We start from the raw sequence: 57,671 nt of genomic DNA on the forward strand, positions 1-57,671 counted from the left end.
GAAGGTTTTCAAAAAAAGGAGCTTCTTTAATATAAGTCGAACTTTTATTCCATTCAAAACGCTCGGCTAGATTTACTTCTAAATTTTTCCAGTCTTCAGAGCCATCAAAGATCACATCATAGACTTCCTGAAAATCGCTTTGTTTGACACAGTCATTGACTGTCTGGACGATTTCCTCACGGCTTGGCCATATATCTTTCAGATACACGGGATTTCCGTTTGGATCGTACGACAATGGATCATTTATCAGATCAACATCGACCCTCCCTACTAAAGCGTAAGCAACCACTAGCATTGGCGACATGAGAAAATTCATTTTTACCTGAGGGTGTACCCTAGCTTCAAAATTTCGGTTACCCGAAAGTACAGAGGCCACCACCAATTCTCCTTTATCTACGGCTTCCGCAATATGCGGAGGTAATGGACCAGAATTTCCAATACAAGAAGTACATCCATATCCCACAGTATGAAAGCGAAGAGCTTCCAGATCAGTACTCAAACCTGAACGCTCTAAGTACTGTGTCACGACTTTTGATCCTGGTGCTAGTGAAGTTTTTACCCATGATTTCGTACGCAATCCTTTTTCTATGGCATTTCTTGCCAACAATCCAGCGCCGATCATAACAGCTGGATTAGAAGTATTGGTACAGCTCGTAATAGCGGCAATAACAATACTACCATCGCTCAAAATAAATTCCTGATTTTTATATTTAATTCGAACAGCCTGCATTGTATCCTGAACAACCTCCATGGTAGAATCTGTATTTTTTGGAACTTTACCAAAAGTAAATTCTGTTCCAGAACCACCGTCAGCTAACCATGCCGATTCTTTTCTCTGATTCGGAAGACTATAATTACGCTGGTATTCCTGTTGCAACAGATTAGCAAACTGGCTACCAAGATCCTTAGCCAAGATTTTATCCTGCGGCCGCTTTGGACCCGAAACCGTTGGTTCTAATGTCGATAAATCAAATTCAACAATTGAAGAAAAATTAATTTCTTCGTGACCAGTTCTCCACAATAGGTTTTCTTTGCTATATTCTTCTACGATCCTGATGTGTTCTGCTGTACGATTGGTTGTTTGCATGTACTCCAACGTCCGTTCGTCGATAGGAAAATAAGTAATCGTACACCCGAATTCTGGAGACATATTAGCAATAGTCGCTCTATCCGTAACTGTTAAATGGTCCAGACCATCTCCAAAAAGTTCAACAAACTTTCCTACTACACCTTTATCACGAAGTACTTTAGTAATCGATAATACCATATCGGTAGCCGTACAGATATCCGGTATTTTCCCGGTCAATTTTAATCCAATCACTTCCGGGCAAGTAAAAAATATAGGCTGTCCCAGCATAGCAGCCTCCGCTTCTATACCGCCGGCTCCCCATCCTACTACACCCAGACCATTCACCATAGGCGTGTGCGAATCCGTACCAACCAAGGTGTCCGGAAACAACCATCCCTCGCGTTCAATAATCCCCTTAGCAAGATATTCAAGATTGACCTGATGACAAATTCCCATCCCCGGAGGAACTACGGTAAAGTTTTTCAATCCATGCTGTGCCCATTTGAGCAATTCATAACGTTCCTGATTACGTTGGTATTCCAGTTCAACATTTTTTCCGTAAGAATAATCTGTTCCATAATAATCCACCTGCACAGAGTGGTCAATCACCAAGTCCACTGGAATTGCAGGGTTGATCTTTTGACCATCTTTTCCATGACGTACATATTCAGCCCGGAGCGAGGCCATATCGACTACAGCAGGAACACCAGTAAAATCTTGCATCAGAATACGAGCTGGCTTAAAAGGAATGTCCTTATCGACAGGAGCTGGTGTCCAGTTGATGAGTGTATGAATATGTTCGTCGGTAATGCTAAAACCATCGTAATTCCGCAGCACATTTTCAAGCAAAATGCGGATACTAAAAGGAAGATGACTTACAGAGCCTTCGGGAAGATTTTTAAGCGAACAATAATGATAGCTTTTCCCGTTTATACTTATTGACTTTAAAGATTTGGCGTTCGTTGTACTCATATTGACACGTTTTGTTGGTACATAAATTTACTTAATTAACTATTGAGAAGCAAAACAAATAACAATGAATAGAATATTAAGTTTTAATAGATTACTAAAGAGTAGAAATGTTACACTCATTATTTAAACTCACAGTCGCATTTTCAAAATGAATGAGAAAAATATAAGATCTAGCCGAGTAGTGAAAAACTAACGATAATGTATGTTACATACTAAAACTGTACATAGTTGGGGATAATAAGAACCAATAATCTATCCTATTCGAAATCAAGACATCAATGCTTTCAACATGATTACAACTATGAAAGGAAAATGCACGCGAATAAACCGTTAGATGTAGGACTAAAAACAGTGAAAATATTTTAATTAACCTTACACCTACAGAGAAGTCAAATACAAGTTATTATTTTATTCTTAACTTTCCGTTTTATTTGAATGACAAACCCACTTATAGATAGCTATATGACATTTGGACTATTTGAAACCCTAGCTTTTGCCTGTCTTGTTTTGATTTTAGGATTTTTTATTGTTAAAAAAATAAATTTCCTGAGAAACTACAATATACCAGAACCTGTTGTAGGAGGGTTTGTCGTTGCAATTGTCCTTTACATCTTGCATGCGACAATGGGTATCAATTTTACCTTTGAAGGTTCGCTTCAGACCACCATGATGCTTTTCTTTTTTACTTCAATTGGTTTAAGTGCAGAATTCGATAAATTAAAAAAAGGAGGAAAACCACTTTTGATATTCGTTTTTCTAACAGGATCTTTCATGATCGTTCAAAATGTTTTTGGGATATCCGTGGCATCTCTGCTAGGCATTGATCCTAGTTATGGACTTATTGCCGGATCTATTACCTTAACAGGGGGACATGGTACTGGTGCGGCATGGGCCCAAAATCTCACCGATATATTCCAAATAAATGGAGCGATGGAGCTCGCAATGGCATGTGCTACCTATGGTCTGGTCATGGGTGGTCTCATCGGTGGCCCCGTAGCAAAAGTGCTTTTAAAAAAGAAGAATATCCAACCTACAAAAATTATTCAAGAAAGAGGAGCGCCAATTGAAATGTTCGAAAACCCTGATTCAAACCGAAGAATCAATGTTCGCAATATGATTGAAACCCTGACTATGTTCACAATTTGTCTAGCATTGGGACATTTATTGTATGAATATTGCAAAGGCTCATGGTTGGAACTTCCAAATTTTGTATGGTGCCTTTTTGTAGGTGTTATTATTCGCAATACCATTAGCAGATCGTCCAGTTATATTGTAAATGATCATGCTGTAGATGTGCTTGGCAATACCGGTTTATATCTATTTTTGACCATTGCACTAATGTCCTTACAGCTTTGGCAATTACAGGGCCTTGCTTCACAAGTTTTAGTTATATTGATCTTACAAACAGTACTTATGATACTATTTGCAATGTTCATTACTTTCAGAGTAATGGGAAGCGATTATGACGCTATAGTGCTCAGTGCTGGACATTGTGGTTTTGGACTAGGCGCAACGCCGACGGCTGTTGCGAATATGCAATCGATCACCGACAAATATGGGCCGTCCCACAAAGCGTTTCTAATCGTACCCATGGTAGGTGCATTCTTTGTTGATATATTAAATAACTTGTTTATTAAATTATTTGTAAGTTACCTATCCTAAAAATTTTATTAATAATCTAACAATTCCATTCGAAGCAACATTAAATAATAATAAAAACGTAATTGCACATGATCCATGTTTTCAATTATTTATCTTCCAGTTTAGGGAAAACAGATGAGTCAGCCAATATTTCATTGGCAAAACAAATCGTCAGCGCAGAGGACAATGAAGCTATTAAAGAATTAATTCAATTACTACAAAGCAAAAACAAAAGGATCCAACACGATTGCATCAAAGTTCTTTACGAAATTGGGTACTTATCCCCTATTATGATAGCGGCATACTATTTGGATTTTATCACGCTGTTAACAAGTAAGGATAACCGTTTACAGTGGGGAGCTATGACAGCACTGGATGCTATTCTTCTATTACAACATGAAGCTATTTTCCCGCTCCTACCACAACTAATTGCTATTGCTGAACAAGGTTCTGTTATCACAAGGGATAAATGTATTGCTATATTAATCAAATACTTATCACTGGAGCATGAAGATGTATTTCCGTTATTACATGAACAGTTACTAAAATGCCCGCCCAATCAGCTTCCAATGTACGCGGAACAGGCTTTAAAAGTTGTTCCAAGACAATATAAAACTGACCTAAGCAAAATGCTCACAAATCGCTTAGACGGTGTCGAAAAGGAATCCAAAAAAACAAGAATTAGAAAAGTAATCAAAAAACTCCAAGAGTAATCTAATAATACTTAACTTTCCGGACTATTTAATAATTTCAATTTATCCAACATATGAATAGTCCGGGTCAAATTCCTTTCAACAGCTTTATCAGCCTGAATAGACTGGATGAAACCTCCATTTATGTACAACTGGCACAACAAATCATTCAGGCCATTCAGCGCGGTTTTATACCTATCGGAACAAAACTGCCCGGAAGTAGGCAGCTAGCGCAAACACTATCTATACATCGCAATACAGTAGTTGCTGCATTACAGGAGCTCGAATCACAGGGTTGGATTGAAACCAAGCCAAATGTAGGATCATTTGTACTTCGAAATACGTCCAAAGCAAGGAAAAATAGTGAATTTTCGCAAACAATAATCCAGAATCAGTATGCAGACCAAACTGGTTATGATTTTGAAAAAAGTACCATATTAGAAAATCCTTTTGAAACCTCTACATGTATCTTAAAATTTGATGACGGCATTCCTGATAGTAGAGTATCTCCTTTGCAACAGCTTTCTAAGTTTTATACCGCAAATCTAAAACGAAAAAAGAACACTAAATACCTAGGATATTCAGATCAAAAAAGACCAGCCACATTTCGAGAACAGTTGTGCAATTTTTTAAATCAAAGTAGAGGTCTGCATATCCAACCTAAAAATCTATTGATCACACGGTCTGTTGAGATGAGTACCTATATCATTGCTCAAACTTTACTACAGGCAAACGATTTAGTCATTGTAGGACAACCAAGTTATTTTGCAATAAACATGATCTTCCAACAGGCCGGGGCTAGAATTAAATCCATTCCAGTAGATCATGAAGGAATTGCTGTCGAATCTCTTGAACAGATCTGTCTTACACAAAAGATCAGATTGCTTTATCTGACACCGCATCATCACTATCCCACGACAGTGACACTTAGTCAGCAAAGAAGAACGATCGTATTAGCACTCGCTTCAAAATATGGTTTTGCCGTCATTGAGGACGATTACGATTATGACTTCCATTATGATGATGCCCCCCTTCTCCCTATGGCAACTGTGGATTATGATGGGATGGTTATTTATACAGGAAGCTTTGGTAAATCATTAGCGCCTGGTTTCCGTACAGGTTTTATCGTCGCACCTGAAAACCTAATCAAAGAATTACAAAAGTTATTAAATATCATGGATCATCAAGGTGACTTTGTCATGGAGCAAGTATTAAGTGATCTAATTGAAGAAGGTGAAATACATCGCTATTTAAAAAAATCAGTCAAACTGTATAAAGAAAGACGCAATTATATGAGTTATTTACTCGCCCGTGAATTACATGAATATGTCGACTTCGATATTCCTGCCGGCGGTCTTGCTCTTTGGACCAACTGGAAAAAAGATATCAACTTAATTCATTTACAGAAGCAATGCGCAAAAGCAAATCTATTTCTTCCAAAAACACTCTTATATCAAGCTAAAGATATGACCGCAATCCGAATTGGTTTCGGCAATCTTACTGAATCGGAAATGGAAAATAGTGTGACCATTCTTCGAGACTCATTAATGACAATAAAATAGAAGCATGCTATTTTTCATCTTTAAATCCCTAATTTTGATCTAAATTTTTCAATATGAGTCACCCCATTCCTGCAATTGAGTTTACTCCTGCTACGGCTTTTCAACGTTTATTGGATGTTTTATATACACTTCGCGTAGCTTGCCCGTGGGATAAGAAACAGACCATGCAGTCCTTACGTCATCTAACCATCGAAGAGTTGTATGAACTTACAGACGCGATCTTAGATGAAGATTACCCCGAAATCAAAAAAGAACTAGGAGATGTTATGATGCACCTGGTCTTTTATGCACGTATAGCAGAAGAGGAAAACCGTTTTACGATAGTAGATGTACTCAATAGCATTTGCGATAAATTAATCAGCCGTCATCCCCATGTCTATGGCGATATTGATGTAGAAAATGAAGAACAGGTTAAACAGAATTGGGAGACCCTCAAATTAAAAGAAGGAAACAAATCTGTTTTATCCGGCGTACCTAAAGGTCTGCCTGCTTTAGTTAAAGCCTATCGCATACAGGATAAGGTACGTGGTGTAGGGTTTGATTGGGAAGATAAAAAAGAAGTCTGGGCAAAAGTAGAAGAAGAACTAGCGGAATTCAAAGCTGAATATGACATTGATAAACCCGAAGAGTCAGATTTAAATAAGGCTGAGGGCGAATTTGGTGATTTGCTTTTTTCATTAATCAATTATGCACGTCACATTGGTATCAATCCTGAAAATGCACTGGAACGAACCAATAAAAAATTCATTAGCCGCTTCACCTACCTTGAGCAAAGAGCTAATCAAAATGGACAAAATCTCCAAGACATGACACTGGAAGAAATGGATATTTATTGGAATGAAGCTAAAAAATTAAGCTAACTATAAATAGAAGTTTATTTTTCATAACAGATCCGAAACATCCTGCTACAAAGAAATTAAAGCTCGATCTTGTACCGCACTATTATACAGTACAAGATCGAGCTTGCTCATGATAGCTTAAAAGCTAATATTAATTTTGTCTCTTAATTTCTTCCAAAGATTCAAGTTCATTTAAATCAAAAGGAGTCTCTTGATAAACATAATAATTCAACCAGTTATTAAATAGCAAATTCGCATGACCAGACCACCTTACTAATGGTGACTGTGCTGGATCATTATTTAAATAATAATTATCTGGCACCTCAATTTCTAATCCTTTCTCCACATCACGCATATATTCAGTATGTAAAGTAAGTGGAGCATATTCTGAATGACCAGTTAAATAAAATTCACGTCCACCTCGTGATGATAGTATCGCAAGACCTGCTTCAGGAGATTCAGACAAAAGCTCAATTTCTGGTTTATCTTCAATTTCAGATTTTAAAATTGTCGTATGTCTACTGTGCGGGATAAAATACTCATCATCAAAACCTCTAAATAGAGGATTAGCTTTATCTAAAGTAGTATGTTTATATACTCCAAACAGTTTCTCCGCTAATGGTGTTTTTTCAACGCCGTAAAAATGATAAAGTGCCGCTTGCGATGCCCAACAAATATAAAGTGTAGACGTCACGTGCTTTTTTGCCCAATCAAAAATACGAGTCACTTCATCCCAGTAGTTAACCTCTTCAAATGGCATCATCTCTACTGGAGCACCTGTAATGATCATCCCATCATAGTACTGATCTTCCACTGCAGAAAACGATTTATAGAACATTTCCAAGTGTTCTTGAGGTGTGTTTTTAGACATGTGAGTATCTAATCTCAAAAACTCCACTTCTACTTGCAAAGGATTATTAGACAGCAACCGGATAAAATCAGTTTCTGTTGTAATTTTCAAAGGCATTAAATTCAAAATTAGAACCTTCATCGGACGGATATCCTGTTCGTTGGCTCTAAGATCACTCATCACAAAAATATTTTCTTTTTTTAATAGCTCAATAGCTGGCAAATTATCTGGTATTTTGACTGGCATATGCTTCCTCCCTCACCTTGGTTTAGTTTGGGCATAAAGATAAAAAAATTTAAATGAGTTATCTCACCAATCGTTGATAATAGCTATAATAAATAGAATTAGAACTGATTTTAAAACAGACCGATACATCCTTAAAATTATGATGTCCATTGCTCAAAAACACTTAAAACCACTAATATTACGATAAAACACAACTCTTTGGGCGATTTAAGAGCTACTATCGAATATTAAAAACACATCTACCCCCAAAAAAAACTTGACACAGGAATGAAAATCTGCCCCCCACTCTTTATAAATCATAATACCTCCCGACATAAATTTTATTGCTTTTAAAAACCTTTTTCAGGAACGATAGTTGTATGATAAGAACAGATTAAACACTCTTGATTATGAACCTATTACAAAATTGGAAAAAAGATATCCCGGCGAGTATTGTCGTGTTTTTTGTTGCTCTACCACTCTGTTTAGGAGTCGCTCTGGCGAGTGGGGCGCCTGTTTTTTCCGGAATTATCGCGGGAATTATAGGCGGTATCCTTGTAGGACTGCTATCAAAATCTACCATAGGAGTATCAGGACCAGCGGCAGGCCTAGTGGTCATCGTCTATACCGCTATCACAGACCTAGGGGCATACAATATCTTTTTAGTCGCAGTGGTTATAGCCGGTTTAATACAGATTGTTCTTGGATTATTAAAAGCAGGCGTAATTGGATATTACTTCCCTTCATCCGTTATTAAGGGTATGTTATGCGCTATCGGTATATCCATTTTCCTAAAACAGATTCCGTTGGCATTCGGATACACAGAGAAATTTTCGTTCAAAAATTTTGATGCATCTTATATTACTACCGGAGCTATAATCATGACAATTATTTCCTTAGCCATACTTATTATATGGGATAATTTTCTTGGTAAAAAATCCAACTTCTTCAAACTGTTACCAGGCTCCCTTATTGCTGTAATTGTTGGTATTATTTACCAGATCACGATTGGAGATACAAACCATGAAGTATTTTCTATTGATCAGGATCTTCTGGTCAAAGTACCCGTACCTGAAACAGTAACCGACTTCCTGGGACAATTTACACTACCCGATTTCGCAAATGGAATAGCAAATCCAATGGTATGGCAAATTGCATTTACCATCGCCATTGTAGCCTCTTTAGAATCCTTATTATCGGTAGAAGCTACCGATAAATTAGATCCACTAAAACGTCAGACACCAACCAACAGAGAGCTAATAGCACAAGGAATAGGTAATTCATTTTCAGGTTTAATAGGTGGGCTTCCTATTACACAAGTTATCGTTCGCTCATCAGCTAATGCGATGAGTGGCGGAGTGTCAAAACTATCAACTATAGTTCATGGTCTCTTACTTGTACTCAGTGTCATCTCCATTCCTGCATTCCTTAATTTAATCCCTAATGCAGTTTTAGCAGCAATACTATTGGTTATCGGTTACAAATTAGGCAACCCAAAACAATTCTTGGACATGAAAAAATTAGGAAAAGATCAATTAATTCCATTTGTAGTCACAGTAGTTGGTATACTCACGACAGATCTCCTTAAAGGTATTATTGTCGGTTTAGTTGTAGCAGTAGTTGTGTCACTTATCAAATCCTATAATAATTCCCATGTTATGCTGGTCAAGGAAGGAAACGTTTTTCATATGAATTTTGCAGAAGAGGTAACTTTTGTCAATAGAGGAGCGATCGTAAAAGAATTAGATGGATTACAGCCTGGTTCTTACTTAGAATTAGACGTGCGCAAAACCAAAATATTAGATTACGATATCATTGAGTATTTAGATGAATTTAAAGTAAAAGCAAAAAACAACAATATCAACATAAAACTTATTTCCGAACGAGGAACAGTGGACAACCCCGACTCGTTTAGAGAATTCTTCGGATATGTATTAGTTGGTAGTGCTCATTAAAACAACGCTGAATAGCCATACACGATTAAACTATAAGAGTCCATACTGATTTAGTATGGACTCTTATAGTTTAATCTTCATCCGATAAATTCAATTCCTTCTGAATAACATTTAAAAACAGATCAATTCCTGCATGATTTACATTCGCATTATAGATTAATGATAAAGTGGTTCGCTGTTCAATATGGTTTAGATCAATAAAATTTACTTTAGAAGTATATCCTTTTTTTAAAGATGCCGGTACAATTGCAATACCCAAACCCTGCTCTACAAGATTGAAAATTGTCAAAGCATTTACCGTCCGCAAAGCAACATGCGGTTCAAATGAAGCATCTCTAAAAATACTCATCACCAGATCATAATAAGAATGGCTATAATCTTTGGAAAACAGAATAAACGGTTCATTTTTAAAATCATTTAACGTTTTAAAATTTGCCGTCTGAATGGGATAATCGTGAGGAATGACCAACGAAAAGTGTTCTTTGATGATTGCGATATGACGAATCCCATTTGGAAAATTATCTAGACGCACGAGTCCAAAATCAAGTTCTTCCTTCAACACCTTCGTAATCTGCATCTCATTAGAAAGCTCCTGTAAGTCTACCTCAACTGCAGGAAAATCTTGTTTTAATCGAACCAGTACTTTAGCAAGAATAGATTGTACTGCTGAACCGATAAACCCAAGACGAAGTTCAGTGATATCGTCTGATCCCATAATACGAAGCTCACGGGCTATTTTATCCATTTGATTAAATAAAATATCAACCTCCTTTTTTAGGTAAAAGCCTGCAGCTGTAAGTCGCACATACCGTTTCCCTCTATCAAATAAAGTTGCTCTATAAATATCTTCCATCTGTTTAATCTGACGAGATAAGCCAGGTTGAGAAATATAAAGCCTTTCTGCCGCTTTTCTAAAATGTAACTCCTCTGCCAAAACTTTAAAATAATACAGATGCCTTAATTCTATTTGATAACTCATAGTAATCAATACTTGCCAAAATTGGTATTTATAATTATTAAATATAGGAGTTAAATTTGAAATAACGGAATGAGATTAACAGCTATACGCACGATAGAACGTTTAGGAAACAAAACCAATACACAGGCAACTTTTTCTAAATAATTAAGTACGATTCATGTATAAACAGTTCAAAATGCAAAAGTGTAATAATGGTCACTCCTTCTTAAAAAGCAATGTATAAATCAAATGGAAAGGATAGACAGATTTTGACGATCCTTAATCAACATAATAATTTATTCTAATGGTAAATAAAACTAAAAAATTTCAGTACGGCGAAGATACCATGACCAGCTCGCTAGCAATCCAGATAGCGAATGGAAATATTAAAGGTCAATTAACTGAACAAACAGTAAAAAAAGTTGTTCAAAGTGCACAATATGTTCAAGAAATTGTTGATTCCGGTAAAATAGTATATGGTATAAACACAGGTTTTGGTCCACTTTGTACTACGCTGATAAATCCTGCAGATACTAAAAAACTACAAGAAAATATCCTAAAAAGCCATGCAGTAGGTATAGGAGAGCCCATCGATCAGCAATTGTCTAAATTAATGCTGATTTTAAAAGCGCATGCCTTAGCAAAAGGATATTCAGGTATTCAACTAAGCACGTTAGAGCGCATTCTATGGTTTATTGATCAGGATATCGTTCCAGTGGTTCCTAAACAAGGATCAGTGGGTGCCTCTGGAGACCTAGCCCCTCTTTCGCACTTATTTTTACCTTTAATTGGATTAGGAAAAGTCTGGTACAAAGGTGAAATTCTTCCAACAGCTCAAATATTAACACGATTTGACACCAGCCCGATTACGTTAGGAGCCAAAGAAGGATTAGCACTCATTAACGGAACCCAGTTTATGGCTGCTCATGCCGTAAAAGCGGTCGTGGAAATGCAAAATCTCTTAGATAATGCAGATTTGGTTGCCACATTGATGATTGAAGGGCTAAATGGATCCATTAAACCTTTCTTTCCACAATTGCATGAACTGAGACCCTACAAAGGAAATAAATATGTAGCAAGTACGATCTTCAACTTATTAGAGACCTCAGAAATTGTTACCTCACATAAAAACTGTTCTCGTGTTCAAGATCCATATTCTTTACGCTGCATTCCACAAATACATGGAGCTTCTCGCAATGCATGGCTTCATTTAAAAGAAACCATAGAAGTTGAAATTAATGCCGTAACCGATAATCCGATCATCATCGACAGCGAACTAACCATTAGTGGCGGTAGTTTCCATGGACAGCCAATTGCACTTCCTATTGATTATGCAACATTGGCGATATCAGAAATCGGCAATGTTTCCGATAGACGTGTATATCTGTCACTAGAAGGCGATACGCCCAATGTACCAAAACTACTCCTCAAAGAAACAGGCCTGAACTCTGGATTTATGATCTTACAATATAGTACAGCAGCATTAGCAAGTGAAAATAAAGGACTTTGTTTTCCATCCAGTGCAGATAGCATACCTACTTCTTTAGGTCAGGAAGATCATGTGAGTATGGGATCCATCGGTGCCCGAAAATTATTGCAGGTCATCAATAATGTTAGTAAAATATTAAGTATAGAACTTATTTGTGCGGCCCAGGCTTTTGATTTTCATAAACCGCTACAGTCAACGCCTATCATTGAGGCTGTACACCAAAAGATCAGAAAATCGATTCCACATATCAAAGAAGATCAAATAATGGAAGAGATACTTCAAGCTGCTCAACAGCTCATTTCTTCAGGGACTTTGATTACAGAAGCAAAACAAATTGCACATAAGCAAGGTATACCTTATCACGGTGTTCATCAGGAATATTTCAACAACTATTAAACTATGGGTAAAAAATTAATAGGTCCTTTCTCACAATTGTTATCATTGACAAATGTTCCGGTTAAAGGAGCGCTTTCAGATCAGCAACTCGTAATTAAAGAACAGGCTGGTATACTAACGGAAAATGGAAAAATAGCAGCTATTGGTAATTACGATGGTTTAAGGGAGAATCATGCTCATGATGCAACTTTAGTAATCATAGAAGAGGAGACTGTTTGCGTTCCCGGCTATATCGATTGTCACACACATATTGCTTTTGCAGGAAATCGAGCTAATGATTTTGCCCTGCGTAATGCCGGTGCCAGTTACCTCGAAATTGCAAAAGCTGGTGGAGGTATCTGGAGCACAGTACAACATACCCGAAATGCAAGTGAAGCTGAACTAATCACAAATATTATCAACTGTTCAAAGGCACTTATAAAACAAGGTATTACCACCATTGAAGTGAAAAGTGGCTATGGTTTATCTGTTAAAGAAGAGTTAAAAATACTGCGAGCTATAAAAAGAGCACAAGAATCCATAGCCGTTGATCTCATTCCAACTTGCTTAGCAGCACATATGAAGCCCAAAGACTATGAAGGCACTGCAGTAGACTATCTTGAAGAAATAGCATCTGAACTATTCCCTATTTTAAAAGAAGAGCAGCTTTCCAATAGAATTGATGCTTTTATCGAACAAAGCGCCTTTTCTGCCGAGGATATTCAAAATTACTTTACTAAGGCGCAGAAAATGGGTTTTGATATCACGGTACATGCAGATCAATTTTCAACATCAGGATCGAAAGTTGCGGTCCAGTATAATGCAATTAGTGCAGATCACCTAGAGGCATCACATGAAACAGAAATTAAACTTCTGGCCGATAGCAATACCGTTGCCGTCGCCTTACCAGGTGCATCAATCGGAATTGGATGTGCATTTACCCCTGCCAGAAAACTTCTTGATCAAGGCGCTAGCTTAGCCATTGCCACTGACTGGAATCCCGGATCTGCTCCAATGGGACAATTAATGACCCAAGCGACGATTTTAGCTACTACAGAAAAATTATCCAATGCTGAAGTATTCGCTGCAATAACATTTAGGGCTGCATTAGCTTTAAATCTGACGGACCGTGGTCGTCTACAGCCAGGTGAACTTGCAGATTTTGCTATTTACAAAACCAATAATTATCAAAATATTACATACATGCAAGGAACACTAAAACCTGATCAGGTATGGAAAAAGGGAATTAATATCTATACGAAAGGAAAAGAATCATGATATTTAAAGAAGAAATTCTACAAGGAATACCAACTAGTCTACCACCTAAAGTTTCTTATGATAAAAACATAAGTCATGCTCCTAAGCGAAAGGATATTCTATCGGAAGATGAAAAAAAATTAGCCATTAAAAATGCATTACGCTATTTTCCAGTGCAGTGGCATGTAGAACTTGGAAAAGAATTTTTAGAGGAATTGATGCTATTTGGCAGAATCTACATGTACCGCTTCCGCCCTACCTACGAAATGTATGCTAGACCAATTGAAGCGTATCCTGGAAATAGCCTACAGGCGCGTAGCATCATGTTAATGATACAAAATAACCTAGATCCACAAATAGCGCAACATCCTCACGAACTCATTACCTATGGTGGAAACGGAGCTGTTTTTCAGAACTGGGCACAGTATTTAATTACAATGCAATACTTGGCCCAAATGAATGACGAACAAACCCTACATATGTACAGTGGCCATCCAATGGGGTTATTCCCATCTTCAAAAGATGCTCCAAGGGTTGTCATTACAAACGGCATGATGATTCCCAATTATTCCAAACCCGATGACTGGGAACGTTTCAATGCAATGGGGGTTACACAATATGGCCAAATGACGGCGGGCTCATATATGTACATCGGACCACAGGGAATCGTACATGGTACCACGATCACAGTTATGAATGCCTTCCGAAAACATTTGTCAAAAGAAGATACAATCCACGGAAAAGTCTTTTTAACATCAGGTCTTGGAGGCATGAGTGGTGCACAACCTAAAGCAGGAAATATTGCAGGGTGCATCACGGTATGTGCAGAGGTTAATCCTGCCGCTGCTCGCAAACGGCATAAACAAGGATGGGTGGACATCTTAATGGAGAACATGGACGATCTCATAGAACGCGTTCAACAAGCTATTAAAAATAAAGAAATTATCGCCATAGCCTACATAGGCAATATAATAGAAATATGGGAAGCATTTCTAGATGCTAATATTTATATTTCAGTTGGATCTGACCAAACCTCATTACACAACCCTTGGGCCGGAGGTTACTACCCGATCGGACTAAGTTTTGAACAATCAAATAAGCTAATGGCAGAACAGCCCGATGTATTTAAGGCACAAGTTCAGGCATCCTTAGTCCGTCATGTCGACGCTATTAATGCCCATGTCGCGCGTGGTACTTATTTCTTCGATTATGGAAATGCATTCTTACTTGAAAGTAGTCGCGCAGGAGCCGCTGTATTGGCGAGTAATGGTATTGACTTCCGATATCCATCTTACGTACAGGATATTTTAGGTCCCATGTGTTTTGACTATGGATTTGGTCCATTTCGATGGGTATGTTCGACAGCAGATCCAGAAGATTTAAAGACAACAGACCATATCGCACTTGAGGTACTTCAGGAATTAAAAAAGACAGCATACCCTGAGATTAAACAGCAATTAGCTGACAATATCAAGTGGATTGAACAAGCAAATCAAAATAAACTGGTTGTCGGTTCACAGGCCCGGATTCTATATGCTGATGCAATTGGTAGAATTCGAATTGCTAAAGCATTTAATCTTGCGGTAAGAAATGGTCAACTAAAGGGGCCGATTATTTTGGGCAGAGATCATCATGATGTAAGTGGAACAGACTCACCATACCGGGAAACAAGTAACATTTATGACGGCAGTAAATTCACAGCCGATATGGCCATTCATAATGTAATCGGTGACAGCTTTAGAGGCGCTACTTGGGTTTCTATCCATAATGGTGGTGGAGTTGGTTGGGGCGAGGTGATTAACGGTGGTTTCGGCTTATTACTTGACGGTTCCGAAGATGCAGACAGAAAACTTGAAAATATGCTCTTTTACGATGTTAATAATGGTATTGCCCGCAGAGCATGGGCTCAAAATGACACCGCAAGACAGGCTATAGAAGTAGAATTAAAACGTACTACTACGTTGAAAGTAACCCTAGCAAATCTTGTTGATACAGACACGATAAACCAAATTTTCAAGGATTATGAAAACTAAAAACCAGAAACATTATACTCCGGCAGATCGAAAAATGTGGACAGGACGTATAGATGGGACAAGCGAAGAACATCTGCGTTGGCATCAGGTAATCACATGTATCGATCTTAATAATGAACAGGATCTTACGGGTTGCTATGTCATACTGGGTTTTGCTTGCGATGAAGGTGTTAGAAGAAACCTAGGAAGAACAGGTGCGGCAAAAGGACCAGAAGTTTTAATAAAAGCATTGTCAAACCTGCCAGTATTTCGAGATAAAAAAACGAAACTCGTTGATGCCGGGACCGTTTATTGTTCCGACCATCAACTGGAAAATGCGCAAGAATCTCTTGGCTATTTTATCCAACTTATACTGCAACGCGGAGGCTTTCCAATGGTATTAGGGGGTGGCCACGAAATTACTTTTGGTCATTATCTAGGACTCAAGTCGTATTCCCGCAATAAACTCGGGATCATTAATTTTGACGCCCATTTTGATATCCGAAAACCAGAACAGGAAATTGCAACTTCCGGTACAGGTTTTTACCAAATTGCACAGCAAGAAGAAAAAATCAATTACCTCCCTATCGGAATACAAAAAATCAGCAATACACAAGCTTTATTTGATGCGGTAAAAGATTATCAGATAAACTGGATAGAAGCTCAACATTTTCACAAGTCAAATAGCGAGGCAATTATCCAACAAGTTGAGTCATTTATAGCAGGAATAGATTACCTCTACCTAACCGTCGATTTAGATGTTTTTGCTGCAAGCTGTGCACCAGGAGTTAGTGCATTGGCCCATAACGGAATCCAGCCTGATGCTTTTTTCTTAGAAATTTTTCAACTAATCATTTCTTCAGAAAAACTAATAAGTATAGATATCGCAGAATTTAATCCGGCGTACGATATTGACAATCGTACTGCTAAATTAGCAGCGGACCTACTCTTTCATATTGTTAACCTTTAAATCTTTTGCTATAATTTAATTGCTAGCAATCCATTTTTTAATCGCAAAAAAAAGCAAAAGAAAAAATTCCTAGAACTATATTTAGGGAATTTATCCGTAAATTCGCAAGCAATATGGAAACTGTTGTCAGTGGTATTAGAAGTACCGGAAAATTACATTTAGGAAACTATTACGGCGCATTAAGCAATTTTGTGAAAATGCAAAATGAATATAATTGTTATTTCTTCATAGCCGATTTACACTCTTTAACTACGCACCCAACTCCTCACGGTCTGCAAAGCACCGTACGTCAAGTGATTGTTGAATATCTTGCTGCAGGTATAGACCCTGAAAAATCAACGATATATGTCCAGTCTGACGTACCTGAAGTAGCAGAACTTTATTTGTATATGAATATGAACGCATATTTGGGAGAGCTGGAGCGCGCTACTGCTTTTAAAGATAAAGTGCGCAGCAATCCTGATAATGTGAATGCAGGACTGTTAACATACCCTGTTTTGATGGCTTGCGACATCTTAATTCACCATGGCACAAAAGTTCCTGTTGGTAAAGATCAAGAGCAACATTTAGAAATGACCAGAACATTTGGTAACCGTTTTAATCGTTTATACGATGTCGATTATTTCAAAGAGGCATTTGCTTTTACCTATTCAGATAAATTAGTTAAAATCCCTGGTTTAGCGGGACAAGGTAAAATGGGTAAATCCAATGGTGAGGCAGATTGTATTTACTTGTCCGATAGTACGGATGTAATTCGTAAAAAAGTAATGCGGGCTGTATCTGACTCTGGTCCAACGGAAATGAACCAACCTAAACCAGAAGCTGTTCAAAATCTTTTTGATTTGATGAAAGTTGTGTCAGCACCCGATACATTAGAACATTTTAACGATCTATATAACAATTGCGCTATTCGTTATGGTGATTTTAAAAAACAGTTAGCAGAAGATATGGTCATTGCAACAGAGCCTATACGGTCACGCATTGAAGATATTTCAAATGATGATGCGTATATTGCTAAAGTAGCGAAATTAGGCGCTGAAAAAGCGAGTGAATCAGCACGTAAAACATTGAAAGAAGTACGTGAAATCATTGGCATTAAAAGATTTTATTAAGATTTAAAACCCAAAAATATGCATATTGCTATTGTCGGAAATATTGGTGCCGGAAAAACAACCTTAACAAAACTATTAGCGGATCATTTCAAATATGAACCTCAATTTGAAGCGGTAGATAACAATCCTTATTTAGAGGATTTTTATGCTGATATGAAACGTTGGTCATTCAATTTGCAGATCTTTTTCTTAAATAGTCGTTTTCGACAAATTGTTGAATTGCAAAAAACAAATATTGATATGATCCAAGATCGTACAATTTATGAAGATGCATACATCTTTGCCGAAAACTTGTACGATATGGGCTTAATGAGTGCGCGAGATTTTGAAAATTATAGCAATATTTTCCAGAGTATCATCCATTATATCAAACCTCCAGATCTATTAATTTACTTGAAGGCTTCCGTTCCAACACTTGTTAATAATATTCAAGTGCGTGGTCGTGATTATGAATCCGGAATTCGATTGGATTATTTATCTAAATTGAATGAAAAATACGATAAATGGATTGATAATTATAAGGATGGTAAATTAATGGTTCTTGATAAAGATAATTTAGATTTCACGAAAAACCCGGAAGATTTAGGTACTATCGTTGAAAAAATTGAATCGCAATTATTTGGTTTGTTTTAATCAAAAAATTTAGATCATTGAAAGGCCAGTTTTAATACAAGACTGGCTTTACTTTTAAAACTGAAAAAATGAAAGTAATCGGTATTATTCCAGCACGCTATGCCTCTTCCAGATTTCCTGGTAAACCATTAGTTGATATTGGTGGTAAATCCATGATTCAGCGTGTCTATGAGCAAGTTAAAAATACGAGCTGTTTACATGAAGTAATCGTTGCGACAGATGATGACAGAATAGCTGAACATGTAAAGAGCTTCGCAGGAAATGTCATCATGACCGCCTCTTCGCATCAGTCAGGAACAGACCGCTGTGCAGAAGTTATAGCCAAGGTAAGTGGATTTGATATCGTCATCAACATACAGGGTGATGAACCCTTCATCAATCCGTTACAGATCGAGTTGCTAGCATCCTGCTTCGATAAGGAAGAAACACAGATTGCCACACTCGTCAAAAAAATCCATACAGAAGACGAACTGTTTAATGTAAATATACCAAAAGTGGTTCGCAATATTGCCGGACAAGCAATCTATTTTTCAAGACAGACCATCCCCTATCTAAGAGGAATCGAACAGAAGAATTGGTTATCAAAACATAGCTATTTTAAACATATCGGAATCTATGGCTATAGAACTGATGTTTTAAAAGAGTTAACGCAGTTGCCTATCAGTATTTTAGAAGAAACAGAAGCTCTTGAACAACTGCGCTGGATAGAGCACGGATACACTATTCAAACAGCAGAAACAGAGCATGAAACAATCGCTGTAGACACACAAGAAGATTTAGAACGTATTATACAAACGTACTTCACATCCTAGATCAACGGTGTTCTGTAAAATACAATGCACGAACACCGCTTAGTAACTCTATTTTCTCTGCTCCTGTTAAAGAACGGATTTGCTCTTTAATTTGTATCAATTCCGTTAATTGCAAGGGTGTATTTATACCCAGTAAAGCAGCAGTAACCGCCTCATTCGAAAGAACAAAAGAAAGTGCCACAGTCAGATTATTAACATGGTGTTTTTTTGCAAATGCATGTAGATTGCGAATGATATGCTGTACTTCACTTGAGCTATATTGCAGAAAATTCTCAGCTTGTTTATTGATCAACATCCCTTTAGCTACTGCACCTCTTGCTAGAACAGAAATACGATGATGCAATAAATAAGCTCCCATTTCTTCCTCTAAACGTCTATCCAATAAACTGTACTGCATCATAACGGCACTGATATTAGATTTTGCTACGTACTCGCGAATAACATTAGAACGAATCGAAGACAAACCGTAAGTTCGAATTTTGCCCGCACTAACCAGTAAATCGAAAGCTTCGATAATTTCATCAATAGGATCTTCAATGGTACCACCATGAAGCTGGTAAAGATCAATATAATCTGTTTTTAATCGAGACAAAGATGACTCAACAGTTTTCACGATATAACTTTTTGACGCTTTCCAATCCCATCCATTTCCATCGGCTCGCCAGCTATTTCCAACTTTTGTAGATAAAACAATGCGTTTTCTAAAGTCCTGTACCGCTTCCCCTACCAGCATCTCGTTAAATCCTTTTTCATATAAGTCAGCAGTATCAAAAAAATTGATACCGCTGTCAAAAGCTTTACGAATAATTTCAACCCCCTGCTTGTGTTTACTACCTTTCAAAGACATGCACCCCAAGCCGATACTGGAAACCTCGATTGCTGATTTACCTAACTTATTATACTGCATCCTTCACGAAATCCAATAACTCAATATCAAATATTAAAATGCTATTTGGAGGAATAACACCCATGTTTTGACTTCCATATCCTAATTTACTTGGTACATAAAAACGATATTTTGCTCCTTTAGACATTAAAGGAACACCTATTTTCCAGCCTTCAATCACGCGATCTAATTTCATTTTTAGAGGTTCATTACGATCTAATGAGCTATCAAATTTCTTTCCATCCAATAAAGTTCCTGTATAATGTACTGTTACTTCGTTTTCTCGGGTCGGTTTTTCCCCAGTGCCTTCTACCAATACTTCATACTGCAAACCCTCTTCCGTAGTTTTTACAGTTGTTTTTTTAGCATTTTCTGTAAAAAAAGCCTGCTCTTTGGCAAGATTTTCTTTCTCCTTTATTTCTCTCGCTTCGGTAACTGCGCTTTGGATAACCATGCGCAATTGATCTTCTTCAATCAAAGAATTTTGACCATCAAGAGCACTAACTATTGCTTTTCCGATTAACTCTTTATTCCAATTTGTAATCTCCAAATTTTTCAATGTACCACCAATGTCACGTCCAAAAGCATATGACACGGAGTCTGTTTTAGTCGCTAATAATGGTTTTACAGCTGTTGTTTTCTTTACAGTTTTCTTTTTTTGTTGTGCCGTTACAGATAGTGTAGCCAAAGACAATAATGCCAAAGCAATATATTTCATATAATTTTAAGTATGTTTTGACACAATATTAGTAATAATTTCTTGAGTATTGTTCTTATAATCGACAACAACTCGCGATTTACTATTTAGCCAAGCCTCTATAGATAGCATATTTTTTTGTTTTAAGCTCGAAATAACGGGTACACCCATCTCCTCCAGTGCCGCAGCATTCAAATGTTGCTCATACTGATTTTTCATTGGAACCACCAACAATTTCTTTTGAAGGAACAATGCCTCCGCTGGGGTTTCAAATCCAGCCCCACATAGCACTCCCGAAGAACTTGCCATACTAGCAATAAATGCATCATTGTTAATAGGACGTATCGCCACATTCTTCATATCAAAAGCCCGCGAATTATGCTTACTGAAGACCTGCCAACTGATATCTGGAAATTTCATTAAATGTTTCAACAGATGTGCATCATCATATGCCGGTAAATAAACAGTATAGTGACCCTTATCCTGAACATCCAGCTCGCGCACGGAATTACGAATGACAGGAGTGTAAATGTTCTTATTATAGCTTTTAAAATGAAAACCGTAAGCATGCGCCGTGGGAGCATAATTCTTCATAATAAATTTACCCAGCATATCCGTCTCATCTGGTTTGGGACTGGAAGCATCTAACGCAGCGATCTGATGACTCAAACCAATACAGGGAAAATCCTTCATATGAGCAGACCAGGCAGATATGGGTTCAAAATCATTAATAACAAGATCATACTGATCTATAGGAAGTGATTTGATTTCTTGTGTAAATTTACGAACAGTAGAACTCATAAATGTCTTCCAGAGATCTACCCCTCCTGATTTCCCAAAAATAAAACTCAAACCATGCAGGCGATATTTCACTTCAAACGGTAAAACTAAATCCGCTTGGATTCCACTCACCAAAACATCAACCTCTCCAAAATTACGTAAACAAGGCACAACATCCATCGCTCGACTGAGGTGGCCATTACCTGTACCTTGTACCGCATAAAGTATTTTCATAAACTTCGCGATTATTTATCGGCAAAATAAAAATTTTTCATGACAATAAAGTTAAATTTAGGTTACGTTTTTTGTTCTTAACAAAGAATACATTTAAAAATGCGAAGGATATTTTGTAACTTACTATTTATTAACCAATTGCTTCAACATGAAAGGATTATCAATTATAATCTCTTTATTTATTATATTTATAATATGTAGCTCATGGGGATTTTTTGCACATAAAAAAATTAATGAATATGCCGTTTATACCCTTCCTCCAACATTAGCTTCCTTTTATAAGAAAAATATTCTCTTAATTAGTTCAAAAGCCGTAGACGCAGATAAAAGATGCTATATAGATAGCCTTGAATCGCCCCGCCATTATATCGATATTGATGATTATAACGAGCCCTCGATTGACTCGATCCCCATTCACTGGACAAAAGCCAAAGAAAAATATCAGGAAAAACAGCTCTTGTTAAATGGAATTGTGCCTTGGCAAATATCATTTTCCTACAATAAACTCGTCAAAGCATTTAAATTCAAAGATATTAGACAAATCATCCGTCATTCTGCAGACCTAGGGCACTATATTGGTGATGCTCATGTTCCTTTACATACAACCAAAAATTATAACGGACAATTAACCAACCAAATTGGAATACATGCATTTTGGGAAAGTCGTTTACCCGAAATGTTTGTCAAAGAGTATTCATTTATAAAAGGTCCAGCAAAATTTATTGAAGATCCATTGCATACCTCCTGGAATATCGTCAAACAAAGTAACTTGCTTGTTGACTCAGTACTTGCACTTGAAAAACGACTGGATAAATCTTTTTCAAAACATCAAAAATATTCCTTTATAGAGCGAAATAATCTACTGATCAGAACCTATTCCGATGAATATGCCAGGGCCTATCATACTGCCCTCAATGGCATGGTTGAAAAAAGAATGGCTAGTGCTATACAACAAGTGGGGTCATTCTGGTATTCTGCTTGGGTTGAGGCCGGACAACCAGACCTCAAAAATTTACAAAAAGTAACGATAGATGACCAGCCCCTTGATATCAATAATAAAAAAAATATGGGCAGAGAAGAACTATAAAACAACCGGACTATATTCTTTTTAAAAACTGGCACCCTGCAATTAAACAATACATACCTATTTTTGTCCGGTAAATTTTAAGAAGAGCCATAATGAGTAAGAATTTAACGCTATTAGCATTATCCTTAGTTGGATATTCTTATGCTTTTAGTCAAGAAGTAACTAATAATAAGACGTTAACTTTAAAAGATACTACAAATTTAAATGAAGTTATCATTAATCAGAACCGTCTACAGATTCCATTCTCTAAGCAGACCAGAAACATTCAAATTATAACGCAAGAAGATATTAAACGTCTTCCCGCAAAGTCTGTTAATGAACTTTTAGCTTATATTAATGGTGTGGATATCCGTCAAAGAGGTCCTTTCGGTTCACAGGCAGACGTCACAATCGATGGCGGATCATTTGAACAGACCTTGATCCTACTAAATGGAGCAAAAATATCAGATCCACAAACTGCCCATCACTCCCTTAATCTTCCCATTCCTACCGACGCTATTGAACGGATCGAGATCATTAAAGGACCAGCATCCCGTATTTATGGAATCAACAGCCTAACCGGGGCTATTAATATTGTCACAAAAACAGTCTCAGAAAATCTGATCAGTGCACAGGCGTATACCGGCACTTCTTTTAAAAACAGTGAGGATACACAAAACGGAAAATATTACGGCAAGGGTTTTCAATTGGGATTTACCCATAAAATTGCACAATTCAGTCAGCAGCTGTATTTAGGCCATGAAGATTCCAATGGTCAACGCTATAATACAGCTTCAAAAAACAATAAAATCTATTACCAAGGAGCGTATGCACCCGACTCTCTAAATAATATATCGACCTCATTCGGGTATATTGACAATCAATTTGGAGCCAACGGATATTATGCTGCCCCCGGAGACAAAGAATCCTACGAATTGGTGAAAACAGCTTTTGCAACTATACAGTCCAAACATAAACTATCCAATGCACTAACGATATCTCCTAGAATTTCGAACAGATACAACGAGGATGATTACCGTTATTTCAGACATGACCTGAGCAAAGCAAGAAGCCAGCACTACAACAATGCCTTTATGGCCGAATTAAATGCCACATACGAACAAAATTATGGCTCATTCGGCCTTGGAGTTGAAAGCAGATTCGAAAATATCAACAGTTCAAACATCGGTAAGCACAGCCGCGAGAATTATGGTGCTTATGTTGAATTTAAAACTGAAATGATCAAAAATTTATTTATTAATGTAGGTACCTACCTCAATTATAACAGTGACTACAACTGGCAGGTTTTCCCTGGAATAGATCTTGGATATGATATCAATAATCATTGGAAATTGATTTTTAATGCAGGATCGAGCCAAAGGATACCCTCATTTACAGATCTTTACTTAAATCAGAGACCTGCAAACATTGGAAATTCTTCACTTCAAGCCGAAAGAGCAAAACAAGTTGAAGGAGCTATAAAATATACCAGTGGAAATGTTATTGCACAGGCAGGATATTTTTATAGAACAATTAATGATTTTATTGATTGGACACGTAATCGGAACACTGAGCCTTGGCAGCCTCAAAACATGGACAACAATAAAGTACAGGGATTTAACGTCAATTTCCGTATTAATATTAATCCTCAGAATTCCATTACAAAGTATTATGCTGTTATCGGATACAGCTATTTGAATCCCAGAATAAAAAATAATACGACAGAAAATAATTTATCAAAGTACACTATTGAAAGCCTAAGAAATCAGGCAAACCTAAACTTTACTATAAGTCACAGGGATTGGAGTTTTACCACTGCCAATCGTTTTAACGAACGTTTATCTTACAAATCGTACTTTATTTCAGACGTACGTTTAGCACGTCAAATCGACAAGTTAAATCTTTATGTTGACGCGCAAAATCTATTTAATGTCAAATATATAGAGGCCGGAGCTGTACCCATGCCAGGTACCTGGTATTCCTTAGGTGCCAAATATACAATTGCTTATTAAACAAAATAGGTCAGCCTAACTAGACTGACCTATTTTTATTTCTTTTTCAGGACATATCGGAGACCTCCCAAAACATGGGTCTGAAATTTTTCCTCATCAAAAGTCTCTAAGGTGTGACCTAATCCCGTATAGAATGATCGGCCTCCATCAAATTCCTGATACCACGCTATCGGATGAAATTTCCCCATCTTTCCCCCTTTGTAACTTGTTTCATCTAAATCCATCAAAATATGAAGCCCCTCCTTTACCGACTTAAAATCATACCATTCATCGCGGTGAAACCATATCTTTGGTAAATGCTTTGTCGCAAGATGCTTTTGGTTTACAACCCGGATTTGAGCATCCTGAACGGCCGGATGTGAAGAAAAATACCCCCCCACAAGTTGTCCGTACCAAGGCCAGTTAAATTCCGTATCACTTGCAGCATGTATACCTAAAAAACCTTTACCTGATTGAATAAAACGGACAAAAGCAGCTTTTTGACTTTCATTAAAAATATCACCCGTTGTACTCAGAAAAACTAAAGCATCATATCGCGAAAGAATAGAATCCGTAAACAATTGACTGTCCTCAGAATGATCTACTAGCATATTTTTTGAAGATATCAATTGCTTTAAAACAGCAACCCCATGCTCTATACTTTCATGTCTAAATCCAGTAGTTTTTGAAAAAATCAAAATTCTTTCCTGCGCACTCAATTGGGTAACAAAGAAAATAGTGAAGAGAAATGATACTCTTTTAATTATGCTGCACATCATGTTGTTAGGTTTATGCGATTAAATTACGATAAAAATCTAAACTTTCTATAATTAAGTCTTCCGTAACAAAAATATCATAATCACAAGAACCAATTTTATTCAATAAAGCGAAACCAATCTGATTAGAATGATTTTTCTTATCATTATTCATTAAACTCAACAATTCATGATCAATAGAATCATCAAATTGATAATCAGCAAAATTATTTCTAAACGTTGTTATTAAATCCTCTAATTCTTCTAATGAAAGACCATTCAATTTATGTGACAGATAGCCTTCGCAAATCATACCGACAGCAATAGCCTCGCCATGTAGCAACGAATGTTCATCATGAAGTAAAGAATAACCTTCTATTGCATGACCAATAGTATGCCCAAAATTTAAGATTTTCCGTAAACCCTTTTCTGTTGGATCCTGGGTTATGACCGTGTTTTTAACCCCAACGGAATGTTTCACATGCTCGGTCGTTATAGCCGAAACATCCAAATTTTTAACCTTATTATAGTACGCCCCATCAAAAATTAATCCGTGCTTGATAACCTCCGCAAAACCAGAAACCAACTGTCTTCTTTCCAATGTTTTCAAAAACACACTAGCGATAAAGACAGCCTGTGGCTGCGTAAAAGTCCCGATTATATTTTTATAATTATCTAAATCTATTCCCGTCTTACCACCTACAGATGCATCCACTTGAGACAATAATGTTGTCGGAATCTGAATAAAGTCAATACCACGTTTAAAAGTAGAAGCCGCAAATCCCCCCATATCCGTGACCACACCACCACCTAAGTTAATCAACAGACTATGTCTGTCAGCCCCAAAGTCAAGCATTGTTTTCCATACACCGATACAGAAATCAATATTCTTATTTTCTTCACCAGGATCAACCTCAATCACATCGTAGTTTCCCAATTCAGCTAAAATTGGCTGTACAACAGGCATACAGTTATCATTGGTATTGCGATCAACTAAGACAAAAATCTTTGAGTAATTTCGTTCCTGTATAAAGGTTTTTAGAGACTGTAATGAGTCATCAAAGACTACTTGATAGCCTAAACTTTCTATAAATTGCATTTCTAATGGATTCAGTTTACGTTTTTTATAAACAAATTTTGTTATATCTTATACCAATTTTACTTGTTGACCCTCAAACTCGACGATATCATCGGGTCTAACTTTCATTCTTTTCCTATACTCTACCTGACCATTAACGGTCACCATCCCCTCAGTAACAACTAACTGAGCCATAGCACCATGCTCTACCCAATTTAAAGCTTTAAGTAACTGAATTAACGGAATATATTCTCCTTCGATTTTGAATGTTTGCATAAAGCAAAAATAAGTTAATATTTCAGGAATCTCCTAATCAATAAGTGGTAATATTTTTGAATTTAGTACATTTGTGTGGATTAGATTAAAATAATGACACAGATTGCTGAACCCAGAAAACTATCTTTTGATAATACAGAAATTGCATTCAAAAGTAAAACCGATAAAGATTTAGATCGTGCTTATTTACTGTATAAAGTAATAGCAAGTAATTTCTTAGTAAAAGTCGGACCTCCAATTACTAATTTTGCTCTAAATATCGGACTACCTATCCAAGGAATCATTAAGTCAACCATTTTCAAACAGTTTTGCGGTGGCGAAACAATTGAAGGTTGTACATCTGCAATCAATCACCTAGGAGAAAACAATGTGGGTACAATCCTGGATTATTCTGTAGAAGGAGAAGATACTGAGGCCGCATTTGATGCTACTTTTAAGGAAACATTACGCACAGTAGTTGCTGCAAAAACAAATAAATACATCCCTTTTTCAGTATTCAAACCTACAGGGCTTGGCCGTTTCGAATTATTTGAGAAAGTAAACGCAAACGAAACGTTAACAGAAGCAGAGCAAGCAGAGTACAACAGAATGTACGATCGATGTGATGAAATCTGTAAAGCCTGTTACGAAGCTAATGTTAAAGTATTAATTGATGCTGAACACTCTTGGATTCAAGATGCCATTGATGACATAGCCCGCGATATGATGGAAAAATACAATAAAGAACAACCTATTGTATACAACACCTATCAATTGTACAGACATGATAAATTAGCCTCTTTAAAAGCTGATTTTGATTATGCAAAAACACAAAACTTCTTTTTAGGTGCAAAAATCGTACGTGGTGCCTATATGGAAATTGAAAGACAGAGAGCAGCTGAAAAAGGTTACCCATCTCCTATTCAACCTACAAAAGAAGCAACAGACAAAGATTACGATGCCGCTATTCATTTCATACTGGATCATATCGATCGCTTTGGTGTTATGGCAGGCACACACAATGAAGCAAGCAGTCTTTTGTTAGCAAATGAGCTTGACAGACGTGGAATAGATCATAGAAGCGACCGTATATTTTTCGCACAATTGTTGGGTATGTCAGATAATTTAACATTTAATTTATCTGAATCAAACTACAACGTTGCAAAATATATGCCATACGGACCGATAAAAGCTGTTATGCCTTATTTATTCCGTAGAGCACAAGAAAACACATCAGTAGCTGGTCAAACAGGCCGAGAGCTGGGGTTAATCATTAAAGAGAAACAAAGAAGAAAAGCTAGTCGTTAAGACTAGCTTTTTTTATAAATTTGTACCTTCAATAATCAGATATGTCACCCGAATCAATAGAGAAATTCAACAAACTCAATAAAATAGCAGAACCATACGACGCCTTACTTTTTGATGTCGATGGAACCTTAGCTGACAATATAAGTGCGCATAAAGCAGCCTACGTAGCTACAGCAGCAGAATACAATGTCCTGTTGGATGATAGTCTAATCGACGAAACCGCAGGATGGCCAACCATAGCTGTTGCAAAAGAAATCTGTATCCGCTATAACACCACTTTTGATGTTCATGAATTTTCAAAAAGAAAATCAGCCATCTTTATAGAACAGTTCATCCAGCAGACACAACCTATTGATTATGTTGTCGAACATCTAAAATACCAGATTGGAAAGAAACGTATTGCGGCTGTTTCTGGAGGAACCAGATCAACATTAAACATCACACTAACCGTCCTTGGAGTACTTGATAAATTGGAAACCTTGGTGTGTGCCGGTGATACTCCTAATGGAAAACCATCGCCTGAGCCATTTTTATTAGCGGCCGAGAAGCTTCAGGTTGACCCTGCTAAGTGTTTAGTTTACGAGGACGGAATCCCAGGAGTACAAGGAGCTTTGGCTGCTGGAATGGGTGCTGTTCGTATTGATCAGCTTTAAAAACTCGTTACAACCTTTAAACCTCCATTGGTATAATTAAAGTCAGTAGATTTAAGACCCCCAACAGGAAGTTTGACAAATGGCTCTACGGCTATGGACAACTTCTTACCTACTGTCATCTTTTTTCCAATGGAGAGATTAACAAATCCATTAAAATCATTCGTATTTACAGCACTTCCTTTAAATGTTTGTTTAACGTTTTCAGGAGAAGATACCGCCTGACCATTATTAGCCGAAGTATTCTCATTGATGCCATTTACAAAATAATTTTCTTGTGTCTGATCCAAAACCCCAACGTAGGACACCCCAACGGAAGTGTAGAATGATTTACTTACATGATAACGCACATCTACCGGAATATCAATCGTTAAAAGTTTATTATTAACAGCACTTAATTCTTTATCGACAGTTTGTCTAGCCAAAAGTAAAGATTCATTATTTTTCATGACAGGACTATTAGAAACAGCATCATTAAACGCCATGCCAGCTGACTGCACTGCTCCTAAGTTATTTTGTCGATCTACTCCGGCCCCATACTGCTGCATAGAAACGCCTGAACGTATACTGATCTTATCGGTAATTTGGTACGCTAAACTTAATCCCCCCCCCATACTCATCTTATCGACTGTTGAAGACGGAGCCACAAATGCGCCTACCTCCCACTTCTTTATGGCAGATGCAAAATCATGTTTATCGGAATTCAAATTGAATATAGACCCCAGTTTTTCCAATTTCTGAGCAATAGAACTGTTTCCTTCTCCCTCTTTTCTAACGGTATTAGTATTTTGCGCTAGATTATTATTTTTAACTTCTTGCTTTTTAACCTCAACAAGTTCGTTACCACTTTTAGAAGTCATATCAACTGGTTCTTGTTTTACATCATTATCTGTGAAAATTTGCGTAGTCGCTTCCAAAAGATGATCGATAGAAGCAATAGCATGTTCAATTTTGTCTTTAACTATGCTACGTTGATCAGAAGAAGCATCAATAAGCTGTTTCGGTGAATGATCTAATTTCAAAATAGGGGTATCATCCTTATTTGTTTCAACAGTATTTGTTTCAACAGTTAATTTATCTGTATCCAATTTTGTCTCTACCGGTAAGTTTGCAACAATTGCCCCATGATTGACAGCGGACTGATTTAAATACAAAAATGAAGCACTAGCAAAGAGCAGCACAGCAGCAGCTGCACTCCAATACTTCCAGTTCGTTTGCTTCTTAGAAACAAGAGATACATCATGTGACGCAAATTTTTCCCATGCACCTTCCGAATAAGGAAGCTCATGAGCTTTCATTTTGTCGACGATATGGTCTATTAATTCCTTATTTTTTTCTTTTGCCATTTTACACGCTACTTCTTGTTATTTAAATTCCTGTCTTATCTTATGTTGTTCCAAATAAAGCATCCTTAACTTTTGCTTTGCTCGAGTAAGATAAGTACGGGAAGTACTATCCGGGATATGCAACTGCTTTGCAATTTCATCATGCGAAAAACCCTCGATCTCATAAAGATTAAAGATGACACGCTGCAATTCTGGTAAAGAATCGAGCAACTTCATAATATCATCAACCTCTAGATTACTGGAGTTATATACCCTTGGCACATCAAGACTGCCCTCAGCTACATCTTCTAAAGAAGTCATCTCCTTTTTTGAGCGCAGAAAATCAATTGAAATATTAGCTGCAATTCTCCCTATCCATGACCGAAATGATTTCTCCAAAACATCATCCTCAACCAAATGGTTAAAAGAATCCAATCGTCTAAAAATCCGAATAAAAGACTCATTCGTTAATTCTTCAGCATCCACATCAGATTTAACATAGCGAATAATAATAGCCATCAAATATCCATAGTACTTTTTATAGACAAAAGCCTTCCCCTGCTCACGATTTCGTAAACAATCCTCCAGTGCACTTTTAAGTGTTACTTGTTTTTGCTTTTTTAAGTATGTTTGAATAATATTCACTCAATAAGACTATATTAATCCTTAATCTTCATCTAAAATAATACTTTCTGAATTAAGATTATGAAAGTCTTTCTTTTAATTTCTGCCATGCTGTTTTTTTAAGTACATCTTCATAACGATACCGTATTACAAAACGCTACACCGTATTTTATAAATATTATATTGTTTTCACCTCTCATAAATGCAAAAAAAAAGCTATTTTTGTTCGATTTTTATATTATTTAATCCTTACCAATGAGTACTGTATTATCCGAACAGGAACAATTAAGAAGACAGGCATTGCAATCTCTAATAGATTTGGGTATCGACCCATATCCAGCTGAAGAGTTTGAGATCAATGCAAATGCTACTGATATATTAGAAAATTACGATAGAGATAAGCTTAACTATAAGAATATAAGCATTGCAGGACGTATCATGAGCCGTCGTGTTATGGGAAATGCGTCGTTCTTCGAAATTCAAGATAGTTCAGGCCGTATTCAAGCTTACATCAAACGTGATGACATTTGTCCTGATGAGGATAAAACGATGTATAATATCGTTTTTAAGAAATTATTAGATATTGGTGATATCGTTGGTATTAAAGGCTATGTTTTCACAACCCAGACAGATGCCATCTGTGTACATGTTGAAAAACTGACTGTATTATCTAAATCATTACGCCCTCTTCCAATCGTTAAAACTGCAGAAGGAAAAACATATGATGCATTCACAGATCCCGAATTGCGTTATAGAATGCGTTATGTCGATCTAGTAGTTAACCCGCAGAACAAAGAGATCTTTGTAAAAAGAACAAAATTGTTTAGTGCAATGCGTAATTTCTTTAATGACGCAGGTTATATGGAGGTTGAGACTCCAGTATTGCAATCCATCCCTGGCGGTGCTGCGGCCCGTCCATTTATCACACATCACAATGCTTTAGATATGCCTTTATATTTGCGGATTGCAAATGAGTTATATCTAAAACGCCTAATTGTGGGCGGTTTTGATGGTGTTTACGAGTTTTCAAAAAACTTCAGAAATGAAGGTATGGACCGTACTCACAATCCAGAATTCACAGCAATGGAGATCTATGTAGCTTATAAAGACTACAACTGGATGATGAAATTCACAGAACAATTGCTAGAACATTGTGCAATTGCTGTAAACGGCACCACCAAAGCGACATTTGGAGAACATGAAATCGACTTCCGTGCACCTTATAAAAGAATCACAATGGCCGATTCGATTAAAGAGTTCACAGGTTTTGATATTACAGGAAAATCTGAACAAGAAATTTTCGAAGCAGCCAAAGGAATGGGAATTCCGGTCAATAACACCATGGGTAAAGGCAAGTTAATTGATGAGATTTTTGGCGAAAAATGTGAAGGTAAATACATTCAGCCTACATTTATCACAGATTACCCTAAAGAAATGTCGCCATTAACAAAAAAACATCGCGACAATCCTGAAATAACAGAACGCTTTGAGTTAATGGTATGTGGTAAAGAAATTGCAAATGCATATTCGGAGTTAAATGATCCGATCGACCAACGTGAGCGTTTTGAAGCACAAATGGCCTTATCAGCACGTGGCGATGATGAAGCCATGTTTATCGATCAAGATTTCTTACGTGCATTAGAATATGGAATGCCTCCAACATCAGGATTAGGCATTGGTATGGATCGTTTAATTATGTTCCTGACCAACAATGCCTCTATTCAGGAAGTATTATTTTTCCCACAAATGCGACCAGAAAAAATAGTAACAGTAGCTTCGACAGAAGATTTTGTTGCATTGGGTATTCCAGCAGAATGGGTTCCTGTTTTACAAAAAATGGGTTTCAATACTATACCGGAATTAAAAGAAGCTAATCCTAATAAAGTATTCAATGACCTTGGGGGTATGCGTAAAAAAATGAAATTAGAAATCACCTTGCCAACAAAAGACGAAGTCTTGGCATGGTTTGCATAAATAATCAATTCGTACAGAAGCCGGCTGTCCAAAAGGTAGCCGGCTTCTGTTTTTGTAAAAAACGTGTAAAGAATTGTTTACACAGCTCGCTGTGCCTACCAACGCGCATTATCCTAACCACAAAAACAAAGAGCCATCAATTTTTTAATTTATTTAATACTACTTTTAAGTTATAAACATTAAAAAATGAAAAATATACTTTCCATAGATGGTGGTGGAATAAGAGGTATAATACCTGCTCTAGTATTGGTCGTTTTAGAAGAAATTCTTCAAAAGAAGAGCAATGACCCGGATGCACGAATTGCAGAATATTTCGATTTTATTGCAGGAACTAGTACTGGAGGTATCTTAGCCTGCATTTTATTATACCCAAGTGAGGGAAATCCTTCAAAACCTAAGTTTTCTGCTAAAGAGGCATTAGATCTGTACGTCTCCCACGGCACTGATATTTTCAAAACAACAAGATGGAGACGCTTTCTAAGTGAATTCGGATTGGTAAGTGAATTATATTCAGCTACCGCATTAGAGAATGTATTACATGAATATTTTGGCGACACCAAACTAAGCCAACTAATAAAACCCTGTATTATAACGGCCTATAATATTGAACTCCGGAAAAATCATTTTTTTAGACAGCAAAAAGCTATTACACATGGAACAGCACGAGACTTCTATCTAAGAGATGTCTGCAGAGCGACCTCCGCCGCACCTACCTATTTTTCTGTTGCGGAGATTTATTCCATTGCAGGTACAAGATTTCCATTGGTAGACGGTGGCATGGTGGCTCAAAACCCATCCATTTGCGCTTTGATTGAAGTGATGAAAGCTTTTGAAGATACAGAGATAAACGATCTGTTTATGGTCTCATTAGGTACCGGGGTTGCAAAAAAAGCTTATAACTATGAGCATTTTAAGAAAAAACTAGCCATTACCATTGGTCCAGCTTTAGTCGATATTATGACAAGTGCCTCTGCAGAGAGTACCGAATTTTTTATTGAGCAACTGTTTCAATTCAATAGAAAATCCAAAAACTACATCCGACTAGAGCCAACAAATATGTCAAGTGTTGAGTCCTCCATGGATGCGGCATCCAAAAACAACATCCAAAAACTTATCTCGCTAGCAGATAGACTGATGAGCGAAAATGAAGTTCAACTCACCAGGATAGTGGATCATCTAATAAAAGAAAAAGAGGCAAAAAACAAGAAAAATCCGTGGTCTAAGTTGATGGATAGGTTGTAAAAGTTTACATTTACGCATATTTTAAATCTATATGGCACTGAATATCGTTTGGATCTCATTTTTTGTAATTGCGTTCATCGTTGCTTTGATCAAGCTTATTTTCTTTGGGGACACCGAAATTTTCATGAAAATTATCAATGGCATGTTTGACAGTGCTAAAAACGGTGCCGAAATCTCCTTAGGTCTCGTCGGCATGATGACATTCTGGTTAGGCATTATGAAAGTGGGTGAAAAAGCAGGAATGATTACCTTGTTTGCAAAAGCTGTAAATCCATTTTTCAGCAAGCTCTTCCCTGGAATCCCAAAAAACCATCCTGCAAACGGCTCTATTATTATGAATTTTTCAGCCAATATGCTAGGTTTAGATAATGCGGCAACACCGGTTGGACTAAAAGCAATGCAGGAACTGCAAGAACTTAATCCAGAAAAGGAAACCGCGACGAATGCACAAATTATGTTCTTAGTGCTCAATACCGCTGGAATAGCACTTATTCCAACATCGGTAATTGCTCTAAGAATGGCCAATGGAGCAGCAAACCCCGCAGATATTTTTATTCCAGCTTTGATAGGAACCTTTATTTCGTTTATATCAGGGATGATCGCTGTTGCATTCTTTCAAAAAATAAACCTCTTTAAACTACCCATCCTGATATTCCTAGGCAGTTTCATTGTCATGATGGCTGGACTATATTTCGGTTTAAATGGCCTGCCTCCAGAAAAAATTGAAATTGTAACCGGACTAATCGGTGGTGTTTTAATTTTTTCCATCATCATCCTATTTATCGTTTACGGCGCGTTTAAAAAACTAAATGTTTACGATGCCTTTATAGATGGTGCAAAAGACGGATTTAAAACATCCATCATGATCATTCCCTTTTTAATCGCCATACTGGTGGCTATATCTGCTTTCCGAACAACAGGATGTATGGACTATATTGTGAATGCAATCGGTTCTTGTTTCGCTTATTTTGGCTTGGACACACGTTTTGTACCAGCTCTTCCAGTAGGATTAATGAAAACATTAAGTGGTGGTGGCGCTAGAGGACTTATGGTCGATGTCATGCAGGCATATGGAGCAGATTCGTTTCAAGGACGACTTGCCAGTGTTATCCAAGGTTCCTCCGAAACAACTTTTTACGTTCTAGCAGTATATTTTGGCTCTGTAGGCATTAAAAACACTAGACATGCGCTTATATGTGGCTTAATTGCCGATCTTGTGGGACTAATTGCAGCTATTATTTTAGCGTACATCTTTTTTGGTTAAACTTTAATCTTTCAATAACATGAAAAAAACAATTGCTTTAATTGCACACGATGGTAAAAAACCAGAAATGGTTGCCTTTGTAAAAGACCATATTGAGTTCTTAAAAAAAGCTCATCTAGTCGCGACAGGCACCACCGGTTCTTATGTAAAACAAACAGGACTCGAAGTCGAATTAAAGTTAAGCGGACCTATGGGCGGAGATGCACAGATTGCAGCATTAGCAGCAGAAGGTAAAGTAGATGGAATCATATTTTTCAGAGATGCATTAGGTAAACATGCACATGAACCCGATATTCAGATGCTGATGCGGGTTTGTGATTTGTACAACGTACCATTAGCAACCAATCCCGCAACTGGAAGCCTAATTATCGAAGGTCTACTGGAAGATGAACTATAACCAGGAATTTAATATTCACTTCATAAATTCCTAATCCCCTTATTATTTTTTATATTTAGAGATATGAATGATAATGAAATCTTGGTAACAATAGGTAATACGCCATACACAACAACAATTAAGCATGGAAATAATACGCTAATTGCAGATGAACCAGAAGAATTAGGAGGTCAAGATGAAGGATTCAATCCGCCTGCACTTTTACTATCTTCACTGGGTTCATGTAAAGCAATGACAGTTAAGATGTATGCTGACCGCAAAAAATGGGATTTACAGGAGGTAAATATTAAACTTTCATACGAAATTTTAAAAAGTGAACTGCAACAGACCACCTATATCAAATGTCATGTTTCTCTTAAAGGAAATCTAGATAAAGATCAAAAAGACAGACTTCTCCAAATTTCAGAAAAATGTCCTATTCACAAAATTCTTTCTAATCCGATTATTATTTCTTCCAACCTGATCTAAAAAAATCAATTAGAATTTTTGATTATATCCACGAGATGCTATATTTGTCGCCACAAAGAATCATGAACATGCAAAATGAACAGCACACTCCTATTGACTCTCCTTTTACTTCAATAAAAAGAGAAAATTGGAAAAAACTGAACGGTCACTTTAAGCACACATTTTCGCAACACGACTTGGATCAATTGCATGCACTTAATGAACCATTGAATGCAGAAGAAATCGAAGATGTCTATTTCCCTTTAAGTCATCTCTTGGGTATTCATATTGAACGGTTTCAAGATTTACACAGAAGCACAAATCATTTTTTCGAAAAAAATGAAAGTACACTTCCCTTTATTATTGGCATTGCTGGCTCTGTAGCTGTAGGTAAAAGTACAACAGCACGTGTATTGCAACGCGTCCTGACTTTATTGCCCAGTAAACCAAAAGTAGATTTAGTAACGACTGATGGATTTCTGTACCCGAATCATATCCTGAATGAAAGAGGCATAATGAATCGTAAAGGTTTTCCGGAAAGTTACGATGCTAAAAAATTAATACAGTTCCTTTCCGCTATAAAATCAGGCATGGGATCACTTTCAGTACCCCTGTACAGCCATTTAGAATATGATGTCTTACCTGATGACCAGCAACAGCTGATCCATCATCCTGATATCTTAATCGTCGAAGGCATTAATGTACTGCAGGTCAATTCGCAAAGACCAAGAAAAGGACATAGTGTATTCGTGTCAGATTTTTTTGATTATACCATATATGTTCATGCCAGCGAAAAAAACTTATTAGAGTGGTATACCAACAGGTTTGAATCTTTAAGACGTACAGCATTTCAAAATCCGGCCTCATTCTTTCACAAATATGCCGATATGAATACTGAAGAAAGTATCCAGATGGCACATCAGATCTGGAATGAGATCAACAAACCAAATCTGGTCCAGAATATTTTACCAACACGGTACCGCGCTGATCTAATTTTAGAAAAAGGCAGTCATCACTTTGTTAAAAATGTAAAGGTCCGTAAGATTTAATCTTCCCGCGTACGAAATAATAAGATCTCATTTAAAATTTCATTCTGAATTTGATAATGTAATTTATTGCTACTCGATATAGTATTGAGCTCAATCTTATATTTCACAAAGTCCTTACCGATTTCGGCAACTTTTATTTTAAATAAATCGTCCCAGATAATATTCTTATTTATTTTCAGGATTGGTCTTAAATGATTTTCAACAGATTGGACATGCAACGGTTTTTCTAAAGGAAGTTCAAATTTAACGATCAGTTTATTCGACTTTTGAGAAGATTTATTGACCATCGTTGACGTGAATATCAAATTATTTGGTATTAGCACAACATCATCATCTTCATCACGAACGACAATATTTGCCAAAGTAATATCAACAATTTTACCCTGATAATTACTAATTTTAATATGGTCTCCAATGGAAAATTGATCAGAAAACATAACCAGCAATCCACTGATCATATTGGTAATATACTCCCTAAATATAACCGCAATAGCCATCGCAACGATGGTCATGCTGGTTATAAACTCCTTAGGATCAATTCCCAGCGCAACCATCAACGTAATCACAATCATACCAGCATTCAATACTGTAGCAACACGGGAAATACCTAGTACAAAATTTCCTCTCACATCATGGTTTGCATGTTTACGGTTATACAGCGAAACAATCAAGAACCGGCCGATTGAGATCAACAGATTGGCGGTCAAAAAAGTATTTAAAGCATAAGCAAAGTGAAGAATAATCTTGTTTTTCTCGTAAAAAGAGGCTAAACCGACAAAAGAATAGCTTAAAGCTATCCACAAAGCACAACGAAATACAAAAGATAGGGATAATTTATTTTTAACCATTGAAATCTAATTTTCTTTAGCAACTAAACTAATCATTTTTCATTCAATACAAAAAAATGATACTCCTAAAAATAAGTATATTTGCAAAAGACCAATGGTCGAAAAATATGAACGAAGAAACAACAACAGTAGAGCTTACAGTTACAGGAATGCATTGTACAAACTGTGCAATTGCTATTCATCAATATTTAGAAAAAAAAGAGGCAAAAGATATATTTGTCGACTTTGCATCTGATGAAGTTAAATTCTCAGGAATAACGGCAAAAGAACTTCCCGAAATAACAAAAGGGATTGAAAATTTAGGTTTTCAGGTCCTGACTGATGAAAGTCCAAAGGAATCATTTTATAAAAAAATAGAAACCAAATTTTGGTTCAGTCTATTTTTTACGCTTCCTCTCTTTGCACATATGTTTATACAACACCCTTTGTTGCATGACCCATACATCCAGCTAGGACTCTGTGCTCCCGTATTTCTGCTCGGTTTTTTTCATTTTGGTAAAAGTGCGTTTTACTCCCTTAAAAATGGCATGCCAAATATGGACGTGCTCATATTTATAGGTGCAACAGCTGCATTCACGTACAGCCTCGTCGGCACCCTCAATCACCTAGGCCCAGATTATATGTTCTATGAAACTTGCGCAACAATCATCACGCTCGTTCTATTGGGAAATCTATTTGAAAAAAAATCCGTAAAAAAAACAACATCTGCAATCGGAGACCTTATTAAGATTCAAAATGTAACCACAACAAAAATCACAGCAGATCTAGAAGAGATCATCCATACAAGAGATGTTAAACAAGGCGATGTTTTACTGATCAAATCAGGAGATCTTATTCCAGTTGATGGAGATATTATTGAAGGAGATGGCTTTGTCAATGAATCCATGATTACAGGAGAAAGCCTACCCGTTTTCAAAGATAGATATGCAACCGTCATCGGCGGAACAACACTAACAGAAGGCAATATAAAAATCACGGCCACCAAAGTTGGACGTAAAACCGTCCTTTCCCAAATTATCGCACTGATCAAGGAAGCACAATCAAAAAAACCACCTATTCAAAAACTCGGTGATAAAGTCGCATCATACTTCGTACCCTTTGTGGTCGTCATCGCCATTTTCACATTTTTTATCACTTACTTTATAGCCGAAATATCACTACAGCAATCATTAATGAATGCCATTGCAGTACTTGTCGTCTCCTGCCCATGCGCGATGGGTCTAGCGACCCCAACTGCTGTCATGGTAGGTTTAGGAAGAGCCGCTAAAATGGGAATTTTAATTAAAGGAGGTGATACAATTGAAGAGATGTCGGATCTTAAATATATGGTATTCGATAAAACTGGCACTTTAACTACCGGAGATTTCAATATCAAAGCCATCCAAACGTTTGGAATAGAACAAAAACAAGTAGAATCTATCATTGCACAATTAGAAGGCTATTCAAATCATCCTATAGCAAAGTCCATCAGACAGCACATGAAAGAAGTAAAAGCCTACCGCATTGTCTTTCAAGATGTCAAAGAGATTAAAAGCGAAGGACTTTACGCTACAGATACAAATAGTAATGTGTATAAATTAATCAATGCACGTTTAGGAAAAGTAGATTATTCAAACCGTTACGACTTAATTCTATCCATTAATGATGTCGTAGTTGCAGGCTTAGTAATTGAAGATCAGATAAAACCTTATGCAAAAGAACTCATTCAAGCCATTAAAGGCAAAAATATAACCCCAGTAATATTAAGTGGTGACCGAAAAAGTAAATGTGACCTAGTGGCTCAAAAACTTGGAATAGCAGAAGTTTATTCCGATCGTAATCCTGAAGAGAAATTGAATATTATCAACAAACTTAAAAAAGCAGGTATTACAGCAATGGTCGGCGACGGTATAAATGATGCTCCTGCCCTGACAACAGCCCACGTCGGTATCTCTCTAGGTGACGCAAGTCACATTGCGATACAATCTGCTAAAATAATTCTTTTGAATTCCGATCTAAAATCGATTGAAAATCTATTACTTATCGGAAGGCACACACTGCAAACGATCAAAGAAAATCTTTTCTGGGCATTTGCCTATAATATCATCGCAATACCGCTCGCAGCAATGGGATTTTTAGGACCCATGCTCGCCGCCTTCTCAATGGCTTTCTCCGATGTTATTGTCATCGGCAATTCACTTCGTCTTCGTTTTAAAAAACTGCGGTAACAAGCAATTGACCGCATTTAAATCTTTTTTAAATCAATAAAAAAACAGACTATTTTTTTCACTATCTTGAACCTCAAAACATTCGCTTTTGAGGTTATTTTTTTGTAACTTCGCATGCGTAGCAATCCGTGTAAACGGGATTGTTTAATAGTTTTATCGAAACCAAATTAATATGGCTGAAGAAACAGAAAATGATAATAATTTAGTACCTGCAAACGATCGAATTCTTTCGGTAAGTATCGAGGATCAAATGAAAACTGCCTACATTGATTATTCAATGACAGTTATTGTTTCTCGTGCATTACCAGATGCTAGAGATGGTATGAAGCCTGTACACCGTCGTGTTCTTTACGGTATGTTGGATTTAGGTGTTACAAGCAGTAAGCCTTACAAAAAATCTGCCCGTATTGTTGGTGACGTATTAGGAAAGTACCATCCACATGGTGATACTTCCGTATACGATGCAATGGTACGTCTAGCACAAGACTGGAACATGCGCTACCCTTTAGTGGATGGTCAAGGTAACTACGGTTCTGTCGATGGAGACCCTCCTGCGGCAATGCGTTATACGGAAGCAAGATTGAAAAAAATTGCGGAAGAAATTTTATCGGACATCAATAAAGATACAGTAGACTATCAATTGAACTTTGATGACTCTTTGGAAGAACCAACAGTATTACCAACACGTATTCCCAATCTATTGGTAAATGGTGCTTCAGGTATTGCAGTCGGTATGGCAACCAATATGGCGCCACACAACTTAACAGAAGTTATCAACGGTACAGTTGCATATATTGACAACCGTGATATCGATGTACCCGAATTGATGCAATATATCAAAGGCCCCGATTTTCCTACAGGAGGTTTGATATATGGTTACTCGGGTGTTCAGGATGCAGAGAACACTGGCCGTGGTCGTGTCGTGATGCGTGCTAAAACAGAAATTGAAGTATCAAAATCAGGTAAAGAGTCTATCATAGTTACAGAAATTCCTTATCAGATCAATAAAGCGAATATGATTGAACGTACCGCTGAATTGGTTAATGAAAAAAAATTAGAAGGAATTTCAGCAATTCGCGATGAGTCAGATCGTACGGGTTTACGTATTGTATACGATATTAAACGCGATGCTAACGCAAATGTCGTTCTAAACAACCTATTCAAGTACACAGCATTACAGACCTCATTTTCAGTAAACAATATTGCTCTTGTAAAAGGTAGACCAGTATTGATGAACCTGAAAGATATGATTCAGGTATTCGTGGATCACCGTCATGATGTTGTCACGCGTCGTACACGTTTTGAATTGGCTGAGGCTGAAAAAAGAGCACATATTTTAGAAGGATATTTAATCGCGCTTGATCATTTAGATGAAGTGATCAAGTTGATCCGTGCCTCTTCAACTCCTGAAGATGCCCGCGTAGGATTAATGGAAAGATTCGGTCTATCAGATCTTCAAGCACGTGCAATTTTGGATATGACGCTTCGTCGTCTAACCGGACTGGAGCACGATAAGATTAAAGAAGAATATGCTGAGCTAATGAAAACGATCGATTACTTAAAATCTGTATTAGCAGATGAAGGTCTTCGCATGCAGATCATTAAAGAAGAACTGATCGAAATCAGAGAGAAATATGGTGACGAGAGAAGATCTATTATCGTCCATTCAGCAGAAGACATGCGTATGGAAGATTTCATCGATGATGAAGAAATCGTGATCACAATCTCTCATAATAGCTATGTAAAACGTACTCCTCTAACTGAGTATAAACGTCAAGGACGCGGTGGACGTGGATCTATTGGTTCGACCACACGCGAAGAAGACTTTACAGAACATATTATTACTGCTTCGGCACATAATTATATGTTGCTATTTACAGAATCAGGTCGTTGTTTCTGGTTACGTGCATTTGAAGTTCCTGAAGGAAGTAGAACTTCTAAAGGTCGAGCGTTGCAGAACATCATCAACATTCCGAAAGACGAAAAAATTAAAGCATACATTTTAGTGAAGAACTTAAAAGACCAAGAATACCTGGAAAATAACTTCATCATTATGTGTACTAAAAAAGGTACAATTAAGAAAACGTCATTAGAAGCTTATTCACGTCCTCGTGCAAATGGTATCAATGCCATCAACATTAATGAGGGAGATCAGCTATTAGAAGCATGCTTAACAAGCGGAACAAGTGAAATTGTAATGGCATTACGTTCTGGACGTGCTATTCGTTTCAACGAATCTACTGTTAGGCCAATGGGTAGAACAGCAACTGGTGTTCGTGGTATTACTTTAGGTAGTGAAAGCGATGAGGTTATTGGTATGATTAGTGTAGATGATCCAGAGACTACGGTACTTGTTGTATCTGAAAAAGGATACGGTAAACGAACAGATATCGAAGATTACCGAGTTACAAACCGTGGTGGTAAAGGTGTAAAAACAATTAGCGTCACTGAGAAAACAGGTAAATTAGTTGCTGTAAAAGGTGTTAACGATACTGAAGATTTAATGATCATCAATAAGTCAGGTATTGTCATTCGTATTTCAGTAGAAGGATTAAGAGTAATGGGACGTGCAACGCAAGGTGTCCGTTTAATTAATCTGAAAGGTGAAGATGAAATTGCATCAATTACTAAAGTAGATAGAGAGGAAGAAGTGGAAGAAACGGAAGAAGAAATTCTTTCAGGTGAAGAAGTAGAAGATGCGACAGAAAGCACTGAAACCGATCAAGACGATAAATCTGAATCTAACGAAGAATAAAAAAAGAATGAGAGCATTATTGACATCATTAATACTGTCAGCTACAAGTTTAACTGTTGTTGCCCAATCCAATATCAAGGAGGGCAACAACAGTTTTGCGCTTTATACACAAACTGGAGATATTAAAAATCTGGAGAACGCACGCAAATTTAGTGATGCAGCTTTCAAAACCCGTAAAGATTCTTCTTCAGTTCGTAATAATGTTTTGAGAGGACTTGTTTACAGTTCTTTAGCAGTTGTAGATTCCACCCGGAAACAAAAGTATACCATAGACCCTATTGATGAAAGTTTAAATACCTTAAAACTCATTGATAAGAAAAAAGCATATCGAAATTTTCCCGTAGAAGTAGATTATATCAAGCAAAATTTAGCAACTGCATTAATCTATAAATCAAATGTCGAGTTAAAAAATAACAAGTTTGAAGAAGCGTACAAAGGATTTCTGAAAGTTGACTCCCTTGGTTTCAAAAACGCCGATTTAAAATTTAATTTAGCAACTTTAGCTGTAAGCAGTAAAAGATATCCTGATGCGATTAAATATTATAAAGAGTTAATCAAACAGGATTCAAAAAAACCGCAATATTATTTAGAGCTCGCAGCTGTATATGAGAAAATCGGAACAAAACAAGATGAACTTAATACACTAACTGCAGGCCGATTAGAGTTTCCTCAAAACAAAGATATCCTCTTTAAACTGATCGATATCTATGCTAAAAATGAATCTTATGACGCTATCTTAACGATAATTGATGAAGCGATCAAACTAGAGCCTGAAAATGTTGAATTAAATTACTTGGCGGGTTATGCATACGAAGACGCGAAAGATATTCGAAATGCAAAACAATATTATAATAAAGTTTTGCGTTTAGATGCTAATAACTACCCATCAAATTTAGCTTTAGGCCTTATTTATTTAAAGGATTTTCTTAAATCTAAATCTGACGAAGACAAACAATATGCGCAAGCTTATCTTTTGAAAGCAAATGAAATTAAACCATATGATGTTAATGCACTTAAAGCACTGTCCACATATTACAATGCGATAGAAGATTTTGTGCAGTTAGATCGTGTGAATATATTATTAAATCAATTAACAGTTAATTAGAGATGAACATTAAATCATTATTATTATTGGCAGCTGTGGCATCAGCAGGTACATCTGTTTATGCACAAAAAAATAATGTTAATAAGGCAAAAACAAGTATAGCAAAATTCGAAGAGCTGAAGGGTGCAGGTACGCCACAATTGGCACTGCCAAATTTAAAAACTGCACAAGAAGCTATTGATTTGGCTGTTGTTCATGAGAAAACAAAAGATAATGCAGAAGCATGGACGATCTATTCATTGGTTTATGCAAACTTAGCTAATTTAGATAAGTCTGCTGATGAAGCAAAAAAAGCTGAAGATGCAATTGTTAAAGCTAAAGAATTGGATAAAGATGGCGCAAATAAAGATAATATTCGTGTCTCTGAACAAGTATTAGGTCAATTCAACTTCAATCTTGGTGCTGAAGAATACCAAGGTCAAAAATACAAAGAAGCATATGACTCTTTTGAAAAAGCATTAACATATTTGCCAGGTGATACAACATTAATCTATTATGGTGGTATTTCAGCTCTTCAAAGTAATGATTATGCCAAAGCAATTGCGAAATATAAAGAGCTTATTCCTTCAAAAGAATTTTCTTCACATAAACAAATTGTTGTAGACTTACCAAAATTATATTTATCAGCTAAAGATACCGCATCTGCATTGGATTATGCAGCAAAAGCAGTAGAAATGTATCCGGATGATAATGCAGCTGCAGTTCAAAACATTGAATTCAATTTAATCGCTGGTCGCGAAAAAGAAATTTTAGCGGGCATCACTGCGCAATTGGCAAAAGATCCAAATAACAAAAGCTTAAATTACTATTTAGGAATCGCTCATTCAGCAAATAAAAATGATGCTGCTGCAATTGAAGCATATAAAAAGGCTTTAGCTGTAGATCCTGATTATTTTGAAGCAAATACAAATATTGCGATCACAATGATGAATGGTGTACGTGAAAAATTAAATGTTTTAAACAACGATAGATCATTGAGCCAAGCAAAATACAACGAAGGAGTAGCTAAAATTAAGGAAGAGATTAAACCTGCTTTAGTTTATCTAACAAAAGCGGTACAATTACAACCTAAAAATATAGATGCTTTGACAAACTTGAAAAACTACTATGTTTTCATGCAAGATGAAGCTAAAACAACTGAAATCACAGCTCAGATTAATGCTTTAAACTAAGTTTACTTAGTATTTATAAAGAAGGGGATTGCATGTATTGCAATCCCCTTCTTGTTTTTTATAGAAATTCTACAAAGAAAACATTTTTTGAATCGTCTCAAACCTTCTAAAAAGTTTGGATCGGGCTATAATTAGTTTTTAAAAGCTTTAACTTAAATTAACATCATTAAAAAAAATATTTGTTATCTTTATAAAAATTATAATTTAAGCTCTGTATGTAAACCTAATTTTTACTATTATTTTTTAACAGAGTTAAACGATCTCAATGAAAACAACAATAAAATTTAATAATGTTAATACATTATTTTCTAAATCTTTAAAGGAAAGAATTAACGATTATTTCAAAACTAATAAAATCCAGAAAACAGGAGAAAAAAGAGTACTAACAAAAGCAATCATCCTGTTTGTAACCGCTATATCTTTCTACATCACATTAATTGTAATTCAACCCCATTGGTTAATCAGCGTTCTTGTATTAATTTTACTTGGGATAAATTTTGCTGCAATCGGATTCAATGTGATGCACGATGCCGGACATGATACATTCTCTAATAGTAAGAGACTAAACAGCGCCCTATCCTACAGTCTTAATCTAATGGGTGGAAATATTTATTTCTGGAAATTGAAGCACAATATTGCACATCATACTTATACCAACATTGAAGGTGAAGATCATGATATTGATATCAAATTTATGCGTGTGCATAAAGACCAAGAATTAAAAAAGCATCACTCCTACCAGAAATATTATTTTATGGTTCTATATAGCATCTCCTACTTAGCTTGGATTTTCTATCAAGATTATGAGAAATATTTTCTTGAAGCCATGGGAAGCAAAAAGAAATCATTCGATTTCCCTTTACGTGAAAAAGTGATCTTTTGGGTAAGTAAAATTATTCACATCAGTATTTTCATCGTTATCCCAGTTTTAGTGGTAGGATGGTTACCAACATTAGTTGGATTACTAATTTCAGGTATCGCTTGTGGGATCTGTTTGGCAACCGTATTCCAACTTGCGCACGTCGTAACTGAAACAGAATTTGTTGCCATAGAAGAGACTGCAGACCCAACAAAAATGGAAAATGAGTGGATGATTCACCAATTGAGCTCTACAGCTAATTTTGCTACAAAAAACAAATTTCTAACTTGGATTCTAGGTGGTTTAAATTATCAGGTTGAACATCATTTATTCCCTAAGATAAGTCACATCCACTATCCCGCGATTAATAAATTGGTCAGAGAAACCTGTCTGGAGTTCAATGTTAAATATCTTGAATACAAAACATTCAATTCAGCATTTAAATCACATGTGAGCGTGATTCAGTCCATGTCAAGATAGATAACGTTAAAAAATATAGAAAGGCTAAGCAGATGATGTTTAGCCTTTTTTTTGCTTCCTATAATAACATCAAGGAAATTACATTAATACATCCTTATTTTATACCACCGAAATCCCATTATGGCAATAGCATTACGCCACTACCCCACAAACTTCACAATACCAATACAACAATTCCATCGCATTATCCCTATAATCTTACACATGCTTAAAGGTTTATCAATCATTACTAATTACACCAAAGAAATAAAGAATAGATTTCCAAAATTTCAGCTTGTAGGATAAGCATATTGATCAGGAGCCTTAAATAATGACAAAGTAAAGGGCAAGCGAGCATTGGTGGTAATGAAGCCGAAAAATAAAAAGCCGTTGCAATAAATTGCAACGGCTTTGAAGAAGTATAATTATGTTTTTCTTTTGTAACTGCTTAGAATGTGAATTTCACAGAAGCATTCCATGTACGTCCCCACCCCATTAATACGGAGTTTGAAGTATCAATACCCTTCCAATATTGCGAACCAGCTGTCGGATCAACATTCGAATTTGCTTCAGAGATATATAACGTATCAAAGATGTTATTGACATTCACACGGAAACTCATTGAGTTTTTAGGACTAACATCCAAACGATAAGATACACCTGCATCAAACAATTCGTAATTTGGCAATTTCAATGTAGGAGTGTTTGCTGGTAATGAACCATACAGATCCTCATAACGTCTGTAATCAGCATCGATTGAAAACCCTTTTACAATTCTGTATTTAGCCCCTAAACCAAAACTCGTTTGAGATGCTTCTCCAACTTTAACACCCGTTAAATCTCTTTTCTCTATTGTTAATTCTTCACGTTTTTCATTACGGACAATTGTTGTTGCGCTACCATCATATTTCCAATCACCAATAGAAGCGAAACCTTTTAATTCAAAACCACGGAATGGACGAGCTACGAAATCCAATTCAATTCCTTTGTGGTCTTGTTTTACGCCGTAATTAGAAAAGTATAGGTAATCGCCTTCTACCAAAATAGAAGGGTCATTCGTCGGATTGTATTTAGCAACATCTTTTGCAGTAGCATTTTTAGAACTTCCAGTCACACGGTGGGCCCAAGTTGTTTTGTATGCATTGACATTTACGTCAAAATACTCAGATGCAAATTTATAACCAGCTTCTAAACCTATAATTTCTTCATTTCTAGCTTCTGCATTTACATCATTTCTGTAATTCATGAAGATATTGTTCTGAAAAGGTTGGCGTGAATACAACCCTGCATTACCAAAGATTGTATGGTTACCTAATGTATAACTTGCACCGCCTTTTACATTGTAGCCCAAGTTATTTACATCTTTAGATTTACCTTCACCTATTTTATATAAGTAATAATCCTGTCTACTGTTTTGTTGACCTGAAAGGGAACCTTGGAAGAATGCTGAGAAACCATCTTTTGCATATTCCAACTGCCCAAATAAACCAGCATATCTAATCATTTGTTCATAATCCCATCCTAAGCGATCTTCTGCATTTTTTGGTTTATCTCCAAAAGACTTCCAAGGATTAGTGCTATAAGTATTAGAAGTAGTCATTGTACCATAGTTAACATTACCTTTATGGGAAATGGTTTCTTGACCTAACTTATCTGTAACTTGAATATAATGTTCGCCTTTATAGTCACGTAAATCAAAACCAACATTAAAGTTCAGGTTATCACTCAATTTACGGTTATAATTAGAGACCACACCATACCATTGGTGGTTATTTACTTGAGACGCTAAAAAAGGTGTTGGGTTTACATCTCTTTCAGTACGGCTAGATTGACCACCACCACTAGCGACAGAAGCATACAATACAGTCGATAATGAAGATTTATCATCAATTGTCCAATCCCAGTTTAAGTTAGCAACAGGTTTGTGGTAGTAGTTTTTACGAACATTTCTTTCCACACCATTGACGATACCAACATTTGGATTAAACTTTCTTCCCTCTTTCAAGAAAGTACTTAATGATGCATTAAAAGCTTGGTTATGCCATTGTGGAGCACCTGTAACCATTAAGTTTAAGTTGTGCTTCTCGTTTACTTTATATCCAACAGATAAGAAATAGTTTTGGCCAGCACCTTCAGTACCTTTCATGTAACCATTTCCTTGCCACCCAGTAACCATTGCAGATACTGCAAATCCACTTTTCATCAAACCGGTGTTGTAAGCAATCGTAGATTTTACAAACATATCGTTACCGATAGTTGTTTTAACAAAACCACCTTGTTGCATATCTGTAGATTTAGTCACAAAGTTAATCGTACCCCCTACTGAAGAGATCGCTAATTTTGAGGAACCTAAACCACGTTGAATTTGTACTAAAGAAGCAATATCTGACAAACCACTCCAGTTAGACCAAAAAACACGACCGTTATCCATACCATTGATCGGTTGGCCATTTAATAAGAACGCTGTGTTAGATTGATCAAAGCCACGTGTTGTCATGGAAGATTCCCCAAAACCTTTTGATTGACCTGATACGTATACACCAGGTGTATTGACCATGGAAGCAGTGATATCCATTGCACCCACTTTTTCTTCGATGATTTGTTTCGAGATTGTAGAAACAGCGATCGGAGTTTTACGATCTTCCGCGATATCAATTAAACCACGACCTACAACAACAACTTCTCCTAAATTTGTTTCAGATGATTCTGCAAAAACAGGATCTAATTGTAGTGCTTCACCGGCTTTCAAGAAGACATTATCGTAAACAACTGGTTTTTGACCGATGTAGGTAACTTCAATTTTGTAAGGTCCGCCCTCTTGAAGATTTGCGATGTTAAAACGTCCATTCGAATCTGCCGATCCGCTGAAGGTGGCTCCGCTTGACTGATGCGTAATTTTAATAGTTGCACCTGTCGTTGTTTGTCCAGTAGATTGTTTTACAATCCCTGTAACACTGCTTGTTGTTGTTTGTGCATGGATAGTTCCATAACTCCCGACAGCAAGAGCAAAAAAAAGTAGAGACTTTTTCATGTAAGATGTGTTTGATATAGTTTTGATGCTGCAAAAGTAAAACTCCCATATCTATTTAACTAATTTTAACATGAAATGAATATGTTAAAACATCTTTTTTGACACTTAAAATTTTGATAAAATAACATTAAACAAACAAATGTATTTTAAAGTCATAAAAACACAAGGATATATTTTGAATATTTAATTACAAAAACGAGTCTAAATTACCACATTGGCAATTCTAGTCAGAATAAAACTTTGTCCTTTTTGAATAAATGCAAGGCAGGCCTTCTTAAACTATATTTTACAGCAGTAGCATGGGAATGCCAAACATGAAGATCAAGGTTATTTTAAATAAAAGTAATGACACGTAACCTTAATTAAAATCGATCTAAAGTAAATATATACAAACTTTATTAAAATAGCAATAGAGAAAAATAAAAAAAGGCTTAAAATTAAATTTAAGCCTTTTTTTATTTTTGATACAATATCCTATTTTTTAGGAATTTCTTTTAAAATTTGTTTCACAAATTCCCAATATTTCTGAACTGAAGAAATGGATACCCGCTCTGCCGGAGAGTGCGCACCCAAAATAGTTGGTCCAAAGGAAATCATATCCATTTCAGGATAATTCGTTCCCAAAATTCCACATTCCAGTCCAGCATGGCACGCAACCACCTTCGGCTCCTCTTCATGCTGTTCAATATAAATACGTTTCAAAACCTCTAAAATTTCAGAATCAGCATTTGGTGTCCATCCAGGGTAAGATCCTGAAAATACAACATCAAATCCAGCTATTGAAAAACCAGCTTCCAAAGATTGTGCTAAGTCTATTTTAGAACTTTCAACAGATGATCGTGTTAAGCATTTAATACTCATTTTTCCATCACCAACACTCACTTTAGCAATATTATTAGAAGTTTCCACAAGATCTTCAAAGTATGCGCTCACACGGTAAACACCATTATGTGCCGCATAGATTGCATTGATCAACAACTCCTGATCTTGAGCAGAAAGAACAGCAGCAGGAACAGTGGTCAATTTTTCAATTGATATTGTCAATCCACCATCTACTGTTTTAAACTCAGTTTTAATAGCTTCAATAAGAGGAGCTAAATCTGACGCAAAATTATCCTCATGTTCAGAAGAAACAATTACCGTTGCAGTAGACTCACGCGGGATTGCATTCCGAAGACTTCCACCATTTAGAGTTGAAAGCTGTAAACCAAACTCATCATAAGATTTATACAAAAGGCGGTTCATGATTTTATTCGCATTCCCCAAACCTTTATGAATCTCAATTCCTGAATGACCGCCATTAAGGCCCTTGACAACAATTTCAAAAGCAACAGCTCCAGAGGGACTAGCCTCCTCTTGATAAGACTTAGTAGCTGTCACATCAATTCCACCTGCACACCCGATATCAAGTTCATCATCCTCCTCCGTATCCAGGTTTAATAAAATATCTCCAGTCAATACACCACCTTGCAACCCCATTGCTCCAGTCATACCCGTTTCTTCATCAATCGTAAACAAGGCTTCGATTGCAGGATGCTCCAGTTCTTTGGAAGCTAAAATGGTCATAATTGTAGCAACACCAATTCCATTATCTGCACCTAAAGTCGTGCCTTTTGCCTTTACCCAATCACCATCCACAAACATATCGATACCCTGCGTATCAAAATCAAAAATAGTATCGTTATTTTTTTGATGAACCATATCCAAGTGGGATTGCAGTACGACCGTTTTACGGTCTTCCATACCAGCAGTTGCCGCTTTTTTTATCAGGACATTCCCAACATGATCTTCAGTAACCTCAAGACCCAAGCTTTTACCAAAATCTATCATAAATGCGATAACACGTTCTTCTTTCTTCGAAGCACGCGGAACTGCATTCAATGCAGAAAAATTCGCCCATAGCTCTTGAGGAGCTAAGGCATCTAAATTATTATTTGCCATAATTTTTTCTATTTCAACAACAAAGTTAGTTTTTTTGAAGTAATTTCGGCCCATGGACAATAAGAATCTAACGAATCAATATTATCGTGAATCTGGAAAAGAGCTTTTCGAGAAAAGACTCCATGCAAAAATGCAGTTAAAGAAATTTAATGATGCCGAACCAAAATCTTTTAAAGAACGACAGATCATCATTAAAAATCTACTTAACACGAAATCCAACCGTTTTTTTATTGAACCCCCTTTTTATTGCGACTATGGTTTCAACATTTCTATAGACGACAATTTTTTCGCCAATTATAACTGCACTCTGCTAGATGCTGCTCCGATTACAATTGGTAAAAATGTCTTATTCGGCCCGAATGTTTCATTATTTACGTCCACTCATGCGATCCATCCTGAAGACCGCGCAAAAGGATGGCAATGTTCTAAGCCGATCAACATAGCAGACAATGTCTGGTTAGGAGGCAATGTTATTGTTAATCCTGGCATAGAGATCGGTGAAAACAGTATTATTGGTTCCGGCTCCGTAGTCACCAAAAACATACCAGCCAATGTCATCGCCGCAGGAAACCCATGTCAGATCATTCGGCCAATTACGGAAGCAGACAGACTGGAATTGACAGAAGCAGGCTCAGATTAATCAAACTTAAGTCAAGATTGATTGCGTAACAGTAATATTTTTCCGATTAAGTTTAAAACTATTTAAGTTTATTACTTGTTTAAGAAATTAAGCCTGAAGTATAGATATGATTACAACAAAGAAACGAGCTTCTATTTCCTTTTTTATTTTGCCACTCCTATTATTGGTTATTACTATTGCACGACCTCTTTATGCACAAGAATATATACAGGAATATCGAGATACCGTAAATAAATTTAAACCTTTAAATGAAAAACACAACACCGATACGGTCATAAGCGACAATCAGGTCACTCCTTATTCAAATAACTCTGTAAAGCAAAGTTATGTAAATAAGAGCTATCAGATTCCAAACTATCAGGATACCATCAATCACAACCCACGGAAACACTTTGCAAGAGCGGCGACCGAATGGTTCATGTTTCAGGCATTACCAGCTTCTTTCAACTACTTCATCAGAAAAGACCCCTACTCGCACATCACGTTAAACAACTGGTTCAAACATCTTAAACCAAGTGCATGGGCATGGGACGACAATGCATTTGCTACAAATCAAATTGCCCACCCTTATCATGGTCAACTGTATTTTAATGCATTCAGATCCAACAACTATAGCTTTCTTCAATCCTCCCTTGCCACTTTAGCAGGAAGCTTTATCTGGGAAACTGCAGGAGAGACACAGGCCCCTTCAATCAATGATTTAGTAAACACAACCTATGGTGGCATTATATTAGGGGAAATAACACACCGTATTTCACAAAATGTACTGTCCAGACCGACCAGTTCCTTAGCCGAGCGGCAAGGAAAAGAAGTATTAGCTTTTTTCATTAATCCAGTCAACGGGCTAAATCGTCTATTGGACGGCCGTTGGGGAAGAGTCGTAAAAGGGGCTGTTATTGATTCTTCTAAAGTCAAAGCCGAGGTCGATTTTGGTTTCCGCCGTTTTGACACAAAAGACCTGGATATTATCACAAAAGGAAAAACAGATTATTTTGTTCGGTTAAGCTTGATCTATACCAATGACAACATCGAAAACAAAAAACCGTTTGATGATTTCTATGTCAATCTGGAGGTTGGCGGAGACGACAGCTCATTTGTCAACACCGTAAACGTATATGCGTCACTCTACGGAAAACGCATTATCAAAAATCTTCCGGGTAGACATCTCGGAGTCCTCTCTGCAAATTATGACTTCTATCATAATGAAGCCTTCTTCTACGGAGCACAAAGTATGAATTACAACGTCATATCAAACTTTAGTTTAGGAGGCAAGAATCGCTTAACAACAACTATAGGCGGTGGTCCTGTCATACTGGCCGCAGTTCCTGATCCCTACCTCCTCTTTGGAGAAAGCCGTAATTACAATTACGGACCAGGTGTCGATGTCCGCGGTTCAGGAGAAATCAGTGTGCTGAACAGATTTAAATTCGGAGCACAATACCATGGTGGTTATTTTGTTACCTTAAGTGGCAATGAATCCCATTATTTTTTACATACAGCATCGATTAGTGGAAGTCTACGTCTATTGAAAAACTTCTCTTTAAACATGAATTCTGGTTATTTTAGATTAGAAGGTAATTTCAAAGACTATCCTGACATCAACAAAAGCTACCCATTTGCACGTTTCTCATTGGGATATAATGTTTTATTTTAACAATTAAACATATGAAGATCTTATACCTCATTTCTATCCCCTTTGTCCTAAATAGCTGTACAGCATCATCCAATCAAAATAAATCTCAAGATAAGCCCGAACAGTTGCATGTAGTTGATGGTTATAATCAGAAATGGATAGATCCCCATGGTAAAACCATTAAAGACAGATTCACCCCCCCGGTTGGCTACGAAAGAGAAAACTATAAAAAAAATGAATTTGGTTATTTCTTACAGCAACTCCCTCTCAAACCTATTGAGTCACTCGTGACTTATTATAATGGAAGAACTAAAGATAGAAGAGACATCTACGCAAGTGTAATCGATCTGCCCATAGGAAAAAGAGACCTACATCAATGTGCAGATGCTGTCATGCGGTTGCGAGCTGACTATTTATACCAAAATAAGAAATACAAAGACATTCATTTCAATTTTCTGTCTGATGGTAAACCTCGTTATTATGAACAATTTGCCGCTGGAGATTACACCTATCCAAAATACTGGAAATACCTAGAGAATATTTTTGCTTATGCCAATACAAGCTCCCTCCACGATGAACTGACAACTGTCAAATCCATGGATGATGTCCAAATAGGTGATACCTTCGTCCAAAAAGGAAATCCGATTGGACATGCTATTATTATTGTCGATATAGCCGTAAACCCTAAAGATGGTCAGAAACTGGTTTTAATGGCTCAAAGTTATATGCCTGCACAGGAATTGCAGATTATCAATAATCCCGTTAACAAATCTTTAAGCCCTTGGTACGTCTTGTCTGGCGATGTAATCAGAACACCTGAATGGAAATTCTACCCCCAAAACTTAAAAACTTGGAATTAGCACATCGTTACGTTCGCGGTAAATAGCGCTTTAGATGCGATACGACTTGACTCAACCTATTCACTTTAGATACCAGTTTGATGTCTGGTCTGATTAAATAAACCGATTTCCATGCGAACATATTCAAGTTCTTTCTTGAAAAAGGGCTCTCCCTTAATATGCATTCCTAGTTTTTCATAGAAAGGAACAGCTGCTATCCGCGCATCACAAAAAAGCGAAACACCATTCCATAACCGACAAAAGTCAACAACAGATTTGAATAGTGCAGTACCAATACCATTTCCCTGAAAATGAGGAAGAACCGCAAATTTTCGAAACTGATAGTGCCCCTCTTCTATTTTAAACACAGAGATTACCCCTATCAGCTCCCCTGCTATGGTAGCCGCGAAGTGCGTCCCGTCAAAATCCGCATCAATCATCACATCCTTTAACGAGCCTTCCGGATACAGTACCTGTTTACGTAATTTCCAGGTCCTCGTTGCAATAACCTGTTCAATATATAAGCTATCTATTTCCATACTATCCTTACTGAAGAATTTAATTCCAAAACTTCGTACATGCACATCCCCTTAAAAATTCAGATACAAGGTAGGAAATTTAAAAATCCCTTAAAAATATTGATCGCATCGTAGGCTACAAAATTCGAGTAACCTCCTTTATTTCTGATATCATAAATGAAATAATTTGCTATAAATTATCGCAAATGATATAAATAACTAATAATATTAGTATATTTACTAAAATTAACAGCGTTATGTCAGATCGTATAGTTCAAAAACTTAATATTTTAGCCGATGCCGCCAAATACGACGTAAGTTGCAGTTCGAGCGGAAGTAATCGAGCTAATAAAAATAAAGGAATCGGAAATGCCAATCAAGGCGGCATCTGTCATTCTTATACCGAAGATGGACGTTGTGTTTCCTTGTTGAAGATCTTGTTAACCAATCATTGCATTTATGATTGTGCTTACTGCGTATCACGAAAGAGCAATGATATCGAACGGGCGGCATTCACCGTACAGGAAGTCGTCGATCTGACGATCAACTTTTATCGGAGGAACTACATAGAAGGACTATTTTTAAGCTCAGGTATATTTAAAAATGCCGATTATACGATGGAAAGATTAGTGTCCATCGCTAAAAAATTACGTTTGGAACATAAATTCAATGGCTATATCCACCTAAAAACCATTCCTGGAGCAAGCGATGAGCTCGTCCATGAGGCTGGATTGTATGCCGACCGTTTGAGTATCAATCTCGAGATACCTACAAAAGAAGGACTCAAACTTTTAGCGCCCGATAAAAGCCGGGAAGATATGATCATTCCTATGCGCTATCTAAAAAATGAAATTATCAGAACAAATGAGGAAAGAAAGATCATCAAATCTACACCGACATTCGCTCCAGCAGGACAAAGTACACAAATGATTATTGGCGCTTCCGGCGAATCAGATAAACATATCATCCAAACAGCACAGCATTTTTATAAAAATTATCATTTAAAACGTGTCTACTATTCCGGTTACGTACCCATCTCCTACGACAAGCGCTTGCCCGAAATTGGCACTGCAGTTCCTATGGTACGCGAAAACAGACTGTATCAGTCCGATTGGCTCATGCGGTTCTACGGCTTCAGGGCAGACGAAATTGTCAATGACAATCATCCCTTGCTAGATCTCGATATCGATCCAAAACTCAGCTGGGCATTACGCAATCAACATGCCTTCCCTGTCGATATCAATAAAGCAGATTATCATTTTATTTTGCGGGTACCAGGTATTGGTGTACAGTCTGCTAAAAAGATCATTCTGGCCCGACGCTTCGGTCCATTGCGCATCGAAAACCTGCAAAAGCTAGGAGTAGCCACCAATCGGGCAAAGTATTTTATTACTTGCCTCGGTTTTCAGCAACTCTATGCGGACAAGCCTGGATCCCATATCAAACAATATATTCTGGCACAATCCAGTAGTAAATACATTAAAAACGACAGTCAACAATTAACCCTTTTCTAAGATGTTAAAAACACTGAACTACGATGGTACCTGGTCAGGACTAATGACATGTGTCTTTTGCTCCTTTGAGTACAAATGGCAGATCGGCGCTATACAGCAACATGCTTCATCCAGCCAAACGGGCCTCTTTACTGCTCCAGAATTGATCAGCACAGATAATGAAAAAGCCAGACGCGTACTCCTCGGTCTTGAAAAGAAAATAGGTCTTCAGGGGATCCAAGAACTTTATTATGTCCATCTTTCAGAAATCAAAGATCGAGAACTTCTCATACTGCGCAGTATCATTTACTATTTTAGATCAGAAACCAAAGCCAATCAAAACTATGGCCATGACGATATCTTACAGATAAAAAAAATTGTTCGCTCTGTTTCCAGAGAAAGACATCGGGTAAAAGCATTTGTCAGATTTCAAAAAATGAAAGATGGTTTATATTTTGCTAATCTAGAACCTGATTTCAATGTTCTACCACTAATTCTGAAGTTTTTCAAAGAACGCTATGCAGACCAAAAATGGCTTATCTATGATCTGAAGCGAAAATATGGCATCTACTATGATTTAATGGAAGTAACAGAAGTTAAATTCAGCGATACTTTAGCTAAAAATCAAATCGAAATTCACTTAGACGAAGAAGAATCACGCTACAGTGATCTCTGGAAAAACTACTTTGAATCAGTCAATATCAAGGAACGAAAAAACACAAAACT

At 36.8% G+C, this 57,671-nt stretch carries 47 protein-coding genes (2 of these 47 running past the window's edge); 32 read left to right on the forward strand and 15 right to left on the reverse strand.

Annotated features, from left to right (window positions below):
* Window positions 1-2,041, reverse strand: partial view of an aconitate hydratase AcnA gene (gene acnA / locus ACFS6I_RS00485; protein WP_132841634.1) — the 5' portion only. The gene continues 734 nt to the left of window position 1, outside the view; the window shows 2,041 of its 2,775 coding nt (coding positions 1-2,041); its start codon is at window positions 2,039-2,041; its stop codon lies beyond the left edge, outside the window.
* A 462-nt stretch (window positions 2,042-2,503) separates the two neighbouring features.
* Between acnA and gltS the strand changes: the two genes are divergently transcribed.
* The 4 genes from gltS (at window position 2,504) to mazG (ending at window position 6,796) form a co-directional block, all read left to right on the forward strand.
* A complete protein-coding gene (gene gltS / locus ACFS6I_RS00490; protein ID WP_168126041.1) occupies window positions 2,504-3,703 on the forward strand; it encodes a sodium/glutamate symporter in 1,200 nt (399 codons plus the stop codon).
* A gap of 68 nt (window positions 3,704-3,771) precedes the next feature.
* On the forward strand, window positions 3,772-4,395 hold the full coding sequence (locus tag ACFS6I_RS00495; RefSeq protein WP_132771383.1) for a hypothetical protein: 624 nt from the start codon (window positions 3,772-3,774) through the stop codon (window positions 4,393-4,395).
* A gap of 53 nt (window positions 4,396-4,448) precedes the next feature.
* Complete coding sequence (locus tag ACFS6I_RS00500; RefSeq protein ID WP_380917355.1) at window positions 4,449-5,936, forward strand: aminotransferase-like domain-containing protein; 1,488 nt, start codon at window positions 4,449-4,451, stop codon at window positions 5,934-5,936.
* A gap of 53 nt (window positions 5,937-5,989) precedes the next feature.
* On the forward strand, window positions 5,990-6,796 hold the full coding sequence (mazG, locus tag ACFS6I_RS00505; RefSeq protein WP_380917357.1) for a nucleoside triphosphate pyrophosphohydrolase: 807 nt from the start codon (window positions 5,990-5,992) through the stop codon (window positions 6,794-6,796).
* 130 nt (window positions 6,797-6,926) lie between these two features.
* Here mazG and metA read toward each other — a convergent pair whose 3' ends face one another.
* Window positions 6,927-7,871, reverse strand: coding sequence for a homoserine O-acetyltransferase MetA (metA, locus tag ACFS6I_RS00510; protein ID WP_132841624.1), 945 nt, complete (start codon window positions 7,869-7,871; stop codon window positions 6,927-6,929).
* Between the two features lie 389 nt (window positions 7,872-8,260).
* On the opposite strand from metA, the gene ACFS6I_RS00515 reads away from it, so the two are divergent.
* Window positions 8,261-9,805, forward strand: coding sequence for a SulP family inorganic anion transporter (locus ACFS6I_RS00515; protein WP_132841622.1), 1,545 nt, complete (start codon window positions 8,261-8,263; stop codon window positions 9,803-9,805).
* A gap of 70 nt (window positions 9,806-9,875) precedes the next feature.
* On the opposite strand, the gene ACFS6I_RS00520 is transcribed toward ACFS6I_RS00515, so the two are convergent.
* Window positions 9,876-10,784: a LysR family transcriptional regulator gene (locus ACFS6I_RS00520; protein WP_132841621.1), complete on the reverse strand. Its 909-nt coding sequence runs from the start codon at window positions 10,782-10,784 to the stop codon at window positions 9,876-9,878.
* Between the two features lie 283 nt (window positions 10,785-11,067).
* Between ACFS6I_RS00520 and hutH the strand changes: the two genes are divergently transcribed.
* The 7 genes from hutH to kdsB all read left to right on the forward strand — a co-directional run bounded on the left by hutH (window position 11,068) and on the right by kdsB (window position 19,423).
* Window positions 11,068-12,648 (forward strand): histidine ammonia-lyase, encoded by a 1,581-nt coding sequence (gene hutH, locus ACFS6I_RS00525; protein WP_380917360.1) that lies wholly within the window; start codon window positions 11,068-11,070, stop codon window positions 12,646-12,648.
* 3 nt (window positions 12,649-12,651) lie between these two features.
* On the forward strand, window positions 12,652-13,905 hold the full coding sequence (gene hutI / locus ACFS6I_RS00530) for an imidazolonepropionase (RefSeq protein ID WP_380917362.1): 1,254 nt from the start codon (window positions 12,652-12,654) through the stop codon (window positions 13,903-13,905).
* On the forward strand, window positions 13,902-15,917 hold the full coding sequence (locus ACFS6I_RS00535; protein WP_315398658.1) for a urocanate hydratase: 2,016 nt from the start codon (window positions 13,902-13,904) through the stop codon (window positions 15,915-15,917). The genes hutI and ACFS6I_RS00535 overlap by 4 nt, the downstream gene beginning before the upstream one ends.
* Window positions 15,907-16,866, forward strand: a complete 960-nt coding sequence (gene hutG, locus ACFS6I_RS00540) for a formimidoylglutamase (RefSeq protein WP_380917365.1) — start codon at window positions 15,907-15,909, stop codon at window positions 16,864-16,866. Before ACFS6I_RS00535 ends, hutG begins: the two co-directional genes overlap by 11 nt.
* A 113-nt stretch (window positions 16,867-16,979) precedes the next feature.
* Complete coding sequence (gene trpS, locus ACFS6I_RS00545; protein ID WP_380917367.1) at window positions 16,980-17,978, forward strand: tryptophan--tRNA ligase; 999 nt, start codon at window positions 16,980-16,982, stop codon at window positions 17,976-17,978.
* 18 nt (window positions 17,979-17,996) lie between these two features.
* Window positions 17,997-18,611: a deoxynucleoside kinase gene (locus ACFS6I_RS00550; RefSeq protein ID WP_021188747.1), complete on the forward strand. Its 615-nt coding sequence runs from the start codon at window positions 17,997-17,999 to the stop codon at window positions 18,609-18,611.
* Window positions 18,612-18,679: 68 nt separating this feature from the next.
* Window positions 18,680-19,423: a 3-deoxy-manno-octulosonate cytidylyltransferase gene (gene kdsB / locus ACFS6I_RS00555; RefSeq protein ID WP_132841614.1), complete on the forward strand. Its 744-nt coding sequence runs from the start codon at window positions 18,680-18,682 to the stop codon at window positions 19,421-19,423.
* A gap of 1 nt (window position 19,424) precedes the next feature.
* Here the strand turns inward: kdsB and ACFS6I_RS00560 are convergent, their stop codons facing one another.
* Genes ACFS6I_RS00560 through ACFS6I_RS00570 form a run of 3 tightly spaced genes read right to left on the reverse strand, consistent with a single transcriptional unit; the run spans window position 19,425 to window position 22,020 of the window.
* The gene (locus ACFS6I_RS00560; RefSeq protein WP_380917370.1) at window positions 19,425-20,330 is read right to left on the reverse strand and encodes an aldo/keto reductase; all 906 of its coding nucleotides are present in this window, start codon (window positions 20,328-20,330) and stop codon (window positions 19,425-19,427) included.
* Complete coding sequence (locus ACFS6I_RS00565) at window positions 20,320-21,027, reverse strand: FKBP-type peptidyl-prolyl cis-trans isomerase (RefSeq protein WP_132771371.1); 708 nt, start codon at window positions 21,025-21,027, stop codon at window positions 20,320-20,322. The genes ACFS6I_RS00560 and ACFS6I_RS00565 overlap by 11 nt, the downstream gene beginning before the upstream one ends.
* Before the next feature lie 6 nt (window positions 21,028-21,033).
* Window positions 21,034-22,020 carry a glycosyltransferase family protein gene (locus ACFS6I_RS00570; protein ID WP_021188742.1) on the reverse strand — a complete coding sequence of 329 codons (987 nt, stop codon included), beginning with the start codon at window positions 22,018-22,020 and terminating at the stop codon, window positions 21,034-21,036.
* A gap of 148 nt (window positions 22,021-22,168) precedes the next feature.
* Here ACFS6I_RS00570 and ACFS6I_RS00575 point away from each other — a divergent pair, with 148 nt between their 5' ends.
* Together ACFS6I_RS00575 and ACFS6I_RS00580 are read left to right on the forward strand one after the other, a co-directional pair.
* Window positions 22,169-23,107: a zinc dependent phospholipase C family protein gene (locus ACFS6I_RS00575; RefSeq protein WP_380917373.1), complete on the forward strand. Its 939-nt coding sequence runs from the start codon at window positions 22,169-22,171 to the stop codon at window positions 23,105-23,107.
* 92 nt (window positions 23,108-23,199) lie between these two features.
* The gene (locus ACFS6I_RS00580; RefSeq protein ID WP_380917375.1) at window positions 23,200-25,098 is read left to right on the forward strand and encodes a TonB-dependent receptor plug domain-containing protein; all 1,899 of its coding nucleotides are present in this window, start codon (window positions 23,200-23,202) and stop codon (window positions 25,096-25,098) included.
* A 35-nt stretch (window positions 25,099-25,133) separates the two neighbouring features.
* Here the strand turns inward: ACFS6I_RS00580 and ACFS6I_RS00585 are convergent, their stop codons facing one another.
* The 3 genes from ACFS6I_RS00585 to ACFS6I_RS00595 are packed head-to-tail and all read right to left on the reverse strand — an operon-like array spanning window position 25,134 to window position 27,186.
* Window positions 25,134-25,856 (reverse strand): ThuA domain-containing protein, encoded by a 723-nt coding sequence (locus ACFS6I_RS00585; RefSeq protein ID WP_380917377.1) that lies wholly within the window; start codon window positions 25,854-25,856, stop codon window positions 25,134-25,136.
* Between the two features lie 10 nt (window positions 25,857-25,866).
* Complete coding sequence (aroB, locus tag ACFS6I_RS00590; RefSeq protein ID WP_380917379.1) at window positions 25,867-26,931, reverse strand: 3-dehydroquinate synthase; 1,065 nt, start codon at window positions 26,929-26,931, stop codon at window positions 25,867-25,869.
* A gap of 48 nt (window positions 26,932-26,979) precedes the next feature.
* The gene (locus ACFS6I_RS00595; RefSeq protein WP_132771366.1) at window positions 26,980-27,186 is read right to left on the reverse strand and encodes an RNA-binding S4 domain-containing protein; all 207 of its coding nucleotides are present in this window, start codon (window positions 27,184-27,186) and stop codon (window positions 26,980-26,982) included.
* Window positions 27,187-27,279: 93 nt separating this feature from the next.
* Between ACFS6I_RS00595 and ACFS6I_RS00600 the strand changes: the two genes are divergently transcribed.
* A complete protein-coding gene (locus tag ACFS6I_RS00600; protein ID WP_132771365.1) occupies window positions 27,280-28,473 on the forward strand; it encodes a proline dehydrogenase family protein in 1,194 nt (397 codons plus the stop codon).
* Between the two features lie 41 nt (window positions 28,474-28,514).
* Complete coding sequence (locus ACFS6I_RS00605) at window positions 28,515-29,126, forward strand: HAD family hydrolase (RefSeq protein WP_208696567.1); 612 nt, start codon at window positions 28,515-28,517, stop codon at window positions 29,124-29,126.
* On the opposite strand, the gene ACFS6I_RS00610 is transcribed toward ACFS6I_RS00605, so the two are convergent.
* Together ACFS6I_RS00610 and ACFS6I_RS00615 are read right to left on the reverse strand one after the other, a co-directional pair.
* On the reverse strand, window positions 29,123-30,469 hold the full coding sequence (locus ACFS6I_RS00610; RefSeq protein WP_168126031.1) for a hypothetical protein: 1,347 nt from the start codon (window positions 30,467-30,469) through the stop codon (window positions 29,123-29,125). The two genes, ACFS6I_RS00605 and ACFS6I_RS00610, sit on opposite strands and share 4 nt — an antisense overlap.
* An 18-nt stretch (window positions 30,470-30,487) precedes the next feature.
* Window positions 30,488-31,093: an RNA polymerase sigma factor gene (locus tag ACFS6I_RS00615; RefSeq protein WP_021191668.1), complete on the reverse strand. Its 606-nt coding sequence runs from the start codon at window positions 31,091-31,093 to the stop codon at window positions 30,488-30,490.
* Between the two features lie 234 nt (window positions 31,094-31,327).
* On the opposite strand from ACFS6I_RS00615, the gene lysS reads away from it, so the two are divergent.
* The 6 genes from lysS (at window position 31,328) to coaA (ending at window position 37,445) form a co-directional block, all read left to right on the forward strand.
* Complete coding sequence (lysS, locus tag ACFS6I_RS00620) at window positions 31,328-33,046, forward strand: lysine--tRNA ligase (protein ID WP_380917382.1); 1,719 nt, start codon at window positions 31,328-31,330, stop codon at window positions 33,044-33,046.
* A gap of 186 nt (window positions 33,047-33,232) precedes the next feature.
* The gene (locus ACFS6I_RS00625; RefSeq protein ID WP_380917384.1) at window positions 33,233-34,288 is read left to right on the forward strand and encodes a patatin-like phospholipase family protein; all 1,056 of its coding nucleotides are present in this window, start codon (window positions 33,233-33,235) and stop codon (window positions 34,286-34,288) included.
* A gap of 31 nt (window positions 34,289-34,319) precedes the next feature.
* Window positions 34,320-35,552 (forward strand): nucleoside recognition domain-containing protein, encoded by a 1,233-nt coding sequence (locus ACFS6I_RS00630; RefSeq protein ID WP_183914425.1) that lies wholly within the window; start codon window positions 34,320-34,322, stop codon window positions 35,550-35,552.
* Window positions 35,553-35,571: 19 nt separating this feature from the next.
* The gene (locus ACFS6I_RS00635) at window positions 35,572-35,949 is read left to right on the forward strand and encodes a methylglyoxal synthase (protein ID WP_021191664.1); all 378 of its coding nucleotides are present in this window, start codon (window positions 35,572-35,574) and stop codon (window positions 35,947-35,949) included.
* A gap of 63 nt (window positions 35,950-36,012) precedes the next feature.
* Window positions 36,013-36,417 (forward strand): OsmC family protein, encoded by a 405-nt coding sequence (locus ACFS6I_RS00640; protein WP_132771359.1) that lies wholly within the window; start codon window positions 36,013-36,015, stop codon window positions 36,415-36,417.
* Between the two features lie 68 nt (window positions 36,418-36,485).
* Window positions 36,486-37,445 carry a type I pantothenate kinase gene (gene coaA, locus ACFS6I_RS00645; RefSeq protein WP_132771480.1) on the forward strand — a complete coding sequence of 320 codons (960 nt, stop codon included), beginning with the start codon at window positions 36,486-36,488 and terminating at the stop codon, window positions 37,443-37,445.
* On the opposite strand, the gene ACFS6I_RS00650 is transcribed toward coaA, so the two are convergent.
* The gene (locus ACFS6I_RS00650; protein WP_132841601.1) at window positions 37,442-38,293 is read right to left on the reverse strand and encodes a mechanosensitive ion channel family protein; all 852 of its coding nucleotides are present in this window, start codon (window positions 38,291-38,293) and stop codon (window positions 37,442-37,444) included. The two genes, coaA and ACFS6I_RS00650, sit on opposite strands and share 4 nt — an antisense overlap.
* 107 nt (window positions 38,294-38,400) lie before the next feature.
* On the opposite strand from ACFS6I_RS00650, the gene ACFS6I_RS00655 reads away from it, so the two are divergent.
* The 5 genes from ACFS6I_RS00655 to ACFS6I_RS00675 all read left to right on the forward strand — a co-directional run bounded on the left by ACFS6I_RS00655 (window position 38,401) and on the right by ACFS6I_RS00675 (window position 46,871).
* Window positions 38,401-40,500 carry a heavy metal translocating P-type ATPase gene (locus tag ACFS6I_RS00655; RefSeq protein WP_380917388.1) on the forward strand — a complete coding sequence of 700 codons (2,100 nt, stop codon included), beginning with the start codon at window positions 38,401-38,403 and terminating at the stop codon, window positions 40,498-40,500.
* 172 nt (window positions 40,501-40,672) lie between these two features.
* Window positions 40,673-43,255: a DNA gyrase subunit A gene (gene gyrA, locus ACFS6I_RS00660; protein WP_183914430.1), complete on the forward strand. Its 2,583-nt coding sequence runs from the start codon at window positions 40,673-40,675 to the stop codon at window positions 43,253-43,255.
* 7 nt (window positions 43,256-43,262) lie between these two features.
* Window positions 43,263-44,360 carry a tetratricopeptide repeat protein gene (locus tag ACFS6I_RS00665; RefSeq protein WP_380917390.1) on the forward strand — a complete coding sequence of 366 codons (1,098 nt, stop codon included), beginning with the start codon at window positions 43,263-43,265 and terminating at the stop codon, window positions 44,358-44,360.
* Between the two features lie 2 nt (window positions 44,361-44,362).
* A complete protein-coding gene (locus tag ACFS6I_RS00670) occupies window positions 44,363-45,532 on the forward strand; it encodes a tetratricopeptide repeat protein (RefSeq protein ID WP_380917392.1) in 1,170 nt (389 codons plus the stop codon).
* A gap of 265 nt (window positions 45,533-45,797) precedes the next feature.
* Window positions 45,798-46,871, forward strand: coding sequence for a fatty acid desaturase family protein (locus tag ACFS6I_RS00675; RefSeq protein ID WP_132841595.1), 1,074 nt, complete (start codon window positions 45,798-45,800; stop codon window positions 46,869-46,871).
* 427 nt (window positions 46,872-47,298) lie between these two features.
* On the opposite strand, the gene ACFS6I_RS00680 is transcribed toward ACFS6I_RS00675, so the two are convergent.
* Entirely contained in the window at window positions 47,299-49,881 is a 2,583-nt protein-coding gene (locus tag ACFS6I_RS00680; protein ID WP_380917394.1) for a TonB-dependent receptor, read from the reverse strand.
* Between the two features lie 474 nt (window positions 49,882-50,355).
* Window positions 50,356-51,822, reverse strand: coding sequence for an aminoacyl-histidine dipeptidase (locus ACFS6I_RS00685; protein ID WP_380917396.1), 1,467 nt, complete (start codon window positions 51,820-51,822; stop codon window positions 50,356-50,358).
* 52 nt (window positions 51,823-51,874) lie between these two features.
* Here ACFS6I_RS00685 and ACFS6I_RS00690 point away from each other — a divergent pair, with 52 nt between their 5' ends.
* From ACFS6I_RS00690 to ACFS6I_RS00700, 3 genes are all read left to right on the forward strand, one after another.
* Complete coding sequence (locus ACFS6I_RS00690) at window positions 51,875-52,462, forward strand: sugar O-acetyltransferase (RefSeq protein ID WP_380917398.1); 588 nt, start codon at window positions 51,875-51,877, stop codon at window positions 52,460-52,462.
* Between the two features lie 106 nt (window positions 52,463-52,568).
* Window positions 52,569-54,116 carry a DUF3943 domain-containing protein gene (locus ACFS6I_RS00695; RefSeq protein WP_380917400.1) on the forward strand — a complete coding sequence of 516 codons (1,548 nt, stop codon included), beginning with the start codon at window positions 52,569-52,571 and terminating at the stop codon, window positions 54,114-54,116.
* 11 nt (window positions 54,117-54,127) lie between these two features.
* On the forward strand, window positions 54,128-54,955 hold the full coding sequence (locus ACFS6I_RS00700) for a DUF4846 domain-containing protein (RefSeq protein ID WP_380917402.1): 828 nt from the start codon (window positions 54,128-54,130) through the stop codon (window positions 54,953-54,955).
* A gap of 65 nt (window positions 54,956-55,020) precedes the next feature.
* Here the strand turns inward: ACFS6I_RS00700 and ACFS6I_RS00705 are convergent, their stop codons facing one another.
* On the reverse strand, window positions 55,021-55,473 hold the full coding sequence (locus ACFS6I_RS00705) for a GNAT family N-acetyltransferase (protein WP_380917404.1): 453 nt from the start codon (window positions 55,471-55,473) through the stop codon (window positions 55,021-55,023).
* Between the two features lie 236 nt (window positions 55,474-55,709).
* Between ACFS6I_RS00705 and ACFS6I_RS00710 the strand changes: the two genes are divergently transcribed.
* On the forward strand, window positions 55,710-56,966 hold the full coding sequence (locus ACFS6I_RS00710) for a putative DNA modification/repair radical SAM protein (protein ID WP_346582560.1): 1,257 nt from the start codon (window positions 55,710-55,712) through the stop codon (window positions 56,964-56,966).
* Window position 56,967: 1 nt separating this feature from the next.
* Window positions 56,968-57,671, forward strand: partial view of a TIGR03915 family putative DNA repair protein gene (locus ACFS6I_RS00715; protein WP_380917406.1) — the 5' portion only. Its footprint extends 61 nt past the window's final position; 704 of the gene's 765 nt are visible here — the first part of the coding sequence; its start codon is at window positions 56,968-56,970; its stop codon lies off the right edge, out of view.

Source organism: Sphingobacterium anhuiense (genome assembly GCF_042686355.1).
Classification (GTDB): Bacteria; Bacteroidota; Bacteroidia; order Sphingobacteriales; family Sphingobacteriaceae; genus Sphingobacterium; species Sphingobacterium anhuiense.

Coding starts and splice junctions, on each gene's coding strand:
- ACFS6I_RS00700 (WP_380917402.1), top strand. CDS start 54,128: ATGAAGATCTTATACCTCATTTCTATCCCCTTTGTCCTAAATAGCTGT.
- mazG (WP_380917357.1), top strand. CDS start 5,990: ATGAGTCACCCCATTCCTGCAATTGAGTTTACTCCTGCTACGGCTTTT.
- ACFS6I_RS00495 (WP_132771383.1), top strand. CDS start 3,772: ATGATCCATGTTTTCAATTATTTATCTTCCAGTTTAGGGAAAACAGAT.
- ACFS6I_RS00605 (WP_208696567.1), top strand. CDS start 28,515: ATGTCACCCGAATCAATAGAGAAATTCAACAAACTCAATAAAATAGCA.
- ACFS6I_RS00500 (WP_380917355.1), top strand. CDS start 4,449: ATGAATAGTCCGGGTCAAATTCCTTTCAACAGCTTTATCAGCCTGAAT.
- ACFS6I_RS00515 (WP_132841622.1), top strand. CDS start 8,261: ATGAACCTATTACAAAATTGGAAAAAAGATATCCCGGCGAGTATTGTC.
- kdsB (WP_132841614.1), top strand. CDS start 18,680: ATGAAAGTAATCGGTATTATTCCAGCACGCTATGCCTCTTCCAGATTT.
- ACFS6I_RS00595 (WP_132771366.1), bottom strand. CDS start 27,186: ATGCAAACATTCAAAATCGAAGGAGAATATATTCCGTTAATTCAGTTA.
- ACFS6I_RS00695 (WP_380917400.1), top strand. CDS start 52,569: ATGATTACAACAAAGAAACGAGCTTCTATTTCCTTTTTTATTTTGCCA.
- coaA (WP_132771480.1), top strand. CDS start 36,486: ATGCAAAATGAACAGCACACTCCTATTGACTCTCCTTTTACTTCAATA.
- ACFS6I_RS00625 (WP_380917384.1), top strand. CDS start 33,233: ATGAAAAATATACTTTCCATAGATGGTGGTGGAATAAGAGGTATAATA.
- ACFS6I_RS00635 (WP_021191664.1), top strand. CDS start 35,572: ATGAAAAAAACAATTGCTTTAATTGCACACGATGGTAAAAAACCAGAA.
- ACFS6I_RS00650 (WP_132841601.1), bottom strand. CDS start 38,293: ATGGTTAAAAATAAATTATCCCTATCTTTTGTATTTCGTTGTGCTTTG.
- ACFS6I_RS00665 (WP_380917390.1), top strand. CDS start 43,263: ATGAGAGCATTATTGACATCATTAATACTGTCAGCTACAAGTTTAACT.
- ACFS6I_RS00565 (WP_132771371.1), bottom strand. CDS start 21,027: ATGAAATATATTGCTTTGGCATTATTGTCTTTGGCTACACTATCTGTA.
- ACFS6I_RS00600 (WP_132771365.1), top strand. CDS start 27,280: ATGACACAGATTGCTGAACCCAGAAAACTATCTTTTGATAATACAGAA.
- ACFS6I_RS00685 (WP_380917396.1), bottom strand. CDS start 51,822: ATGGCAAATAATAATTTAGATGCCTTAGCTCCTCAAGAGCTATGGGCG.
- ACFS6I_RS00690 (WP_380917398.1), top strand. CDS start 51,875: ATGGACAATAAGAATCTAACGAATCAATATTATCGTGAATCTGGAAAA.
- ACFS6I_RS00535 (WP_315398658.1), top strand. CDS start 13,902: ATGATATTTAAAGAAGAAATTCTACAAGGAATACCAACTAGTCTACCA.
- ACFS6I_RS00585 (WP_380917377.1), bottom strand. CDS start 25,856: ATGATGTGCAGCATAATTAAAAGAGTATCATTTCTCTTCACTATTTTC.
- aroB (WP_380917379.1), bottom strand. CDS start 26,931: ATGCAATTTATAGAAAGTTTAGGCTATCAAGTAGTCTTTGATGACTCA.
- gyrA (WP_183914430.1), top strand. CDS start 40,673: ATGGCTGAAGAAACAGAAAATGATAATAATTTAGTACCTGCAAACGAT.
- ACFS6I_RS00640 (WP_132771359.1), top strand. CDS start 36,013: ATGAATGATAATGAAATCTTGGTAACAATAGGTAATACGCCATACACA.
- ACFS6I_RS00520 (WP_132841621.1), bottom strand. CDS start 10,784: ATGAGTTATCAAATAGAATTAAGGCATCTGTATTATTTTAAAGTTTTG.
- ACFS6I_RS00560 (WP_380917370.1), bottom strand. CDS start 20,330: ATGCAGTATAATAAGTTAGGTAAATCAGCAATCGAGGTTTCCAGTATC.
- ACFS6I_RS00655 (WP_380917388.1), top strand. CDS start 38,401: ATGAACGAAGAAACAACAACAGTAGAGCTTACAGTTACAGGAATGCAT.
- ACFS6I_RS00675 (WP_132841595.1), top strand. CDS start 45,798: ATGAAAACAACAATAAAATTTAATAATGTTAATACATTATTTTCTAAA.
- ACFS6I_RS00705 (WP_380917404.1), bottom strand. CDS start 55,473: ATGGAAATAGATAGCTTATATATTGAACAGGTTATTGCAACGAGGACC.
- ACFS6I_RS00630 (WP_183914425.1), top strand. CDS start 34,320: ATGGCACTGAATATCGTTTGGATCTCATTTTTTGTAATTGCGTTCATC.
- hutG (WP_380917365.1), top strand. CDS start 15,907: ATGAAAACTAAAAACCAGAAACATTATACTCCGGCAGATCGAAAAATG.
- ACFS6I_RS00670 (WP_380917392.1), top strand. CDS start 44,363: ATGAACATTAAATCATTATTATTATTGGCAGCTGTGGCATCAGCAGGT.
- ACFS6I_RS00710 (WP_346582560.1), top strand. CDS start 55,710: ATGTCAGATCGTATAGTTCAAAAACTTAATATTTTAGCCGATGCCGCC.
- ACFS6I_RS00580 (WP_380917375.1), top strand. CDS start 23,200: ATGAGTAAGAATTTAACGCTATTAGCATTATCCTTAGTTGGATATTCT.
- gltS (WP_168126041.1), top strand. CDS start 2,504: ATGACATTTGGACTATTTGAAACCCTAGCTTTTGCCTGTCTTGTTTTG.
- metA (WP_132841624.1), bottom strand. CDS start 7,871: ATGCCAGTCAAAATACCAGATAATTTGCCAGCTATTGAGCTATTAAAA.
- hutH (WP_380917360.1), top strand. CDS start 11,068: ATGGTAAATAAAACTAAAAAATTTCAGTACGGCGAAGATACCATGACC.
- lysS (WP_380917382.1), top strand. CDS start 31,328: ATGAGTACTGTATTATCCGAACAGGAACAATTAAGAAGACAGGCATTG.
- ACFS6I_RS00610 (WP_168126031.1), bottom strand. CDS start 30,469: ATGGCAAAAGAAAAAAATAAGGAATTAATAGACCATATCGTCGACAAA.
- hutI (WP_380917362.1), top strand. CDS start 12,652: ATGGGTAAAAAATTAATAGGTCCTTTCTCACAATTGTTATCATTGACA.
- ACFS6I_RS00575 (WP_380917373.1), top strand. CDS start 22,169: ATGAAAGGATTATCAATTATAATCTCTTTATTTATTATATTTATAATA.
- ACFS6I_RS00570 (WP_021188742.1), bottom strand. CDS start 22,020: ATGAAAATACTTTATGCGGTACAAGGTACAGGTAATGGCCACCTCAGT.
- ACFS6I_RS00550 (WP_021188747.1), top strand. CDS start 17,997: ATGCATATTGCTATTGTCGGAAATATTGGTGCCGGAAAAACAACCTTA.
- ACFS6I_RS00680 (WP_380917394.1), bottom strand. CDS start 49,881: ATGAAAAAGTCTCTACTTTTTTTTGCTCTTGCTGTCGGGAGTTATGGA.
- trpS (WP_380917367.1), top strand. CDS start 16,980: ATGGAAACTGTTGTCAGTGGTATTAGAAGTACCGGAAAATTACATTTA.